Origin of the sequence: Streptomyces sp. CC224B, from assembly GCF_030010595.1 — a bacterium.
GTDB lineage: Bacteria > Actinomycetota > Actinomycetes > Streptomycetales > Streptomycetaceae > Streptomyces > Streptomyces longispororuber.
The window spans coordinates 1-55,326 of sequence record NZ_JASCXL010000029.1; the positions used below are offsets into that span (position 1 = coordinate 1).

Below are 55,326 nucleotides of genomic sequence, written 5' to 3' on the forward strand. Positions count from 1 at the left end.
CCCCCGCCGGCGCGCGGCGGCCCCCCCGCCGGGGGCCGGCCCCCGGGGCCCGCCCCCCCCCCCCCCCCCCCCCCCCCCCCCCCCCCCCCCCCCCCCCCCGGCCGGGTCACCGCGCGAACCAGGTCGCGCCCGCGAGCGGGCCCCCGACGGCGGCGGCGAGCGTCAGCAGGCGGTACGGCACCCGCTGGATCGTCAGGCGCAGGCCGCCGACGCGGAGTTCGAAGACGGGCGGGACGGTCGGGGCGGGCGGGGCGGGCGGTGTGGTCCTGGTGTCCATGGGTTCTCCTCGAGATCGGGTTGCGGGCGCGGGCACGACGAAGCCCCGCCTGTGGGAGGCGGGGCTTCTGGGTTGAGGGTCTGTCAGTTAGCGTGCCTATCAAGTGCTTTGGGGCGTACCCGGGTCCTCGCGTGGCGGGGGACGCGCGGCGGGTGCCGTGTGCTGGTCCATGGTTCCTCCTCGGGGTGACCGGCCTGCGCGTGCCCTCCGCCACGGTTCTGGCAGGGGCACCAGGCTCGCGCTCGCGCGACCGCGAAGCGGCTCGGCCTGGTGCCCCTGCCAGGTTCGTGGCGCGATGGGCGCGCGGGCCGGTCACTCCCGGGGAGGAACCGTGGAACCCGTCAGGTGCGCAGCGACGCCTGTTCCCGCAGGACGTCCCGCACGTCCTGGCCCAAGGCGCTGTCGCGGATCTCCCGGCGGAAGCGGTGGAGCCGTCCCTCCACCGCGCGTTCGCTGATCCGCAGGCGCTCGGCGATCGCGCGCCGCGGGTAACCGGCGGCCACCAGCACGAGGATGACCCGTACGTCGGGATCGGCCGTCCGCAGCACCCGCTCCAGGACGTCACGGGCCACGACGGCGAGGGCGGGGTCGGCCGTGCCGGTCCTGGCGGGCGCGGTCGCGGCGGCCGCGTCGGTGACTAGGCGCCGCCGGAACTCCTGCCGGTGCCCGCGGGCCTTTCGCCACGAAGAGAAGACCCTTGGGAAGTGCAGGAGCAGGGCACCGACGACGTACGTCTCCAAGGAGGCGCCCTTCCGGGCGTCCCAGGTGGCCCACGGCTGCTCGGCCTTCTCCAGGGCCTTGAGCAGCGTGTCACCGGCCAGGTCGTCACGGTCCTCCGGCGATCCGCGCAGGGCTTCCAGCTCGGCGGAGGTCGGAGCGACGAAGCGTCCCTGCGCCCGGCACCGCTCGTAGACCCGCTGCGAGCGGATCATGTTCCGCAACGCCTCGTGCCCGCGTACGTGGAGGCGGTCCCGGACCTCTTGCGGTGGTTCGTCCCGCGCGTCCCGCGACGGGGCCGCCTCACGGTGCTCGTCCGCGGGGGCCGGAGGCCGTGGCTGGGCGTTCTCCCGCACATCGCCCCCCGTTCCGGTGTCCCGTACGTAGTGCCTCGGCCCTGGTGTCCCATGGGTGTTATATGCAGCCCCGGCCCCTGACCCCACGCGAAAGGGAGCCCTTTTTCTGTGACGTCGGCCACTCCGGCCCCCGGCTACGGTCCCGGGGTCAGGGTGTCGCGCACAGCCCGCCGCGCAGGTCCGTGACGTCGACCTTCCCGGTCAGGCTGTGCAGCGCGAACTGGAGGTCCCGCAGACCGCGCAGGGAGCCGAGGTCGCGGGCCGTGTGGGCCTCCAGGGCCCGCAGGTGGGAGCGGACGGTGAACTCGGAGAGGCCGAGGGCGCGGGCGGCCGGTTCGACGTGGGCGTCGTGGGCGAGCCAGGCCGTGGCGGTGGCCAGCAGGCCCCGGTGGTCGCCGCGCGCGCCGCACAGCAGGCTCTCCGCCCAGGCCGTGGCCTCGGGCGTGGTCAGCAGGTCGTGCAGGGTGGGGGCCGGCTCGGCGTACGGCGCGGCCGACCGGCCGGGCACCTGCCGCTCGGCCGCGAGCACGTCCAGCGCGAACCCCACGGCGATCCGGTCCGTGACGGTGGAGAAGTCCATCTCAAGGAGTTCCGCCGCCCGGGCCACGCGACGACTGACGGTGTTGCGGTGGACGTGCAGCCGCCGCGCGGCCACGGAGTACGGGTAGGCCAGGGCGGTGGGCAGCGTCTCCCGCAGCAGCTCCCAGTGGTCGAGGGGCCGCAGCACGGGCTGGAGGAACGCGCGCGCCCAGCGCCGCGCGGCGGCCGCGGGAAGCACGCTGATCAGGTCCGTGCTCTGCGCGGACAGCGCCACCGCGTCCGGGCGGCGCAGCGCGAACCGCTGGGCGGTCACGGCCTCCTGCACGGCGTCGGCGAGCATCGTCATCCGGTGCGCTCCGCTGCCGCCCAGCGAGGCGTCGGACCCGAGGTCGGCGACCAGGCGCGTGAGCGCGGTGGCCACGCGGTCGTCGGCCCGGCCGGGCCGGACCGGCTCGACGACGAGGACCCGGCGGTCCTCGCGCGGGTCGGCGACGGCCAGGGCGAGGCCTGCCGTGGCGGTCTCGCAGCGGCGCAGGACGGCGTCCCGGTGCGTGGCCGGGACGTCGACGACGAAGGCGCGGACCGTCTCCGGCGAGAGCAGGCCCGGGGCCTGCGCGGCCATGACCCGGCGCGCCTTGTCGACCTCGGCGTCCAGGAGCAGCTCCACGGCGGCCCGGCGGACGGCGTACGCGGTGTGGGTGGCCGTACGGTGCTCGCGGCGCGCCTGGTCGAGGAGGCCGAGCAGGCGCGCGGCGTGGTCGAGGAGCCGGAGGTCGGCGTCGTCGAAGGACGGCGCGGGGCGGGTGACAGCGAGGACGGCGCCCTCTTGGCCAGGGGCGAAGGCCTCTTGGCCGGGGGCGGCGCCCTCTTGGCCGGAGGCGGAGGCCCGTTGGCCGGGAACGGCGCCCTCTTGGCCAGGGGCAAGGGCCTCTTGGCCGGGGACGGCGGCCCCTTGGCCGGGAGCGGCGGCCCCAGGGCCGAAGGCGGCATCCCCGGAGCCGGGTCCGGTGGCAGCGCCCTCCGGGCCGAGGGCGGCTGCCCCCGCGCCCGGCGGCGCCAGCGGCACGAGCCGCGTGCAAGGACCGGGTGTACACGGGCCGGACCCGGCGCCCCCGCGCGGCAGCGCCCGGGCCAGGGCGTCGGCCGCGGTGGCGGGCGCGGCCGCCAGGACGCGTTCCGGGTCGCTGACGAGGACCTGGGCCCGCAGGGCGCGCGCGAGGCCGTCGGCGACGCGCTGCATCGCCCCGGGGTCCGCGAGCCGGGCGGGCAACTCCTCGACCAGGGCGCTCAACCGCGCGGCCTGGCGCTCCACGACGGCGAGGCGCCGGTCCTGGAGGCCGCGGCGTACGACGGCCCACTGCCGCGGCGGCGCGGTGGTGGTGAGCAGCGGCAGCCCGACGGCCGCGGCCAGGTCGCGGGCGCCCCGCGGGAACGGCTGGTGGTCGCCGGCGGCGACGTGGGCGACGAGGCCCGCGCACTCGTCCAGGGCGAGCTGCTCCACGAGGGTCTCCAGGGCGACCTCCGCGCGCCCCCGGAGCCGGAACGGCACCTCGGTGAGCAGGACGAGGGAACCGGGGGCGAGGCGGCGCTGCGGTTCGCCCTCCAGGAGTTGGGGCAGAGTCAGGGTCGTCACCTCGACGACCCTGACCGCCACGTGCGAAGCGGAGGACACACCTCCGGCGAAGGCCAGCTCAAGTTCGGCCCTGCCGGCCAGCGCGCCCAGCGTCAGCACGTCATCTCCCCCGTTGACTCCCCCGTGCGCACGACGTGTTGCCCGCTCCGGGTTGCCCCGGCCGCTCCGGTACGGGACATACTCAACGGGTTGCGTGCGGGGATTGCAAGCGACAAGGTGTGCAGCATCCACAAGTTGCGGGGAGTGTCGGGAGGAGGCGCGCGTGGCTCGCGAACGATCCGGAAGGACCGTCGCGCACCTCGTGCTCGCCACCCGGCTCAAGGTCCTCAGGGAGGCCGCCGGACTCTCCCTCAAGCAGGCCGCGTGCGCCCTCGGCGCCCACCCGGCCACCGTCCGCCGCATCGAGCAGGCGCAGACGTCCCTGGACGCGGGCCAGGTCTCCGCGCTGCTGCGGGCGTACGGGGCGGCCGCGGCGGAGACCGAGGACTTCCTCGGCAAGCTGGCGAGCGCCAACGCGCCCGGCTGGTGGCACCCCTGGCGGTCCGTCATGGACCCCTGGGAACTGGACCTGATGAGCGTGGAGTCCGCGGCCGGCATCGTGCGCACCTGGGAGCCCGCCCTGGTCCCCGCCCTGCTGCGCACCCCGGCCTACGCCCGCGCCGTGGACGACGTCCTGCGGCCCGACCTGTCGCCCGCGGCCAGGGACCGCAGGACGGAGCTGCTCATGGAGCGCCAGGAGCGGCTGCGCACGCAGCAGACCCGCATCTGGGCGGTGATGTCGGCCGCGGCCCTGTACACCCGGGTGGGGCCGCCGGACGTCATGGCCGGTCAGGTGGAGGCGTTGCGGGCCGCTGCCGAGCGGCCCGACGTGACGCTCCAGGTGCACCCGCTGGACGGGCCCCCGCACGCCCTGACGGGCAAGCCCTCGCTGACCCTGTTCCGCGTGGAGGTGCCGGAGATCTCCGACCACGTGGTCCGGGAAGGAGGCCTGGCCGGGACCGCCGACGTCTGGGACGCGCCCGAGACGGTGACGGCCTACCGCCTGCTCCTCGACTACTCCTGCGCCACCGCCCTGCACCCCGACAAGTCGAAAGAGGTACTGGCCCTCCCATGACCGAACCCATGAAGCTCCCGCCGCGGTTCGACGAGATCGACAAGTCCGTCGCCCACAGCGCCCGCGTGTGGAACTACTGGCTGGGCGGCAAGGACTGGTACGAGGCCGACAAGACCGCCGGGGACGCCTACCGCGACAAGTACCCCTTGATCGAGCCGTTCGCCCAGGAGTCGCGGGGCTTCCTGGTCCGCACCGTGAGCTGGCTGGCCAAGGAGGCCGGGATGCGGCAGTTCCTGGACGTGGGCGCCGGGCTGCCCACCGCCAACAACACCCACGAGGTGGCCCAGCGCATCGCGCCGGAGTGCCGGGTGGTGTACGTCGACCACGACCCGCTGGTGCTGCTGCACGTGCGGGCGATGGGCAAGAGCACCCCCGAGGGCGCGATGGACTACGTGCTCGCGGACATGCGGGACACCGACGCCGTACTGGAGGGCGCGGGCCGGACGCTGGACCTGTCCCGGCCCGTGGCCCTGGTCATCAACGACGTCCTCGGCCACATCGTGGAGTGGGAGGACGCCCTGGGCCTGGTGCGCCGCCTGGTGGCGCGGCTGCCCTCGGGCAGCTATGTGTCGCTGAGCCACTCCACCGCCTCGGACGACAAGCACCGCGAGGTGCAGGAGGAGTACAACAACTCCGGCGCGATCCCCTACGTCTTCCGGGAGCCGGAGCAGACGATCGCGTTCTTCGAGGGCCTCGAGATGGTCGAGCCCGGTTATGTGTCCTGGCCCAACTGGCGGCCCGAGGCGACCACCGGCACCCTCACCGCGCGGGCGGGCTGGGGTGGCGTCGCCCGGATACCGTGACGACGCGTGCCACGGGCGGCGACCCCCACGCCACGCCGTCCGCGACCCCGCCGGCCGTCGAGTACGCCCAGGTGGTGCGGCGGCTCACGCGCGCGGCGACGCGCTCCGGCGCGAGCCTGGTCGCCGAGGCCGCCGCGCTGGTCGACGGCTGGGCGGCGCTGGTGGACCCGCTGGCGGGCGTCGTCCACAGCACCTCGCGGAGCGCCGGGGCCGCGGGGCTGCGGGCCGTGACGCAGCCGCAGCCGCACTCCCGCCTGTCCCTGCACCAGGTGTCCGGGGCCGGCGGCCCGGTCCTCGTCCTCGCCCCCGCCGCCGGGGTGTCCGCCTCCCTGGCCACGCTGACCGCGCAGACCGCCGTCAACCTGCTGCGCGTACGGGCCCGGCGGGCCGAGGAGACGCGGGGCGCCGAGCAGCGGCTGCACACGGCCGTGCTGCGGCTGCTGCTGCGCGGCCGGGCCGACGCGGCCGCCGAGGTGCTCGGGACGTCCGCCACGCACGCCACCGTGTACCGGCTCACCGGGCCCGGCGCGGGTGCCGCGCACGAGGCGCTGTGGCGGGCGACGCAGACCGAGGTGTCCGGTGCCGGGCCGCGCGTGCTGGTCTGCCTGGACGGGGCGGAGCTGGCGGTCGTCGCCTGCCACGGCGCCCCCGGCCCGCACGGCGTCCACGGCGACCAGGACCCCACGCGGCCGCTCGTCGCCCGCCTCGCCGACCGCCACCGACTCCTGTGCGGCGTGGCGGCCCCCGCACCGCTGGACATGTTCGTCACCGCGTGGGCCGAGGCGGGGGCCGCGCGCAACGGCGCCGCCGTCGGCCGCCTCGCCGCCGCGCACGGCCTGGGGGCGCACGGGCTGCTCCACGTGGTGCCCCCGGACCGCCTCGCCACGTGGTCGGCGGCCGTCCTGCAGCCGCTGGACGGCGAGCAGCGGCGGACGCTTGAGGCGTGGCTGCGGTCGGGCTCGGCGCAGGCCGCCACCGCGGCCCTCGGCGTGTCCGAGGGCACGGTCCGGGCCCGGCTGCGGGGCGTCGGCGCGCGGCTCGCGGCCGACCTCGACCACCCCACGGTGCAGGCCCAGTTGCTGCTCGCCCTGCGGGTGCCCGCCGGGCCCGCGCGGGCCACGGCGGCGGCGCCGGTGCTGCCCCACCCGCCGCTGCCCGCCGCCCTGCTCGGCCGCGAGCACGCCCGGGGATGGGCCTCCGCGCTCCTCGAACCGCTGGACAAACGGCTGCGGATAGCGCTGCGCTGCTGGCTGGCGCACCGGGGCCGGACCGCGCCCGCCGCCGCCGAACTGGTCCTGCACCGCACCACGCTCACCACCTGGCTGGGCGAGTGCGGCCGCGCCCTCGGCCTCGACCTGTCGTCGGCGACCGTGCGGGCCGAGCTGCGCCTCGCCGTGGAGACGGCCGCGGCCCCCGACGACGTACCGGCGGCACTGCCGCGCCGGGGCGGCCGCACGTACCGGGGGCCGCGGCCGTAGCCGCCCGGCGGGACCACGTGCCCGTCGGTACGTCGCCGGGGGCCGCGCGCGGCCTTCGGGCGGGTCCGCCCGGGGGCCCGCCCCGGTAACAGAATTCGCCATGCCGCTTCTCCTGGTTCACACGGGGCTGGTGGGCTGACCGCGCCCATGTCACCCACCACAGGAGGCGCGAGTGAATCTCGTGGTCAACGGCGACGCGGAGAGCGGGCCCGGCGGCAGTGCCGAGCCCGTCACCGCGGTACGCGGCTGGAAGGTCGTCCAAGGAGCCCCGGCGCTCGTCCCGTACAGCCTGGGCGGCGGCTACCCGACCGCGTCCGACCCCGGTCCCGAGCGGCGCGGGAGCCGCTTCTTCTCGGGCGGGAACAGCCCCCGCACGGCGCTGACGCAGGACATATCGCTGCCCAGGTCCGGCCCGGCCGGGCGGCGCGCCGTCGACGCGGGGCGGGTGCGCTACGCGGTGACCGCGTGGCTCGGCGGCTACGCCGGGCAGGAGGACGGCGCCCGGCTCTCCGTGGAGTTCCGGGACGCCCAGGGCACCCCGGTGGCCCTGAGCATGCTCGGCCCGGTGAGCGCCGCCGAGCGCGGCGGCCGTACGGGCCTGGTGCGGTGCGAGGCGCAGGCCCTCGTGCCGCCGGGCGCGCGGTCGGCGCGGGTCCTGCTGGTGTTCACGCGCAGCGGCGGCGGCACCTCCAACGACGGCTACGCCGACGCCGTCTCCCTCACCCTGCAGCCCGCCGGAGGCCACCGATGACCGTCAACCGCCGTGATCTGCTGAAGGCCGCCGCGGCCGCGGGCGCCCTGAACCTGGCCTGGCCGCTCGCCACCGGCCTCAGCCCCGCGCAGGCCCGGGAGGCCGCCGAGAAGCTGGGTGCCGTCTACGACCGGGCGCCGTTCACGCTCGGCGTGGCCTCGGGCGACCCGCAGCCGCACTCGGTGGTGCTGTGGACCAGGCTCGCGCCCGAGCCGCTGGCCGCCGAGCAGGACCTGCCCGAGGTGGTCGAGGTCGCGTGGGTCGTCGCCAAGGACGCCGGCCTGCGCCGCGTCGTCGCGCGGGGCACGGCTCCGGCGTCGGCCACGCTCGGGCACAGCGTGCACGTGCCGGTGGACGGGCTGGCCCCGGGCCGCACCTACTGGTACGCGTTCAAGGCGCTGGGCCGCACCAGCCGCGTGGGCCGCACGCGGACCGCGCCGCGCGGCCGGGTCGGGAAGGTGACCTTCGCCGCCGCCAACTGCCAGGCGTTCCACGACGGCTACTACGCCGCGCACCGGGGCATCGCCCGCGAGGACGTCGACTTCGTCGTGCACCTCGGCGACTACATCTACGAGCACGGGCAGGTCGGCGGCGTCCCGGAGGCGCACGTACGGGACCACGACGGCCCGGAGATCTTCACGCTCGCCGACTACCGCAAGCGGCACGCCCTCTACAAGGGCGACGCGTCGCTCCGTGCGGCGCACGCCGCGCACCCGTGGTTCCTGACCTGGGACGACCACGAGGTCGTCAACGACTACAGCGGCACCGGCGGCGGCGCGCCGTTCATGAAGCGCCGCGCCGCCGCGTACCAGGCGTGGTTCGAGCACATGCCGCACCGTGACTCCTTCGGCGGGTCGGCGCTGCCGGACCCGGAGATCCACCGCGTCCGGCGCTGGGGCGACCTGCTCGAACTCACCGTCCTCGACCTGCGTTCGCACCGCTCCGCGCAGAACCTGCCCGACGGCACGATCCTCGGCGCCGAGCAGAAGGCGTGGCTCAAGAAGACCGTCGACCGGGCCCCGGACTCCTGGCACGTCTGGGCTAACTCGATCATGCTGAGCCAGTTGCGCGGCCGGCCGGGCGGCTCGTACATGTTCACCGACCAGTGGGACGGCTTCCTCGCCGAGCGCAAGGAGGTCCTCGGGCATGTGCACGCGAGCGGCCTCGAGGACCTCGTGGTCGTCACCGGCGACTGGCACTCGGCGTTCGTCGACGACGTCCGCACCGACTTCGACGCCCCCGACTCCCCGCTGGTGGGCACGGAGTTCACGGCGCACTCGGTGACCTCGGGCGCGTACTCCCCGGAGTGGAACGCCAAGAACGGCCCCCTGATGGGCAAGGCCAACCCGCACCTGAAGTACTTCGAGGGCAACCGGTACGGCTACGACGTGTACGAGGTGACGCCGGAGCGGTTCAGCGCGCACATGCGGGTGATCGGCGACCGCCGCGACCCACGCTCCCCCGTCTCCACGCTCACCACCTTCCACGTGGACCGGGGCAGGGCCGGGTCGTACGAGGACGACGCCACGAAGGCGTCGCCCGCGCAGTACCGCAGGGACTAGCCGGGCCTTCGCGGGGGAGCCCTGGGCCGCGCCTGCCCAGGGCTCTCCCGCGGCCTCTCAGAAGGGGTAGTGGGCGTGGCCGTGTGCCTGGACGGTGATCCAGCGGGTGTCGGTGAAGGCGTCGACGCCCGCCTGGCCGCCGAACCGGCCGTAGCCGGAGTCCTTGACGCCGCCGAAGGGGGCCTGCGGCTCGTCGGCGACGGTCTGGTCGTTGACGTGGACGATGCCGGTGCGCAGACGGCGGGCCACCGCGACACCGGCGGCGACGTTCTCGGTGATCACACCGGCGGTCAGGCCGTAGGGGGTGTCGTTGGCCAGGTCGACGGCCTCGTCGACCGAGTCGACGACGTGGACCACGGTCGCCGGGCCGAAGATCTCCCCGTAGTAGATGTCCATGTCCTTGGTGACACCGGTCAGGACCACGGGGGCCAGGAGCGCCCCGGCGTCGCCCTCGACCCGGCCGGTGCCGGCCAGGAGCTGTGCTCCCTTGGCGGTGGCGTCCTGGATCAGTGCGGCGACGCGCTGGGCGGCACGGGCGCTGACGACCGGGCCGACGACGGTGGCCGGATCGGACGGATCGCCGTGGCGCAGGGACTTGATCTTCGCGGCGAGCTTGCGGGTGAACTCCTCGGCGCGGTCGCGGTGGACGATGACACGGTCGGCGGACATGCAGATCTGGCCGGAGTTCATGAAGGAGCCGAAGGCGGCGGCGTCCACCGCGTGGTCCACAGCGGCGTCGGCGAGCACCACCAGGGCGTTCTTGCCGCCGAGTTCGAGGACGGCGGGCTTGAGGTGCTCGGCCGCCAGCACACCGACGCGGCGGCCGACGGCGGTGGAGCCGGTGAAGTTGACCAGCCGGACGCGCGGGTCGGCGATCAGGGCGGCGACGACCTGGGGAGCGTCGGCGAGGTCGTTGGTGACGACGTTGAGGACGCCCGCGGGCAGCCCCGCCTCGTGCAGGATGTCGGCGAGGAAGAGGCCGCAGGCCAGCGGGGCGTCCTCGCTGGGCTTGAGCACGACGGTGTTGCCCATGGCCAGCGGCATGGCGATGGCGCGGACGCCGAGGATCAGTGGGGCGTTCCAGGGTGCGATCGCCGCGACGACGCCGACCGGCACGCGGACGAGCATCGAGTACGCGCCGGGGGTGTCGGTGGCGAGGATCTGCCCGGTGGGCTGGGTGATCGCGGCGGCGGCCTCGCGCAGGATCCCGGCGGCGAGCGCGGCGTTGAAGCCGGCCCAGGGGGCGGCGCCGCCGACCTCGCCGGCCATCAGCGCGACGGCCTCGGGCGTGCGGGCTTCGAGGAGGTCGGCGGCGCGCAGGAAGATCGCGCGCCGCCGGGTGGGGGCCAGGGCGGCCCAGGGGCCGGCGGCCGCGTCGGCGGCGTCGACCGCGCGGGTGACGTCCTCGGGGGTGCCCGCGGCGACCTGCGCGTACGGGGTGCCGGTCCAGGGGGCGATGGCGGGGGGGGTGCGGCCGGAGGAGGCGGGGATCTCCCGGCCGCCGATGATCAGTCCACGGGTGACGGAGGTCATGGGGAAGCTCCTGAAGGGTTCTGTCGGATGCCGTGACGGGTCCGCCGGACTACGGGGCGGCGGGCTCGGGGCGCCCGCTGGGCACGGCCCGCGGCCCGGTGCGAGCGCGGAAGCGCAGGGCGGCGGCGAGGCCGCGTCCGACGGCCAAGTGGACGGCCGGGTGGACGGCTTGGCGGACGGCTTGGTGGACGGCCGCGCGACGGACGGTTCCGGCGGAGCGAGGCGTGGTGCGGCTCATGAGGGGGCGTCCTCTGCGGCTCGGGGAGGGGTGGGTGAGGCCGTCCGTGCGGGAGCCCAGCACCCCATGTGTTCGCCCAGCGAAATTTCCTTCGCTATGGGATCGGGCCGAGTCTGCGGCACCGCGGTCCGGCCGTCAATGGGCGGCCGGGTATCTTCCCCGTACGCACTGATCAGGACGTGAGGGAAGGGGGCCGGCATGTCGGGAGAGGCCGTCGGCCCCCTGGAACGCGGCCTCGCCGTACTCCACACCATGGCGGCGCACCCCTCTCCGCGGATGCGGCGCAGCGATCTCACCGCCGCCACCGGCCTGCTCCGCTCCCCCGTCGACCGGATCATCGCCACCCTGCTGCGGCTCGGCCACGTCCGTGCGGACGGGCGGGACGTGTCCCTGACCCCGCGCGTGATGGAGCTCGGCAACGCGTACCTCGCCTCCTGCGGCCTCGTCGACGCCTTGGAGCCGTACGTCGAGGAGCTGGCCGACGGACTCGACGAGTCCGTGTCACTGGCCGTTCCGGACCGCGACGGCGCCCGGCTGATCACTCAGGCTGTCCGGCGCCGTGCGATGTACCTGGCCTTCCACGTCGGCGACCTGCTGCCGGCCGACCGCAGCGCCGCCGGGGTGGTCCTGGCCGGCGGGTGGGGGGAGGCGGAGTTCCGCGCCTGGCGTGCCCGGCGGCATGAGGACCCCTTGGACGCGGGCTCCCCCGCGGTCCCTCCCCGCGACGCGGCCCTCGCGGAGGACGGGCCGGAACGGCGCCTCCGCTCCCGCGCGGCCGCGGCCCGCCGTGCCGGCTGGGCCCTGGACGAGGAGTGGATCGAGCCCGGGCTGCTGGCCCTCGCCGCCCCCGTCCGGAACCCGGACGGCCGGATCCTGGCCGCGGTCAGCGTGCTCACCCACACCAGCCGGTACTCCGCCGCCGACTTCCCCGGACACGCCCTGCCCCGGCTCCAGGCAGCCGTCGCCCGGATGGAGACCGCACTCCACCAGGCGCCGCGGCCCGTCGGCCGCCCCACGCCCACCGCCCAGGACCTGAGCGAGTCCAAGGACGAACTGGGCATGGAGTTCCTGGAGTCCCTCGCGCGCGGCCTCGCCGTGCTGTCCGCCTTCCGCGGGGCCGGTGGCGGACTGACCGTCAGCGCGGCCGCCGCGGCGACCGGGTTGTCCCGGGCGACCGCACGACGCGCCCTGCTCACCCTGCGGCACCTGGGGTACGCGGACAGCCAAGGGCCGGTGTACCACCTGCTGCCCCGTGTCCTGGACCTCGGCTACGCCCGGCTGTCCTCCCTCACCCTCACCGACATCAGCCGCCCGCATCTGGCGGAACTGGCCGCGCTCCTGGACGAGTCCGCCTCGGTCGCCGTTCTCGACGGGCCCGACATCCGCTATCTGGCCCGGGCCGCGACCTCTCGCATCCTGCGCATGGACATCACCTCGGGCACCCGCCTGCCCGCCTGGCCGACCTCCATGGGACGCGTCCTGCTCGCGGCGCTGCCCCCTGCCGAGCTGGCCGCCCGCATCGCCCGGAGCGAGCGGCGGTCTCTCACTGCGCACACCCTCACCTCACCGCGTACCCTCACCGCCGCGGTCGGCGCGGCGGCCAGGGACGGCTACGCCTTGGTCGACCAGGAACTGCAGGAGGGGCTGCGTTCCCTGGCCGTACCCCTGCGCGACCGGGACGGGCGTGTGGTCGCCGCCTTGAACGTCGCTGTGCACGCCGGCCGGAGCGCACCCCAGGAGACCCTTGAGCGCGTGCTGCCTGCCCTGCGGGACACCGCTTCCCGCATCGAGGCCGAGCTGGCGACGGCCTTCGCGTACACGCCGCTCGTCACGGGGTAGGCACCGGGTCGGCGGAGGCGACGGCGTTCACGACGGCCCCGCGGACGCGGGCTCCTCCGGGGCCCGCAGCCCCTCCGCCGCGTCCGAGACGCGGCGGATCAACGCCATGAAGAGCGCCTGTTCCTCGGCGGACAGCGGCGCGAGAAAGACCTGGTTCATCCGGGCCGTGCGCACCGTGAGCCTGCGGTGTGTCCGGGCGCCCTCGTCAGTGAGCCGCAGCAGGAACCGGCGGCCGTCGCCGGGATCCCGGACCTTGTCGAGCAGGCCCCGGCGGCTGAGCCGGCTGACGACCTCGGCGATGGTCGAGCGGTCGAGCCCCACCCGCTCGCCGACCGTCCTCTGGTCGAGGCCGGGCTCGGCTGTGAGCGCGTTGAGCACGCCGAACTGCGGGGAGGTGATCTCCTCGGAGACCATCGTCGTCCACAGCAGGTGGTGCGCCTGCTGCAGACGCCGGGCGAGGTGCCCGGGGTGGGTGGTCAGGTCGACCGCGGCCATCGCGTCCCTCCTCTTCGCTTCTGTTGGTGCACTGAGGGTACCGTCCGGCCACCAAGCCGCTCCGCCCTCTCGGCAACACGGTGACCTGCTGGTTCACGCGATCTATTGACGGCCGATACCCCGGGTGCCAGCATGGCGAGGCCCGACGAGATAGTCAGTGCACTGAGCAACTGAGGGTCCAAGCCCTCGGGGCATGGAGGCTTCCGGTATGGACAAAGTGGTCGCCACCGCCGCTGAGGCGGTGGCCGATGCCCGGGACGGGGCAACGCTCGCGGTGGGCGGCTTCGGCCTGAGCGGCGTGCCCAACGTACTGATCCAGGCGCTGTACGACCTGGGGGTGAAGGATCTCGGCGTGGTGTCCAACAACTGCGGCGCGATGGACTCCGGGCTCGCGGTCCTGCTGTCCGCGGGCCGCATCGCGCGGGTGACCGGGTCCTACATCGGCGCCAACAAGGAGTTCGCCCGCCAGTACCTGGGGGGCGAACTGGAGGTGGAGATGATCCCGCAGGGCACGCTGGCCGAGAGGCTGCGGGCCGGGGGGCTCGGCATCCCGGCCTTCTACACCCCGGCGGGGGTCGGCACCCAGGTCGCCGACGGCGGGCTTCCCTGGCGGTACGACGGCCAGGGGGGCGTCGCGGTGGCGTCACCGCCCAAGGAAGTACGCACCTTCGACGGCACCGCGTACGTCCTCGAGCACGGCATCCGTACCGACTTCGCCCTGGTGCGCGCGGCCAGGGGTGACCGGCACGGGAACCTGGTCTTCAACAAGTCGAGCCGGAACTTCAACCCGCTGGCCGCGATGGCCGGGAGAGTGACGGTGGCCGAGGTGGAGGAGCTGGTGGAGCCGGGCGCGATCGACCCCGACCAGGTGCACCTGCCCGGCGTCTTCGTCCAGCGCGTGGTCGCGCTCACCCCCGAGCAGGCGGTGGCCAAGGGCATCGAGCGGCGCACGGTCTCCGCGTCGCCGGCGCGCGGGACCGTTACGAGCGGGCCCGGGACGAGCGGCACCGGGACGGGGAGCGTCTGATGGCCTGGACACGCGAGCAGATGGCGGCGCGCGCGGCGCGCGAGCTGGCGGACGGACAGTACGTGAACCTCGGCATCGGGCTGCCGACGCTGATCCCCAACCACCTTCCGGACGGCGTCGAAGTCGTGCTCCACTCGGAGAACGGCATCCTCGGCGTGGGGCCCTACCCCGGCGAGGACGAGGTCGACCCGGACCTGATCAACGCCGGCAAGGAAACGGTCACGGTGGTGCCCGGCGCCTCCTCCTTCGACTCCTCCCTCTCCTTCGGGATGATCCGCGGCGGGCACATCGACGTGGCCGTCCTCGGCGCCATGCAGGTGTCCGCGCGGGGCGACCTCGCCAACTGGGCCGTCCCCGGAAAGATGATCACCGGGATCGGCGGGGCCATGGACCTGGTGCACGGGGCCCGGACGGTCGTCGTGGTCATGAACCACACGGCCAAGGACGGCTCCGCGAAGGTCGTGGCGGAGTGCTCACTGCCCCTGACCGGCAGGGCCTGCGTCAACCGCATCGTCACCGACCTCGGCGTGCTCGACGTCACCGACGACGGCCTCGCACTGGTCGAGACCGCCCCGGGCGTGTCCACCGAGGAGATCGTGCGGAAGACGGCCGCGGACATCCGTGTCGCCCTCACCCAGGAGACAACGTCATGAGCCTGCGGGACGTCTACGTCGTCGACGCCGTCCGGACCCCGATCGGCAAGTACGGCGGCGGCCTCGCGGGCGTACGCCCCGACGACCTGGCCGCCCACACCCTCCGCGAACTCCTCGCCCGCACACCGGACCTGGACCCCTCCCGGATAGGCGACGTCTACTTCGGCAACGCCAACGGAGCGGGCGAGGAGAACCGCAACGTCGGCCGGATGGCCGGCCTGCTCGCCGGGCTGCCGACCTCCGTGCCGGGCGTCACCGTCAACCGGCTGTGCGCCTCCGGCCTCGAGGCGGTCATCCAGGCGGCGCGGGCCGTCGCGGTCGGCGACGCCTCCATAGTCCTGGCCGGCGGGGTCGAGTCGATGACCCGCGCGCCCTACGTCCTGCCCAAGAGCGACCGGCCGTTCCCCGCGGGCCACACCGAGCTGTACTCGACCACCCTGGGCTGGCGCATGGTCAACCCGCGGATGGAGCCGCAGTGGACCGTGCCGCTCGGCGAGTCGGCCGAACTGATCGCCGACAAGCACGGCATCACCCGCGAGCAGCAGGACGCCCTGGCGCTCGCGTCCCACCGCAAGGCGTCCGCCGCGTGGCACAGCGGGCTGTTCGACGCCGAGGTGGTGCCGGTGCCGGTCCCGCGGCGCAAGGGCGACCCGGTGCTCGTCGACCGCGACGAGTGCGTGCGGCAGGACGCCTCCCTGGAGGCGATGGCCGCGCTGAAGCCGTCCTTCCGTGCGGAAGGGGGCACCGTCACGCCGGGTAACGCGTCCCCGCTCAACGACGGCGCCGCGGCACTGCTCCTCGTCGACGACGAGGGCCTGCGGGCCACCGGGCGCGAACCGCTGGCCCGTGTCGCGGCCACCGGCGTGGCCGCGGTCGAGCCGCACCACTTCGGCCTCGGTCCCGTCGAAGCCGTCAACCGCGCCCTCGCCAGGGCGGGCCGGTCGTTCGGCGACCTGACGACGCTGGAGCTCAACGAGGCGTTCGCCGCCCAGGTCCTGGGCTGTGTCGCCGAGTGGCCCGCGTTCGACCCGGCGGTCCTCAACCCGTACGGCGGCGCCATCGCCCTCGGCCACCCGCTGGGGGCCTCCGGTGCCCGCCTCGCCGGCACCGTGGCCCACCAGCTCGCCCGCAGCGGCTCCGGCACCGGCGTCGCCACCCTCTGCGTCGGCGTCGGCCAAGGACTCGCCCTCGTCCTCGAACGCTGAGCACGCGCGCCGGGCCCGGGCCGTCCGCTCCCCCGCGCCCCGCCCGCGTACCGGCACCCGTACCCGCACCGGCACCGGCACCGGCACCTCATGGACTCGCGTACGCACGTACCAGGAATCCCGGGACACCTCATGACTCACACCCACACCACCCACAGCACCCACACGACGCACACGACGCACACCCAGTCGGACATCGACACCGCCATCGACGAACTCCAGACCGCCTATGACGAGGCGCTGGCGGCGGGCGCGCCCGCGCGCCACCACCCGCGGCGCGACTACGCGCCCTACCGCAGCTCGCTGCTTCGCCACCCCAAGCAGCCGCTCGTCCCCGTGACCGGCGGCGATCCCGAGACGGTCGAGCTGTCCGGTCCGGTGTTCGGCCCGACCGACGTCACGGAGACCGACAACGACCTCACCGTCCAGCACCGGGGAGAGCCGCTCGGCGAGCGCATCACCGTCTCGGGGCGGCTGCTCGACCGCGCCGGGCGGCCGGTACGCGGGCAGCTCATAGAGCTCTGGCAGGCCAACGCCTCCGGCCGCTACGCGCACCTGCGCGACCAGCACCCGGCACCGCTCGACCCCAACTTCACCGGTGTCGGACGCACGCTGACGGACGACGAGGGACGGTACACGTTCACCACGATCAAGCCGGGCGCCTACCCGTGGCGCAACCACACCAACGCGTGGCGCCCCGCCCACATCCACTTCGCCGGGCCACGTTGATCGCGCGGCCCGGCGAGAACCGCACCTACCGTTTCGACGTCCGCCTTCAGGGCGAGGGCGAGACCGTGTTCCTGGAGTTCCCGTGACCTCCCCCGACGTTCCCGGACTTCCCGTGACCTCCCCCGACGTTCCCGGACTTCCCGTGACCTCCCCCGACGTTCCCGGAGTTCCCGTGGCATCACCCGGCATCGACTACGGCCTCCTCGCCCCGGGGCGGGCGGGCTCCCCCGCCGAGTCCGCGACCGCCGACACCGCGTTCCTGCGGGCGCTGCTCGACGCCGAGGCGGCCCTGACCCGTGCCCAGGCGGCCCTCGGCCACGCCCCCGCCGAGGCCGCCCGGGCGATCACGGCCGCGGCCGGCTCGGCCCGCTTCGACGCCGGTGGCATCGCCCACCGCGCCCGAGGCGGCGGCAACCCGGTCATCCCGTTGGTGGCGGACCTGACGGCAGCGGTCCCCGACGCGTTCGGCCCCTACGTGCACCGCGGGGCGACCAGCCAGGACATCATGGACACCGCCACCATGCTGGTCGCGGCCCGCACCGCGGACCTCGTCCTGGAGGACCTGCGGCGCACCGAGCGGGCGCTGTCCGGCCTCGCCGCGGCCCACCGGGACACGGTGATGCCCGGCCGCACCCTGACCCAGCACGCGGTACCGACGACCTTCGGCCTCAAGGCGGCCGGCTGGCGCTCGCTGGTCCTCGACGCCCGGGACCGGCTGCGTACGGTACGCGCTTCCCTCCCCGTACAACTCGGTGGCGCCGCCGGCACCCTGGCGGCCTTCGGCGGTGACGGCGACGAGGGGGCCCCGGACACGGCGCGACGGCTCACCGCCGCCTACGCCCGCGAGACCCGCCTCGCCGCGCCGGACCTGCCCTGGCACACCCTCCGGACGCCCGTCGCGGACCTGGCGGGCGCCCTCGCGTTCACCGCGGGGGCCCTCGGCAAGGTGGCGGCCGACGTCCTCACCCTGTCCCGCACCGAGATCGCCGAGCTGTCGGAAGGCACCGACGGGGACTCCTCCGCCATGCCGCACAAGAGGAACCCGGTGCGCGCCACGCTCGTCGCCGCGGCCGCCCGCCGCGCCCCGGGCCTCGCCGCCACCCTGTACGCCTCGATGGCCGCGGAGGACGAACGCCCCGCCGGCGCCTGGCACGCGGAGTGGGAGCCGCTGCGCGACCTGCTGCGGCTTGTCGGCGGGGCCGCCCGCGACAGCGCCGAACTGGCCGAGGGCCTGCGGGTCCACCCGGACGCCATGCGCGAGCACCTGCGCCTGACGGCCGGGCTGATCGTCTCCGAGCGGCTGGCCGCCGTCCTCGCCCCGGCCCTGGGCCGGGCCCGGGCCAAGGCGCTCCTCACGGACCTCGCCGCACGCGCCCGGACCGAGGGCAGGGCACTCGCCGGGCTCCTCGCCGAACAGCCCGAACTCGACGGCTTGGACCTCGACTTCGACGACCTCACCGACCCGACGCGATACACCGGCTCCGCCGGAATCCTCACCGACCGCGCCCTGGAGCGACCTTGACCAGCACGCCGAGCACCACCCCGGACACCGGCCGGGACCGCGGACCGCTCCACCACCGCGCAGCAGGCCCGTCCACCGCCCCTCCCCTGCTCCTCGGCCCGTCGCTCGGCACCTCCACCGCCCTGTGGGACGCCGTCGCCCCCGAACTGTCCGTCACGCACCGGGTGGTGCGGTGGGACCTCCCCGGCCACGGCGGCTCCCCGGCCGACCTCATCGGCCCGGGCGCGACCGTCGGCGACCTCGCCGACCTGGTGCTCGCGCTCGCCGACTCGCTCGGCATCCACCGGTTCGCCTACGCCGGCGTCTCGCTCGGCGGAGCCGTCGGCCTGCACCTCGCCGTGCACCACCCGGAACGCGTGGAGAGCCTCGCCGTCGTCTGCTCGTCCGCCCATTTCGGCGGCTCCGCCAGGTGGGAGGAACGGGCCGCCCTGGTACGGCGCGAGGGCTTGGCCGCACTCGCCGACAGCGCGCCGTCCAGGTGGTTCACGCCCGGTTTCACCGCGCCCCGCCTCGTGGCCGACCACCGCGCGGCCGACCCGGCCGCCTATGCGGCGTGCTGCGACGCGCTCGCCGCGTTCGACATCCGCGACGGGCTCTCCTCGATCACCGCGCCCACCGTGCTCCTCGCGGGACGCGAGGACCCCGCGACTCCGCCCGCACACCTGCGGGAGATCGCCGACGCGGTACCCGGTGCCTCACTCACCGAGATCCCGGGCGCCTCCCACCTCGCACCGTGCGAGCGGCCCGAAGCCGTCCTCGCCGCGCTCCGCACCCACTTCTCGGGGGCTCCGAAGTCGGGGATGGCGGTGCGCCGCCAGGTACTCGGAGACGCGCACGTGGACCGGGCGCAGGAGCGGCAGAGCCAGTTCACCGCTCCGTTCCAGGACCTCATCTCCCGCTACGCCTGGGGGGAGGTCTGGACCGACGACACGCTCTCCCGCCGCGAGCGCAGCCTGATCACCATGACGGCCCTCGTGGCGCAGGGCCAGTACGAGGAACTGGCCCTGCACATCCGGGCGGCACGGCGCAACGGGCTGTCGCGCGACGAGATCGGCGCGGTACTGCTGCAGACGGCGGTCTACTGCGGTGTCCCGGCAGCCAACTCCGCGTTCGCCGTGGCCCAGCGCGTCCTGGCGGAGGACGACATCGGCCGGTGACGGCGGCCGCGCCGGGAGGTGCGGCCCCGGCCGGGCCCCGCGCCGGCCGCCCGCGTACCGCCGCGGTGGTCAGTCCTGGCGGCCGGGCGGGGCCGGGCGCAGCTCGCCCGGGGTCCGTCCGTACCGCTCGCGGAAGACGCGGGTGAAGTGCGACTGGCTGGCGAAGCCCCACACGTGGGCGATGTCGGCCACCGTCAGCCGCGCCGAGCCGGGGTCGGTGAGCTGCTCGTGGGCCCGCGTCAGGCGGCTTTCGAGGATGTGGCGGGAGGGGCTGAGCCCGGCCTGCCGGAAGACGCGGCTCAACTGCCGGGTGGAGACGCCCACCGCATCGGCGACGTCCTCCGCGCACAGCCGGGGGTCGGACAGGTGCTGGTCGATGTACTCCTTCGCGAGCAGCAGCCGGGCGCCCTGGTCGTCCCCGGGCCGCCCGTCCCCCACCCGGGACGCCGCGAGCGAGCGCACCAGGCCGAGGACGGTGCCCTCGATGCCCGCCGCGTCGCCGGGCTCCCGCTGGGCGAACCAGCCGGACAGCACGGACTCCAGGGCCCGCACCGCCGGGGCGTCGGCCGACGACCGCCGCCCGAAGACCAGCGGCGCCGGAAGCTCGGCGGACAGGCAGCGCTCGGCGAAGACCTCCCGGGGGATGTCGACCAGGAGCTGGCGCATGGTGGTGGGGAAACCGAGCAGGTAGGAGCGGCGGGTGTCGTACAGCACCAGGTCGCCCGCGCCGAGGCTGAGGCAGCCGCCGCTGTGGAAGAACACCGCCTGCCCGGAGACCAGCAGGGTCGCGAAGACGGAGTCCTTGGGCGTCTCCCGGCACAGCCGCGCGTTGCGCTCGATGACGTGCTCGTTCCCGGCGATGTCGGCCAGGCGCAGGCTGCCGAGGCTGACGTTGGTCTGGGTGGCGAGGAGTCCGTCGTCGGAGTACGGGGAGCAGGTCAGGCCGACCAGGGCCTGCCGGTTGTAGTCCTCCCAGAGGTCGACACGGTCCGCCTGGTCGACCGACCGTGTCGACACTCGGGAGAACACGGTGGCGGGGTGTCCGGTCAACTCGGCCTCCTTGCTGCCGTGCCGTGAGCCAGTGTCCTGCGCGCCGCGGGGGATGCGCCTTCGCAGCCGGCCCCGTCGGCCCGGACGCGCCGGGCGGGCCCCGCCGGAGCGGTTCCGCCGGGGCCGGTCCCGGCCGGGGGCCCGCGTGTGCTGTGCTCGCCAGCGAAGGGTACTCGGCGGCGCGGCTCCGGTCACGGCCCGGTGGCGGCCTCCTGTCCGGCGGCCCGGCCGGAGGACCGGGGCGGGCCGCCGGGCGGGTGCGGCGCGCACCCGGACCGGCCTGGGGGCGGCCCCGGCCGGGGCCGGGGCTCAGACCGCCGAGTAGCCACCGTCGACGGGGATCACCGCTCCGTTGACGTAGGCCGCCGCCGGGCCGCACAGGAACGCGATGACCGAGGCGACCTCCCGGGGCAGCCCGAGGCGGCCCATCGGGACGCGGGCGAGCACGGCACCGGCCGCCGCCGGGTCGTCGAGCACGCCGCGCGCCAGCGGGGTGACGACGAAGCCCGGCGCCACCGCGTTCACGCGAATGCCGTCGGACGCGTACTCGGCCGCCAGGGACCGGGTGAGCTGGGAGACGCCGCCCTTGCTGGCGCTGTAGGCGGGCCGGTCCCGGCTGCCGAACAGCGCGAACATGGACGACACGGTGACGATGGAGCCGCCGGAGCCGCCCCGGCGGGCCAGCAGCGGCCGGGCCGCCTCGCACGCCGTCATCGCCGCGCCCAGGTTGACCGCGAGGACGCGGTCCCAGGTCGCGGGCTCGTACTCGGCGCGGTCCGCACTCATGCCCGCGCAGACCACCAAGTGGTCCAGGGCGCCGGTCTCCGCGATGCGGCGGGCCAGTCCCTGCCGGTCGGTCACGTCCTGTTCGACGACGCGCACCCGCTCGTGCCGGGGCGGTTCGCCGCCGGGCGCGGGCGGCAGGCCCAGGGCGTACACCCGCGCGCCCAGCTCCGCGAGGAGTTCGGCGGTGGCGGCCCCGATGCCCGAGGTGCCGCCGGTGACCAGCGCGGTGCGGCCCGCGAAGGCGTCGGAGCCGGGGAACGGCGGGGCGGCGCCCGGCACGGGCCCGGGGAGGGGCGCGCTGCCGGACGGCGCGGTCCCCGGCGGTACGGGGCCGGACGGCGCGGCGGCGGTGCCCGTGGCGGGCGGTACGGGCCCGGTAGCGGGGCCGGTCGGTGCGCCGGTGGTCATCGGCTGTCTCCTTCCCGTCCTGCGTGCGCCGGGGCCGCCCGGGTGTGCTCCACCGAGGCCGGGGCCGTCCGGGTGTGCTCCGCCGATACCGGGGCCGAGGGCGACACCAGGATCTTGATCTGGTCGCCGCCGCCGTCAAGGAGCGACGAGAACCCCTCGCGCACCACGTCGACGAGGGCGATGACGGACGTCACCACGGGTCGGAGGTCCAGGCCCTCCGACCCGACGAGCCGGATCAGCTCCGGGTAGGTGTCCCGGTAGCCGACGCTGGCCACGATCGCGTGCTCGTTGTCCACCAGCGCGGAGGAGTCGAAGCTGACGCGGCGCCCAAGTCCCACGAGCACCGTCCGCCCGCCGCGGCGGGTCGCCGCCAGGCAGGTGTTCAGGGCCGCCTGGGAGCCGACCACCTCGAAGGCCACGTCGGCGCCCTCGCCGCCGCAGGCGGCACGCACCCGGAGCCCCGCGTCCCCCTCCCCGGCGTCCCGTGCGTCCACCACCTCGGTCGCGCCGAGGCGCGCCGCGAGGCCGAGCCGGGCCGGGTTGACGTCGGCGGCGACGATCCGCCGGGTGCCCCGCCGCGCGGCGAGCAGCACGGTCAGCAGCCCGACGGGGCCCAGGCCCACGACGGCCACGCTGTCGGCGTCGCCGCCGCGCCGCAGCGCGTGCAGCGCGACCGAGGCCGGTTCGAAGAGGGCCGCCTGCTCCAGTGGCACCCCGTCGGGCAGCCGGTGCGCCATGTACGAGGGCACCGTCGCGTACTCGGCAAGACCGCCGTGGCCCATGAGACCGGCGAAGCCGAAGTGGCGGCAGATGTTGTACTCGCCCGCCCGGCAGCGCGGGCAGGTGCCGCAGCGGTAGTGCGGTTCGACCGCGACGCGGTCGCCCGCCGCGAGGCCCCGCACGGCCGGGCCCACGGCGGTGACCGTGCCGCAGAACTCGTGCCCGAGGACGAGGGGGGCGCGGGCGCCCGAGGCCGGGTGGGCCCGGCTGACCGGCACCGAGTGCGGGCCGTCGGCGTACTCGTGCAGGTCGCTGCCGCAGATCCCGCAGTACGCCACCGCGAGCAGCACCTCGTCCGGGCCCGGCGGGGTCACCTCCCGCTCGGTGACGCGTACGTCGCGCGCTCCGTACCAGACCGCGGCCTTCACAGCGCGCCCTCCGAGGTGGAGACCGGCGTGGCGCCGGGTGCGGGCCCGGCGTCGGCGCCCCTGCGGCGCAGCACCGCGGGGGCGGTCTCCCGCAGCCCCAGCGCGAGCAGGACCACGGCGACGGCGCCGCCGGAGGAGATGAACATCGCCGCGTCCAGACCCCAGACGTCCGCGGCGAGACCGGCGACCAGGGGGCCGATGAACCCGCCCGCCAGCTCGCCGACGCCCATGACCAGGCCGAGGGCGACGGTCAGCGTCCGGCGCGGCACGGTCTCGGCGGGAATGGTCGCCATGATCAGTGTGAAGCAGCCCAGACCGGTGTAGGTGAGCACCACGACGGCGCCGAGCAGCACCGGGTCGTCGACGTACACCACGGCCAGCGGGCACAGCGCCGCCACGACGGTGAAGGCGATGAGCGCGCCCCGCCGGCCGATCCGGTCGGACACCGCCGGGGTGAGGAAGCCCCACAGCACCCAGGCCACGCCGAAGCAGGTCATGACGTGGCTCATCGTGCCGGATGAGAAGCCCTTCTCGTCCTCCAGGTAGGTGGGCGTGAAGGTGATGATGACCGTGAACCAGGTCAGGTAGCAGCAGGCCGCCAGGGCGCACAGCACGATGTTGCGGTGCGCGAGGACCTCCCGCAGCACCTCGCGCAGCGGGGGTGCGGCCTCCTCCCGCGCGGTGGCGTCCGATGCGTCGGGGAGTACCGGTACGGGCGGGTGCTCGCGCACCGACCGCGCGATCCAGACGGCGATCAGCAGCCCGGGGACGATGGTCACCAGGAACGCCGTCCGCCAGGTGTGGTGCTCGGCGATCCAGACCACGACCAGCGGGGCGACGATGCCGCCGAGCAGCCCCGCCGACGACCCCTGGAGCAGGCCCATGTTCAGGCCGCGCCGGCGCTCCCGCGAGGCCTCCACCATCAGCGACTGCGCCAGCGGGAGGACCGCGCCCTCCGCCAGGCCCATCAGGGCCCTGGCGATCAGCAGCCCGGCGAAGCCGGTCATCAGCCCGCCCGCCGCGGAGAAGCAGGAGAACAGCACGACGGCGGCGATCAGGACCGGGCGGCGGCCGTACCGGTCCGCCAGCCTGCCGCAGACAAGACCCGACAGTGCCCACGTGAGCGCCAGCACACCGGACAGGACGCCCAGGGCCGTGTGCGAGAGGTGGAAGTCGTCGGAGATGAACGGGGCGAGGAAGGTCAGCGCCTGGCGGTCGAAGAAGACGAAGCCGAACGCCGCGAAGAGGACGAGCAGCAGACGGTGCTCGTAGCGGCGGGCCTCGGCGTCCCCGGGTGCCGCCACCGGGTCCGGCGCCGCGGCGCCGGGCCGGGAAGGGGTTCTGGTCATGGCGACCTCGTGTCGGGTTCTCGACGCTGCCGGTCAGCGGAACAGGGAGTTGACGTAGTCGGCGCCGATGCCGACCTCGTCGTAGTGGCGGCGGCACATCTCGATGTAGTCGTGCACGTCGAAGAAGCCGGTGGGCTCGCCGTTCTCGTCCAGCCAGATGAGCGGGCCCTTGACGATGAAGAGCGCCTTCATGGGCTGCTCGCTCTCGTACGCGACCAGGGTGTGGCCCTCGCCCGGGGCCTCGTACACGAAGTCACCGGCGCTCGCCGTCCAGGGCCGCTCCAGGTAGCCCCACTTGCCGGAGATGGTGTACGCGAACACCTCGTGCGGGTGGTAGTGGCGGTTGACCAGACCCGCCTCCTTGGCCCGCAGGATGTCGGACCACGTGTTGTCCTTCACGTTGATCCACAGCGGGCGGGAGCTGACGGTGTCGGTGAAGGGCGCGTAGTAGCGGTCGTCGTCGGTGGCGGCGTCGGAGAGGTAGACCTCCGGCAGCGCGTCCGGCTTGAACGAGTTCTCGATCGGCTTGAGGTTCTTCCAGAACTCGTTCTTCGGCTGCTCGGGCATGCGACGGGCTCCCTCGGCTCGTTCATCGGGTGGTTGGCTGGAAGTCAATCCCGCGCCGCATGCCTTGTCTGTCCCGTACGGGACACCCTTCTTTGCCTGTTCCGGACGTCCACCCCGACCTCACTGCCCGAAACCGCCGCCCGCCCGCCACGGGAGCCCGTGCGCCACGGGGGAGCCCCCGGGTGGGCCGATGCCCGCGGGCGTACGGGTCCCGGCCTACGTCCGGTCGCCGCCGATGCGTGTGACCGTCCCGCCTTCCCCGTCGTACGCCTCCCAGCCCGGGTCGCCCGTCCTGGCGAACCGGAGCCAGGTCCCGCGCACGTGCTCGGACAGCGTGGCCAGCGCGGCCGCCGCGGCCGGTGCCGGGGCCGGGCCGAGGAGGCCGTGCTCGCCGTACAGTTCGGGCAGGCCGGTCCGGCCGAAGACGAAGGGCAGCTCGACGGTGTGGGCGGCGCCCAGCAGCCCGTCGACGGCGGGTGAGCGCCAGGTGAACTCGTAACGGCGGGTCCGGGAGGGGGCCTTGGCCGCGTGCGCGTCGGCCAGGGCCCTGGTGCCAGCCCCGAACAGCGCCTCGCCCAGTACGGCGGACCGCAGTTCGCCGGAGGACGCCCCGGGCCGGGCCGCGCGAGAGGCGGCGAGGAGTTCCGCGGGCCGCGGGTGTGCCCGGGCGGCGGTCGCCTCGACGTCGGCGGCGGTCGAGGCCGCGTAGGCGCCCTGGGGCACGAGGTAGAGGTTGCCTTCCTGCGCGGTGGTGCCGATGAGGAGGTCGGTGTCGACCGTGCCGGGGTGGGCGGCGAGGGCGTGCGCGGGCTGGGTGTCGAGCACCAGGCCGAGCGGGCTGAGGCCGGCGAGCGGGTCGGGGCGGGTCGCCGTGCGCAGGTCGATGCCCGTCAGCGCCGGGACGACGCCGACGAGGCGTTCGTCGGGGACGGCGGCGAAGGCCTCGGCGCGGGGTGCGACGCCGAGCGCGTCCGCCGCGGCCCGGGTGACGCGGGCGGCCTGCTCCCCGCTGAACGCCCCGAGGCCGCTGCCGCTCTGCACGATGGCGCGCCGGAAGAGGCCCCTGGCCGCGGGGTCCGCGAGGAGCGCGCCCACGAGCGTGGCCCCGGCGGACTGCCCGAAGACGGTCACCGCCCGGGGGTCCCCGCCGAAGGCGGCGATCTCGTCGCGTACCCAGCGCAGGGCGGCGAGTACGTCCAGGAGTCCGCGGTTCGCGGGTGCCCCCGGCAGGTCGAGGAACCCTGGGACACCGAGACGGTAGTCGAGGGTCACCAGCACGCATCCGTCCCGGGCGAGCGCCGAGCCGTCGTACAGCGACGCCCGCGAGGACCCGGCGACGAAGCCGCCGCCGTGGACGAAGACGAGGACCGGCAGGGGGTGTCCGGAGGGTGGTGCCTGGGTTCCGGGTGGTGCCGCCGTGGTTCCGGGAAGTGCCGCCGGAGTGCGCACGTCGACGGTGAGGTAGTCGTCGCCGCGGATCCAGCCGGGCCCGAAGTAGGGCGACATGTCGAGGGAGCCGAGGCGGCGCTCGCCCTGCGGAGCGGTCGGGCCCGGCGCGGTGGCGTCCCGTACGCCGTTCCACGCCTCGTGCGGCTCGGGTGCGGCGAACCGCGCGGCGCCGAGCGGCGGCGCGGCGTACGGGATGCCGAGGAAGGTGGCGACGCCGTCGTGGACGAACCCGCGCACCGGGCCCTTCGTGGTGCCGACCACCGGACGCGTCGAGGTCACGGGGCCACCCCCGCCTCGCCCGTGGGCAGCGCGCGGCTCAGGGGCGCCCACGTCCTGACGGCGAACGCGCTCGCCGTGCGTTCGACCTCCAGGCCGCCGTGGCCCCCGAAGTGGGCGGGGAAGACCAGGGCGCGGTGGTCGGCGGCCCACCCGAGCAGCCGCCGCCGGCTGGCGCGGGCACCGGCCGGGTCCTCGCAGAAGCAGCTGTTGCAGTCCGGCCGCACCACCTGCGCCGGTGAGTGCAGCAGGTCCCCGGCGAACACGGCCCGGTCCGTGCCCGACTCCAGTGTCACCACGGACGAGCCGGGGGTGTGTCCGGCGGCGAGGTCGAGCCGCAGGTTGCCGTCGATGCGGTGGCTGCCTTCCCACAGCAGCGTCTGCCCGGCCTCGTGGACGGGGGCGACACTGTCCTCGAAGACGTTCTGGTTCCCGCGCCCGAGGACGGAGCGGCGTTCGTTCGCCGGGTTCCAGAAGTCGAAGTCGTCGCGGGCCATCAGGTAGACGGCGCGCGGGAACGTCGGGACCCAGCTGCGCCCTTCCAGGCGGGTGTTCCAGCCCACGTGGTCCACGTGGAGGTGGGTGTTGACGACGACGTCCACGTCCTGCGGGGTGATGCCCGCGGCCGCGAGGCGGTCCAGATAGCCGGTGTTCCGGTGCCCCCAGACGGGGCTGTAGGGGCGCTCCTTGTGATCGCCCGCACCGGTGTCGATGAGGACGGTCCTGCCCTCGCTGCGCACGACCCAGGTCTGGGTGGCCGCCTTGATGACGCCCGTGGCGCCGTCCACGAAGTCGGGGCGCAGCCAGGCGGCCTCCTCCCCCTCCCAGGCGTCGGCGGGGATGCCGGGGACGAAGGCCTCGGGCCTCAGGCCGACCGGCCCGTAGAACTCGAGGATCCGGGTGACGGAGACGTCGCCGAGCTCGATGGTCTGGCTCACCGGTGCGGGGGGCGCGCCCGCCGGTGCGGGGGACACGCTCGCCGGGGTGTGGGAGTGGCCGCCCGGTGTGCGGGACGGGTGCGCCTGTGTCGGGGACGGGGCCGCCTGTGTCGGGGACGGGTCCGCCTGTGCGGGGGACGGGCTCGTTGCCGTGTACGCCGCTGAGGGCGTCGGTTGCGTGGTCACGGGCCCAGCCTGGGGCGGGCCGGGACGCGGTAGCCACACCCGCCGGTGCCTACCCCTCGCAGGGGCAGGCTCGCCACCACGCCCCGGCGCGATACTGGCCCGCATGGACGGACAGAGTCAGCTCGGTGCCTTCCTCCAGGCCCGCCGGTCACGGCTGCGCCCCGACGACATCGGGCTCAGGACCTACGGCGAGCGGCGCCGCGTACCGGGTCTGCGCCGTGAGGAGCTGGCGCTGCTCGCGGGAGTCAGCACCTCGTACTACACACGGCTCGAACAGGGGCAGTCCCACAACGCCTCCCCGGAGGTCCTGGACGCCCTCGCCCGCGCGCTCGGCCTGGACGAGGTCGAGCGCCGGCACCTGCACGACCTGGGGGCGGGCGCCGCGAAGCGGCACAAAGGGCTGCGCCGGCCGCCCCCGGAACACGTCGGCGACGCCACCCGGGACCTCCTCGACGCCCTCGCCCACGTGCCGGCCGTGGTTCTCGGCCGCCGCGCCGACGTGCTGGCCTGGAACGCCCTCGGCCACGCCCTCTTCGCCGGGCACCTGCCCGCCGACGGGCCCGACCAGGTGCCGGCACGGCCCAACATGGCGGCGCTCGTCTTCCTCGACCCCGATGTCCGCGCCCTCTACGACGACTGGGAGACCAAGGCGAGGTCGGTGGTCGCCAACCTCCGCGAGGTGGTGGGGCGCCACCCCGACGACGCCCGGCTCGCCTCGCTGATCGGCGAACTGACCATGAAGAGCACCGAGTTCGGCCGCCTGTGGGCGGACCACCGGGTGCGTCCCTGCGATACCGCCCCGTACGCCCTGCACCATCCGTTGATCGGCGCCGTCACGGTCACCCAGCAGGCGCTGCGCACCGCGGACGACCAGACCGTCGTGGTCGCCCACACCGCTCCGGGCTCCCCCTCCCGAGCGGCCCTCGCGCTCCTGGCCGACCGGGGCACACGCCCGGCGGCAGGGCAGCGCCCTGGCTGCCCTGCCGCCAGGTGACCTCGTCGGCCGACGGGGCGACGGTCACGCAGGGGCGCCGAGCGGCGGGTGTTCGAGCACGCGGGGCTTGTACTCGACGAGCTGGATGCGGCCGTCGAAGGTGCGGTGCTCGGTCATCTCGAGGGCAACGTCCGGATAGCCGTCGTAGATGCGTTCCTCGCCCGTGGCCCCGGTGATCACCGGGAACATCACGACCCGGAAGCGGTCGACGAGTCCGGCCCGCAGCAGGGACCGGCACAGGCTGAGGCTGCCGATCGTGCTGAGGAGCCCCGAGCCGCTCGACTTCATGGCGCGGACCGTCTCGACGGCGTCGTCACGTACGAGCGTGGAGTTGGCCCAGGTCAGCGGCTCCTCGAGCGAGGAGGAGAACACCACCTTGGACGCCCGCGTGAGCTCGTCGACGGACGACTGCTCCTCGGGCCTGAACTCGTCCTGGCCGTCCGGCACCTCACCCGCGGCGAAGCCCGACATCAGGCGGTAGGTGTTCGCTCCCATCAGGTAGGTGGCCCCGGGCTGATCGCCGAGCCACGCGAGGTACTCCGGACCCTCCAGGCCCCAGAACCCGGGCCACCCCTCCCCCGACGCGTGGCCGTCGAGGGAGGTGATGAAGTCGACGAGAAGCTCCGACATGGCAATGTCCTTTCTCACGAGTCTCACGAGTGTCACGAGCTTGGACCGGCCGGGAGCCACGAACTCATCGGGCGCGGGACGACGGAACGCGCGGGGTCCGGCGCCGCTCGGGTCAGGGGCGCCAGTCGAAGGGGAAGTGCTTGCTCGACCCGCCCCGGTAGGCGTGCGAGAAGTCGAAGCCCTCGGCGTGGTCGCGGTCCACGACGCCCCAGGTGGCGATCTGCCCCGGCCCCACCTCGGCGCCCGGCGCGTTGACGAGCTGGACCCGGCGTGCGGGGTCGGCGGTGGGGCCGGTGAGGGCGGTGGCGCCGACAGCGACCTTGCCGTCGACGTCGGCCCGCCAGTACGACAGGTCCTCGGCGGCGTCGAAGTGCACGGGCGCGTACTGGATGTCGCGCAGTTCGCTGATGAGCGAGCCGAACTCGCCCGGCCAGCCGCCGACGTGTCCCGCGAAGATCCGCTCCAGCGCGTCGCGCTGGGCGGCGTCGCCCTTGGCGTCGATGTAGAGCATCACCTTCATCGTGGCGTCCGGGTCCCCGACCCACATGTTGCCGGTGAACTCGCCGAGCGCGACCACGCCGAGGCCGTCCAGCCGTACGTCCCCGAAGTGCCCCTCGTGGACCTGCCAGACGAGGGTGAACAGGCAGTCCCCGTGGGTCGGGGCCTGCGCGAAGGTGCAGGGGCAGGGCAGCGCGCAACTGCACACGTCGAACCACTCGCCCCGCAGGTGCCAGTCGGGCAGCGTGCCGTCGCTTCCCGTGCTTCCCGCCCGTACGACGGCGGGGGTGACGGGAGTGGTCCGTGGGCCGGCGGTGGTGGTGCACATGGTGAGTTCCTCCTGGGTCGAGGGGCGTTCGTGGCGCCCACATCGTGAGGTGTATACCCCCCGGGGGTATGCACCGCCAACAAGAGAGGACGCTAGAGCCCGCACCCTGTAGGCGTCAAGTACCCCTAGGGGGTATGTACTTCATACATATATGCGCTCCTGCGTCACAACCACGCTCCCTGATAGCCTCTAACGAAATCTGCACGATCTAGCCGGGCAGGCGGGAAAGGCGGCACGCCATGGCGGAGAAGAGCCCGCAGGGTCCCCGCGAGCGCTACCGCGCGCAGGTGCGCGCGGAGATCAAGGAGCACGCCCGGGAGCAGATCGCCACGGCGGGGGCGTCCGCGCTGTCGCTGAACGCGATCGCCAAGCAGATGGGGATGAGCGGCCCCGCCCTCTACCGGTACTTCGCCGGCCGCGACGAGCTGATCACCGAACTCGTCCGGGACGCGTACCGGAGCCTCGCCGACGCCTTCCGCGCGGCCGCCGCCCCCGAAGGCGACGCGGCCGGGCTCGCGCACGCCCTGCGCGACTGGGCCCTGGCGGACCCCCAGCGGTACTTCCTCGTCTACGGCACGCCCGTGCCCGGCTACCGCGCGCCCGACGACGTCACCCGGATCGCCGCCGAGATCATGGCGACCCTGCTCGACGCCTTCACGCCGCCGCCCCCGGGCGGCCCCGGGGGGCCGCTCCAGGAGCACCTCGCGGGGCACCGGGACTGGGCGGGCGACCACCCCGCGCCGCCCGCGGCCCTGCGCCGCGCCCTGGCCTTCTGGACCCGGCTGCACGGCGCGCTGTCCCTGGAACTCGCGGGCCACTTCAGCGGGATGGGGTTCGACCCCGCCGTGCTCTTCGCGGCCGAGCTGGACAGCGTCCTGGAGCACTGACCGGGCCGGAGGCCAACGGCCCGGCCGGGACGACCGGGCTGGTCAGGCTAGCTGGACGACCGGGACGACCGGGCCGGAGGCGAACGGGCCCGGTGGCCCGTCCGCCTCCGGCGCCATGGACCGGTCCGCCCCCGTCGCCGCGCACCGGTCCGCCCCCGTCGGCGGGCCCGTCAGCCGAACTGGCCGGGCTGGTAGTCACCCGCGGGGGTCTGGAGCGCGACGTTGCCGCGGTTGAAGGCGTTGATGACGGTGACGACGCCCACCAGGGCGCCGAGCTGCTCCTCGTCGTAGTGCTTGGCGGCGTTCGCCCACACCGCGTCGGGGACACCGCCGGCCGCGTCGGCGATGCGGGTCGCCTCCTCCGCGAACTCCAGCGCCGCGCGCTCGGCCTCGGTGAACACCGTGGCCTCCCGCCAGGCCGCGACCAGGTTGAGCCGCTCCACGGACTCCCCGGCGTGCACGGCGTCCTTGAAGTGCATGTCGGTGCAGAAGCCGCAGCCGTTGATCTGGCTGGCGCGGAGCTTCACCAGCTCCTGCGTCGAGCGGGGCAGGGTCGACTCCTCAAGCACCTTGTTGGCGGCGACAATGTGCTTGAAGACCTTGCCGAGGACCGGGTTGGTGAAGGGGTTCAGGCGCGCTTCCATGATCTGCTCCATCGTGTCGGCCGGTGGTTCCACCCATACGACGGACCGCCGCCGCCGGATGTGACACGGCCTCCTGTGACCTGCGTCTCCCCCGTCGCCCCCCTCTCCGGCGGACGGGTCAGGAGCGTCGCGCGAGGAAGACGAACTCCCTGCCCGGCCGGTCGGGGGCGTCGCGTACGTCCTCCACGGTGTAGCCGTGAGCGGCCAGGTCGCCCTCGACCTCGTCCCGCTCGCGGAAGCGCAGCGTCGAGTCCGAGGTCAGCACCTGCCCGTCGGCGGCGAACACGTAGGTCCACCGGAACGTCACCAGCGGCAGGCTCACCTCGACCAGCTCGGCCCAGGACTCGACGGCGCCGACACCGGGGATCTCCGTGACGCCGTGGGTGCGCTCGCGGTTCCACCCCTCCCAGGCGCGCCGCGCCGGGTCCCGCGTCTCGAACACCAGGCGCCCGCCGGGGCGCAGGGCCTCGCGCACCCCCCGCAGCGTCCCGCTCCAGGCCGCCGCGCCGGTGAGGTGCTGGGCGACGTTCGCCGTCATCGTCGCGAGGTCGGCCCGCAGCGGCGGCAGGTCCGTGGCGTCGCCGTGGATCCAGCGCACCCGCTCACCGCCCGGCTTGGCCCGGGCGACGTCGAGGGACGCCCGGGCGGGATCCACGCCGACGACCTCCACCCCGCGATCCGCCAGGAGCAGGGCGAACACCCCGGTGCCGCAGCCGACGTCCAGCACCCGGCGCGCCCCGGACTCCCGCGCGCACCCGAGGTAGAGGTCGAGGTCGCTGCGGTCCGGGTCGAGCCGGTCGTAGAGCGCGGCGAGCCGCGGATGCCCGTAACTCTCGTCTGCCATGGGCTCCAACGTATCCGCGGCCCCTCACGGACCACAGGGCGCCCTCGTCAACAGCCCTGCCGGTCCGCCCCGTTCGCGCCCGGCCCCGTCAGCCCGACCTCGTACGCGAGGATGATGGCCTGGGCCCGGTCCCGCAGCGCCAGCTTGGACAGGATGGCGTTGACGTGGGACTTGACCGTGGCGCGGCCGATGCCGAGGACCTGGGCGATCTCCGGGTTGCTCAAGCCCCGGGCCAGCTCGCGCAGTACGTCCGTCTCGCGCGCGGTGAGGGCGTCGAGGCGGCCGTCGGGCCGGGGGCGCGGGGACACGGCGCCGGAGGCGAAGGCGTCGACGAGCCGGCGCGTGACGGCCGGGGCGAGCAGCGCCTCGCCGGCGGCCACGGCGCGGATGGCGTCGACGAGTTCTCCCGGTTCGCAGTCCTTCAGGAGGAAGCCGGAGGCGCCGCCGCGCAGGGCGGAGAACACGTACTCGTCGCGGCGGAAGGTGGTCAGCACCAGGACCCGCGCCGGCGGGTCCAGGGCCGTCAGCCGCCGGGTGGCCTCCAGGCCGTCCATGCCCGGCATGCGGACGTCCATCAGGACCACGTCGGGGCGGTGCGCGCGGGCCAGGGCGACGGCCTCGGCGCCGTCCGCCGCCTGCCCGACCACCACCAGGTCCGGTTCGGCGTCGACGACGGCCGCGAAGCCCGCGCGCACCACCGCCTGGTCGTCCACCACGAGCACCCGGACCGCCATCTCTCCCCCTCCCCCGCCGCCTGCGGGGCCGCCGCCCCCGTACGCCGGTGACCATTACAGCGCAGGACCGCGCCCCGCGCCCCCGGGGACCGGGACGGAGACGGAGACAGGGACGGGGACAGGGACGGGTGGCTACGGTGGTCCGATGCGCCGGTACGACCCCCGCCAGGACGGCCTCGCCCCGGAGGGCTTCGCTCGGGACGCCCTCGGCCCGAACACCCAGCCCCGGGACGCCTCCGACCCAAACGCCTGCGGTCGGAACGACCCCGACCGGGGCGACCCGGACCGGAACGAGCCAGGCCGGGACGCCCCGGGCCGGAACGACCCGGACCGGAACGCCGCAGCCGGGGACGCCCCCGGCCGGGACGACCTCTCGCCGTACTGGAACACCAACGTCGCCCGGCACCCGGACATCCTCCGGGCGGTCCCGCGGGGCTGCCGGGACGCCCTGGACGTGGGCTGCGGCGACGGGCTGCTGGCGCGGAAGCTGGCCGGGCGGGCCGAGCGCGTCACCGGCATCGACGACGCGCCGGAGATGATCGCCCGCGCCCGCGGGCTCGCCCGCGGCCGGCCGGGGCTCACCTTCGTCGAGGGCGACTTCCTCGCCGCGGAGCTGCCCGCCGAGGGCTACGACTTCGTCTGCTCCGTGTCGGCCGTCCACCACATGGACTTCGCGGCGGCCCTGACCCGCATGCGGGAACTCCTGCGCCCCGGCGGCACGTTGATGGTGGTGGGCCTCGCCCGCTCGGCGGGCCCGGCGGAGTGGGCCGTGACCGTCGCGGCCGCCCCGGCCGTGCGCCTCACGAAGCTGGTGCGCCGCGCCCGCACGCCCGACGGGATGCCGCTCGCCGCCCCGCCGCTGAGCTACGGGCAGGTGCGGGCCGCGGCGCGACGGATCCTGCCGGGGGTGCGCTATCGGCGGCACGTCCTCCGCCGGTACTCGCTGTCCTGGCGGAAACCCGGTCCGTGAGGCCGCTGCCCCGGGGGCGGGCGCCCGCCCCTCACGCCGTGGCGGCCTCCGCCTCGATGGCGTGGAAGGCGTTGCCCTCGCCGAGCGGCGTGACCGAGGTGACCGTCAGGCCCGCGCGGGCGCACACCTGCGTGAACTCGTCGCGGGTGCGCTCCCGGCCGCCCACGTTCACCAGCATGTTGAGGTCGCTCAGGTACGTGAGACCGCCGTTGGGTCCGGCGACCACGTCGGGCAGGACGGGCTCCACGATGAGGACCCGCCCGCCGGGCGGCAGGACCGCGCGGCAGTGGCCGAGCAGGGTGACCACCCGGTCGTCCGGCCAGTCGTGCACGATGCTCTTGAGCAGGTAGAGGTCGGCGCCCTCGGGAACCGACGTGAAGAAGTCCCCGGCCACCAGGGAGCACCGCTCGGCGACGCCGTGCCGCGCCAGGTTCCCGGCGGCCTGCGCCAGCCCCTCCTCGGTGTCGTACAGGATGCCGGACAGCTTCGGATGGGCGCCGAGCACCCCGGCCAGGAGGGTGCCGTCACCGCCGCCGACGTCGGCGACCGTGGTGAAGCGGCCGAAGTCGTAGGCGTCCGGCAGGTGCGCGGCGGTGACCCTGGTGCCCTGGCTCATCGCCGCGTTGAACTGCGCGGACAGCTCCGGGTCGTCCTTGAGGTGGGCGAAGAACTCCTTGCCGAACACCTTGGTGAAGGTCGTCCCGCCGGTCCGTACGCCCTCGTCCAGGTGCTCCCAGGCGCGCAGCATCGCCGGCTCGGTGAACATGCCCACCAGCGCCGCCATCGAGTCGGGGCGCCCCGTGTCGAGGAGCCGGCCGGCGGACGTCACCGCGAAGACCCCCGGAGCGCGCTCCTCCAGGACGCCGAGGCCCGCCAGGGCGCGCAGCAGCCGGTACATGGCCTGGGGCTGCGCGCCCGCGTCCGCGGCCACCTCGGCGGCCCGCCGCTCCTCGTCGCCGAGGAGTTCGACCACGCGCAGCCGCAGCGCCGCGCGCAGCGTCTGGGCCGCCATGCTCCCGAGGACGAGCTGGACCACGTGTGCGCGGTCCGCGCCGCCCGCCCCCAGGGTTGCGTCGTTCGTGTCCGCCACCGCTGCCTCCCCATCTCCGCTCCGGACGCGCGCCTTCCCCCGCGAGCCGCGCAGGTTAGGTCCCCCTAACTTGACGCCTGGAAGGGCCGTCGCGATCCGGCCAACCGGCGTGGCCGTCACGGCAGTTCGACGGCGCCGGGCGCTGCCGCGCTGACGGATGCCGCGTGTACGAGCCCTCCGCCGCGGCGTGGACCGGCCGACGCTCCGCGGCGTGCGGGACGGCCGGGGCGCCGCGCCTTCTCGGCCCGGCCGCGGCGGGGCCTGCCGCGTCAGCCCGTACGGCCAGGGGCTTCCCGGGCGTGGGGGCCGACCGACCCGGGCGCGCGGCACGCCTGGTCCCGCGCCGGGGCCGTCTCGGTCGCCCCGGCCGCCTCGTAGCAGGCTTCGATCAGAGCGCGGAGCGCGGCTCCGGGCGGGCCGTCGCGCACCGCGAGGTACGTCGGCATGGTGGGTGCCGGTCCGCTCAAGGGGCGGAACACCACGCCGGGGACAGGCAGTTGGCCGGCGTGCGGGGCGTAGAAGACCGTCCAGGACGGTCTGCCGTGGCCGATGGCGGCGAGCGTGTCCTGGTCGTTGGTGAACTCCGGCCCCGGCACGGGCGTGAAACCGGCCTCCCGGCAGGAGCGCATCACCAGGTCGTGCAGGGCGGGGTTGCGCGAGCGCGGGGCGAGCCGCAGCGGCAGGTCCGCGAGCCGGGCCAGCTCGACGGTCTCCCGGGCGGCCAGCTCGTGGCGCGCGGGGAGGGCCACCATCAGCGCGTCCTGCCACAGCGGCAGGAACTCCAGCCCCGGTTCGGGGGTCCGCTCACCCCGCAGCAGGGCCGCGTCCAGGTCACCGGCCCGCACCTGCGCCAGGCGCTGCTCGATGCCGCCGGTGACGAGCTCCACCTGCGCCGGTGCGGCGTGCCGGCCGAACGCGGTGAGTACGGCGTCCAGGCGGGCTCCCAGCCCCGCACTGGTGCCGAGGCGCACCGTGGCGGCCCGTTCGGCGCGCAGCTCGTCGACGGCCTCCCTGGCCCGGGCCTGGAGGGCGAGCATCTCCCTGGCGTACGGCAGGAGCCGGTCGCCGGCCTCGGTGAGCCGGACGACGCGGGTGGTGCGGGTGAACAACTCGGCACCCAGCTCGCGTTCTAGGCGGCGGAGCTGCTGGCTGACCGCGGACTGCGCGATGTGCAGCCGCTCGGCGGCGCGGCCGAAGTGCAGTTCCTCCGCCACGGTGAGGAAGTAGCGCAACTGACGCAGCTCCATGGCTCCCGGTCCCTCTGCCCGCCCGTCCCCTGCCCGCCGTGACCAGCATTGATCACCGTTCGCGATCAGTGTAGACGCGGGACGCCCCTTGGTCGTCGGCGGTGGTCGCGGTTGGCTGGGGACGTCGCGAACCCGTGGCCCGCAAGAGGCCGTGAGAGCCCGTGACACAGCCCGCGGAACAGCTCCCGGGACAGTCCCCGGAACAGAGGAGAACCATGCCCAGCCTGGACGTCAACGGCACCACGCTCCACTACGAGGACGAGGGGAGCGGCCCGGCGCTGCTGTTCCTGCACGGCTGGGGCACCAGCGGCCGGGTCTGGGACGCCCAGGTGCCCGACTTCGCCCGGGACCACCGGGTCGTCACCGTCGACTGGCGGGGGTGCGGACGGTCGGCCCGCCCCCGGTGGGGCAACACCACCGCCGGGGTGGTCGCCGACCTGGTGGCACTGATCGACGCGCTGCGGCTGGACCGGCCGGTGGTCGTCGGCTCGTCGATCGGCGGGACGTTCGCGACGGAACTCGGCCTGCTCCGACCGGAACTGACGGCCGGTGTCGTTCCGGTGGGAGCGCCGGGGTACTGGCCGTCGACGCGGCCTCAGGACCAGGCCGGGCTTCTGACCCGGCTGCGCCGCGACCGGGCCGGTACGGTCACCGCCTGGGTGCCGGGGTGGTACGCGCCGGGTACCGCGCCCGCGCTCATCGACCGGACCGTCCAGCAGATCCTTGGCTCCGGCGTCCACATCGACGAGCACCAGGACGCCGCCCGGAGGTACGACCCGCGTCCCGCGCTGCCCGGCCTGCGCGTGCCGATCCACTACGTCCACGGCGAGCTGGACGCCGCGATCCCCCTGGAGGTGGCCCGGACCTGCGCCGCCCTCACCCCCGGCGCCGGCCTCAGCGTGGTCGTCGGCGCCGGTCACATGCCCCACCAGGAACTTCCCGACCGCTTCAACGCCGCGCTGCGCTCCGCGCTCGCCACGGTCGCAGCCGCCGCATGACCCGCGCGGACGCGGGTGCGGGTGCGCCCCCGCCCGGCCCGGCTGGGCACGCGCGTTCGTGGAGCCGCCCCCGCGTCCGCCCCTGTGGGGCCTCAAGGCCGCACCGTCCGGTACGAGTTCAGTCGCGCGGCCCCACCGGAGGGCTCGCGATGCCCGTCTCGCGGCCGCTGAGCTCCACGTCCAGCGTCTCCTGCGCCACGCGCATGGCCTCGACGTACCGGGGCTCGGACATCCGCTCCCAGGCCTGGTCCGGCGTGACGTCCTCCTGGCGGCTCACCACCCACCAGATGTTGCCGAAGGGGTCCCGTACGCGGCCGCCGCGGTCGCCCCACGCGCTGTCGCAGACTTCGGTGACGATCCGCCCGCCGTGCGCGACGGCGGCCTCCACCGCGGCGTCCGCGTCGGGGACGTAGACCCGCAGCAGCGCGGGCATCACCGGCCAGTCGGGCCGCCGGTCGAAGGCCAGCACGACCGTGTCGCCGACGCGGATCTCGCCGTGCCCGATGCTGCCGTCCTCGACCGGCACCCGCGCCAGCTCCTCCCCGCCGAACGCGGCGGCGACGAAGTCCAGCAGCGCGCCGGTGTCGTCGGTGACCACCCACGGCGCGACGCTGGTGTATCCCTCGGGCGCGGTGTTCTTCATGGTTCCCTCGTCCCCTCGTGCCGTCCTGCCCGCCGCGGTGCGCGCCGGGCTTCGCAACACGACGACAGTAGGATCCAAGTAGGCCAGGACGTGACCTAGTTGGCCGCGCGGGGGTGCGGCACGGTGGTGCGGCGCCGCTCAACGGACGCCGTCCGGCGGGAGACGCACGGGTTCCGGCCCCCCGAGCCCCGGCGCGGGCGGGTGCGCGTCCAATGCGTCCAGCAGGTCCCGCAGCCCGGCGAGCGCCCCGCGTGCGGCGGTCGTCATCTCCGCCAGCGCCGACCCGCGGTCGGCCGTCCCGGCGAGGCCCGCCTCGGCGCTGCGCACCAGCCGTACCGTGTGGCCGACGACCGTGCCGTGCAGGGCCGTGGCGACGCGGCGCCGTTCGCCGGACACCGCGTCGCCGACGCGTACGGCGACCGCGTCGAGCACGCGCCGCTCCCAGGGGCCGTCCTCGCCGCGCCGGGCCCGCGCCAGCAGGCCGAGCCCCCAGACCGGCAGCAGCCAGGGCACCGCCGCCAGGCCCAGGGCCGCCGTCACGGCCACGGTGCCGGGGCCCGCGGCCTCGGCCGGGTCGCCCACCGCCGCGAGCCCGAGCGCCGCCCCGCCGACGACGCCCACCGCCACCGGCGCGGGCCAGGTCGCGCGGGCGGGCCCGTACGCCCCGACCGCGTGCAGAGCGATCAGTTCGCCCGGCCACGCCAGGGCCAGCACCGTCAGCCAGGTGAAGCCGAGGACGCCCGCGGCCGTGGCCGCCGTCCAGGCCAGGGACACGGCGAGCAGGACGGCGAGGGCTGTCGCGGGGGCCCGGCGGCGCAGCAGCAAGGGGGCAGCGTGCGCCGTCACAAGGCAGGCCAGGAGGGCGAGTTGCGCACCGTCGCGCGCGGCCGCGGCGAAAGGCCCCGCCACCGTCGCGAGCAGGGGCCCCGCCGCGCAGGCCGCGAACGCCGCCACGTCCACCGCCCGCGGCCACCACGCGGCCCGCCACCAGCCGCGCCCGGCGCGCCGTACGGGGGCCGGCAGGTTCGCGGCCACGGTCCAGCCCCCGCGCTCCCCCGGCCCCGCCGTCAGCCTGCCGCCCAGCGCCGCCACCCGCTCCCGCAGGTGCCCGAGGCCCCGGCCGCTCCCCCACGCCGTGGCCCCTCCGGCGGGCCGCGGGGCGGGGGCGTTGCTCACGGTGACCGTCAACTCCGCCTCGCTGCGGCGTACGTGGACCGTGACCGGCGCCCCGGGGGCGTACCGCATGGCGTTGGTCAGCGACTCCTGCACGACGCGGTACGCCGTCACGCGGACGTCGGGTGGCAGGGCGCGCGGGCGTCCGCGGAGGTCGAGGGACACGGGCGTGCCGAGGCGCTCCAGGCCCGCGCACAGGGACGGCAGGACGTCGTACAGCGCGGTGTCCCCCGCAGCTCCCTCGGTCTCCACAGCTCCCTCGGCTCTCGCAGCTCCCGCGGTCCCCTCAGCTCTTGCGGTCCCCTCAGCTCTCTCGGTCCCGCCGTCCCCGCCGCCCCGTACGCTCCCTACGTCAGCGACCGCCGCCACCATGGCGCCCAGGGTGGCCAGCACGTCACGGCCCACCGCGGCGCCCGCGGCGAGGGCCTCGTCGGCCAGTTCGGGGTGGGTGTCGAGGAGACGCCGGGCCGCGGCGCCCTGCACGGCCAGGGCGGTGAAGTGGTGCCCCGCGGTGTCGTGCAGGTCGCGGGCGAGCCGTTCGCGTTCGGCGGCCGCCGCGACCCGGCGTTCGCCCGCCACGTCGGCCAGGCGGGCCAGGGCGCGGGCGCGCCGGTCCTTCCGGTGGGCCCACAGGCGCCCGGCAAGGACGACGGCCGCGTGCAGCAGGGCGCCCGCGACGAGGTCGTCGAGCAAGGGCCCGGCCAGGTCACCGCCCGGGCCGGGCAGCGGTGTCGCCGCCGTCGCGAGGGCGGCCACGGGCAGGGCGACGCGCACCGGCCGGTGCACGGACAGGGAGTACAGCGCGACCCAGACCGCGACGGGCAGCGCGGCCGTCGGGGCGGACTGGGGCAGCAGCGCCCGTGTCGCCGCGTCGGCGCAGAGCGCGGCGCAGCACACCGGCGCCGGGGCCGTCCTGCGCCAGACCAGGGCCACCGCGGTCAGGAGCACCACGAGGCACCCGGCAGCCGACTGCACGGCGACGCCTCCGCCGCCTCCCCCCGCCCCGCCCTCGCCTCCGGCCCCGCCCGCGAAACCGTCGAGCACCCCGCCCAGGAGGACCGCCGTCACGTGCCCCGCCACCAGCAGCGCGGGGACCGCCACGTCGGCGGCGCCCGGCCCTCCACCCGTCGGTCCCCGTCCCACACGGCGACCCTACCGGCGCTCTTCTCCACCCAGGGGTGGAGAAGAGACCGGCCCGGTGGCCGGTGCCGGACCCCTGCCCGCGCAGGACGCGCCCCCGGCCCGGCCACGGTGTCCTTGACCCATGAGCATCGACCGACGCACCGCCGTCACGGGAGGCATCGCCGCCGGACTCGCCCTCGCGGCGGGGTCCACCGCGGCCGGGAACGCCGCCGCGGCCCCGCCCCCGGACCAGCACACCGGGCGGCACCAGCACGCCGCCGCCGACCCGAAGACCGCCCCGGGCCAGGGCACCCCAGGCCTCCAAGTGACGGCCGTCGCAGGCGAGTTCCCCATCCGCACCACCATCCCCGTCGCCCGCGACCGCCGCGCCTCGGGCGGCGCGTACCTGGCGCTGGCCACCGCCGAACCCCCGCCGGCCGGGGGCGGTTGGTACGCCACGTACACGGTGACGGTCCCGGCGGCCGGGCCGTACCGGCTGGAGGCGGTCACCTCCGTGCCGGTGGAGCGGCCGGGCGCCGAGGAGCCCGGCTCGTACGTCCGCCTGGCGGTCAACGGCGGCGAGCCGGTGCCGCTCGCCCACTCCCAGCCCCACTGGTACGAGTCGCCCAGGGCCTGGGGCGCGCTGTCCCGGGTCGCGCTCGGCGACGTCGAGCTGCGCCGGGGCGCCAACACGGTCACGTTCACCGTGGACGGGCCGACCGTCCTGGACACGTACACCGGATACCGGTTCCTCCTGGACGAGTTCACCCTCACCCGTGTCCCGGTGGCCCTCCGCCGGGTGCACGCCGGGGACCCGGCGGCCGGCCTCGGCCACCACCGCGACGGCGAGCACGCGCCCCTGCGCTTCGAGCTGAACGCGGCGGCCCCCGAGCCGCTGACCGTCACCTACCGTCTCCTCGACTACTCCTCCCGGCAGGTCGCCTCCGGCTCGGTACGCGTCCCGGCGGGGGCCGCCGGTGCCACCGCGCCCCTGCCCCCGCTGCCGCCGGGGGCCTACCGCGCCGTCGCGGCCCTGAGCACGTCCCCGGGGGACACCGTCACCGGGCGGTTCGCCCGGCTGCCCGCGCGCCGCGCGGTATCCGGCGCCGCGAACCGCTTCGGCGTCAACGTCGCCACGTTCGCGCTGGTCCCGCCCGCGCGGCTGCCCGCGCTCGCCTCGGCCGTCGCCGCGATGGGCGTCGGGTACGTCCGCGACGGCAGCTCCTGGCCGGCCGCGCAGCGGGCCCGGCACGCGGCCTTCGACAGCGAGGTGCACGACGCCGTCATCGACACCTTCCACGCGCACGGCCTGGCCGTCCTCGAAGTCGTCTCACCGCCGCCGGACTGGGCGTCGACCCCGACCTCCGTGCCGCTGCCCGCCGACCTGCGCGACGCCTACCGCTACGCCGCCCACCTCGCCGGACGCGGCAAACGGGCCGTGGCCGACGCGCTCCAGCTCTCCAACGAGCCCGACGTGGACGACTCCGCGAGCACCGGCGACCAGCACGCCGCGTACGTGAAGGCGGCGGCGCTCGGCGTCCGCGACCGGCCGGGCGGGCCGCCCGTGGTGCTGCCGGGCATCGCGGGCGAGGGCGTCTTCCAGGAGCTGATGCTGCGCAACGGCGTGGCGCGGTACGCCGACGTGTGGAGCTTCCACGGCTATCCGCCCCTGGACGACACCGACCCCGAGCCGCCGTCGGCGCCCGAGGACCAGCAGGAGCTGCGGGAGCGGTACGGGGCTCCGGCCCGGCGGCTGGCGATGTGGATGACGGAGTGCGGCGCCTTCCTGCCCGCGGAGCCGGGCGCGGACATGCCGTACGCCACGCAGCGCGTACAGGCCCGCTACCTGGTGCTTTCGACGGTGGAGAGCCTGGCAGCGGGCACGGACCGGCAGTTCTGGTTCTGCGGGCCGCCGTGCACGGACGAGGGCACCTCGTTCGCGCTGTTCAGCCGCGCCTTCCAGCCGCTGCCCGCGTACAGCGCGTACGCCGCGCTCACCGCGCTCCTCGGCGAGGCCGGCTACGTGCGGACGCTGGAGGAGCTGCTGCCGCGCGCGGCCGGGTTCGTCTTCGCCGACGGCACGGGACGCACGGTGACGGTGGTGTGCGCGCCGCGCACGCGGGCCGTGGACGTGCCGGTGCCGGACGCGACGACGCGCGTGTACGACATCATGGGCGCCCCGCGCGCCGCGCCGCCCCGGTCGCGGCGCGGCACCGTGCGCGTGCGGGCGTCCCGCGACCCGCTCTACCTGGTGACGGACGCGCCGCCGCCCGGCACGCCACGGCCCCCGTCCGGCCCGCTCCGGCCGCGGGCCCTCTCCCCGGCGGAGCACATCGTCCTGGCCCAGCGGTACGCGGCGGCCGACTCCGCCCCCGGCAAGGCCGACGGCGACGCTGAGCCGCCGCTCGGCTACCGCCTCGGCGCGCGCACCCGGATGGTGCTCGACGTCTACAACTTCGACCGGGTCGCGCGGACGGTCACGCTCCGGGCGCGGGCGTCCGAGGGCTGGCGGGTGACACCGCAACGGGTGGAAGGGGTGCGGGTGCCCGCGCACGGACGGGTCGCCGTCCCCTTCACCGTCACGGCGGACGAGCGGGTGCCCTCCGGCGCGGACCACCCCCTGACCTTCGAGGCCCGCCTCGGCGGAATGCCGGTGCCGCCGTCGGTGTCCCTCGTCCAACGGCGACGCTGAGGCCGGTCACGGGGCACCGGACAGGAGCCGGTCCGGTTCGGCCGGGGCCCACCGGGCCCGCCCCCCTGGGCGGGCCCTGGCGCAGGCGACCGGCCTCCGCGTCGGCGGTGCGCACGCCCTCGCCCTCACCCTCGCCCTCGAGCGCGTGCATCCGGGCCGGCTCCCGCCCAGAGCTTTCGATCACTTTCGCGCGATGACGGCGCACATCGGGCCCATACTGGTCAGCGGAAGCCCCACCGCACACGGAGCCGCTCGTGCCGCGTCCCGTCCCGGGCCCGGAGCGCGTCTGGTACGTCTCCTACGGCTCGAACATGCACCTGGGCCGCCTGATGGCGTACATCGCCGGCGGCAGGCCCCCGGGGTCGTCCCGGGACCACCCCGGCTGCCGCGACCGCCGCCCGCCGGAGGTCTCCCGGGCCGTGGAGCTGCCGGGTGTCCTGTACTTCGCCACGGAGTCGGTCCTGTGGACGGGCGGCCGGGCCTTCTACGACCCCGGCGCCGAGGGCCGGGTGTACGCGCGGGCGCACCTGGTGACTCCGGCGCAGTTCTCGGACATCGCCGCCCAGGAGATGTACCGGCTGCCCGGCGCCGACCTCGACCTGACGGCGGTCCTGCGGGACGGGCGGGCCCGCCTCGGCGCCGGGCGCTACGAGACCCTGGTGTGCGCGGGCCTGCTCGACGGCCTGCCCCTGCTCACCTTCACCGCGCCCTGGCGCCTGACCGACGTCGCCCTCAACGTCCCCGCGAGCGCCTATCTGCGGCACCTGGCCGCGGGCCTGCTGGAGGCGGCCGCCTGGGACGAGGCCGCCGTCGCCGCCTATCTCGCGGCCTGCCCGGGCGCGCTCGGGCACTGGACCGCCGGGCGGATCGCGGGGCTGCTGGGGCGCTGAGGGCGAGGGGGCCATCAAGGCCGAGGGGGCCGCCGAGGCCGAGGGCCGCGGCTCAGGCCTGGTGCTCGTGCCGGAAGAAGTCGGCGAGCGCCGAAGCCAGGGCCTCCGGCGCCTGCTCGGCGACGTGGTGGCCGGAGTCGATGCCGTGCCCGCGCACGTCGGTGGCCCACCGGCGCCAGATCGCCAGCGGGTCGCCGTAGAGGTCCTCCAGGTCGTCACGGAGCGACCAGAGGGCCAGCGCCGGGCAGGTGACGCGCCGGCCCGCGTCCCGGTCGGCCTCCTCGTGGAGCCGGTCGACCGTGAGGCCGGCGCGGTAGTCCTCCAGCATCCCCCGCACCACCTCGGGGCGGCGGGTGGCCTGCCGCCACTCCTCGTAGTTCTCGGGGCCCATGGCGTCCGGGTCGCCGCGGTACCAGCCGTCGGGGTCGGCGGTGATGACCCGCTCGGGGATGTCCGGCTGCGCGAAGAAGAACCAGTGCCACCACTGGGTGGCGAACTCGGCCGTGATCCGCGACAGGTGCTCCGTCGTCGGCAGGCAGTCCAGGAAGGCCACCCGGGAGACGGCGTCCGGGTGGTCGAGCGCCAGGCGCAGCGCCACGGCGCCCCCGCGGTCGTGCCCGGCGAGGGCGAAGCGGCGGTGTCCGAGGTGGCGCATCACCGTGACCACGTCCCCGGCGACGGCGCGCTTGGAGTAGCCCGCGTGGTCCGCCGTGAACCGCGGCCCGACGGAGCGCCCGTAGCCGCGCAGGTCCGGGCAGACCACCGTGTGGCCGGCCGCCGCGAGCCGCGGCGCGACCAGGTGCCACGTCGCCGACGTACGGGGATGGCCGTGCAGGAGCACCACCGGCGGGCCCTCCCCGCCGAAGCGGACGAAGACGGACGCCTCACCGACGTCGATCCGTGCCTCCTCGAATCCTTCGAACACCCTTGTCCTCCTCGGACCTCGGCTCGTGCGCCCCGCCGACGCGGCATCGGCTCTCCCTGTGCCCCGGATACCCGAGGCCACGCGTGGGGCGGAGGGTGCGGGTGGCGCCCTCCGCCGCTGCCGCCCGCGGGCGGCGTGGTGGCGCCGGGGCACGGGGGTCAGCCGCGCAGCGGGCCCTCGCAGTGCACGTCGGAGGTGCCGCCGCGGCTGTCGGGCCAGATGTCCACCCGGCCGAAGGAGCAGTTCATGAGGTCGCCGAAGGCGCGGGCGGTGACGGCGAGCAGCGGGCCGAGCCCGGGGACGATCTCGGCGCGCAGCGCGTCGATCTGTCCCATGCGGCCGTACTCCGAGACGGCGTCGCGCGCCACCCACGCGTTGGCCGTGCCCTTGAGGTGGGCGTGGTACGCGAACGCCTTGAAGGCGGCGCGGTAGGCAGGGGCACCGGTGACGGCGCGGTCGGCGAGGAAGTCGGCGAGGCCCTCGGGGGACAGCCGCGTCGGGTCGTCGAGCGTGCAACCGGCCGTGCGGGGGCGCTCGGTGGGCTCGGGCGTGCGCGGACCGGGGACGCGGCCGTCGGCCAGACCGTCCGGCGCGGGCGGCGTGAAATTGCACTGACAAGGGGTCAGACACGCCTCCGTCGGTCCTCACGGGGGCAGTTGGGGTGGGTGCGCGATCTCTTGGCAGCCCCGGTGCAATGTGAAATATTACTGACGTGGCCACGGTTGAGCGGACAGCGAGCGCCTCCCCGGACGTCATCGTCGTCGGAGCGGGCGTGGTCGGCGCCGCCTGCGCCTACTACGCGGCCCGCGCCGGCCTGGACGTCACCGTGGTCGACCGCGGCTCCGTCGCGGGCGGGACCACGGGCGCGGGCGAGGGCAACCTGCTGGTCTCGGACAAGGAGCCCGGCCCGGAGCTCGAACTGGCCCTGTTGTCCGCGCGGTTGTGGCGCTCGCTGGCCGAACTGCTGCCGCCCCGCGTCGAGTACGAGGCCAAGGGCGGCCTCGTCGTCGCCTCCGCGCCGGGCGCCATGGCCGCCCTGCGGGACTTCGCCCGGCGGCAGGCGCGGGCGGGCGTCACCGCGGAGGAGGTGCCGGGCGAGCGGCTCCGCGAACTGGAGCCCCACCTGGCGCCCGGCCTCGCGGGCGGCTTCCACTACCCGCGGGACGCCCAGGTGCAACCCGCCCTCGCCGCCGCCCATCTGCTGCGCGCGGGCGGCGACCGGGTCCGGCTGCGGCTCGGCGAGGAGGTCACCGGCGTCCTCACCGGCGCCGGCGGGCGGATCCGCGGCGTGCGGACCCGCGCGGGCGAGCTGCACGCGCCGTACCTCGTGAACGCCGCGGGCACCTGGGGCGGCGACCTCGCCGGCCTCGCGGGCGTGGCCCTGCCCGTGCTGCCGCGGCGCGGTTTCGTCCTGGTCACCGAGGCGCTGCCGCGCGTGGTCCGGCGCAAGGTGTACGCGGCGGACTACGTCGCCGACGTCGCCAGCGACTCGGCGGCGCTGCAGACCTCGGCCGTCGTCGAGGGCACCCCCGCCGGGCCCGTGCTCATCGGCGCCAGCCGGGAGCGGGTCGGCTTCGACCGCTCCTTGTCGGTGCCGGCGCTGCACCGCCTGGCCGCCCAGGCGGTACGGCTCTTCCCGGTCCTCGCCACCGTGCGGGCCGTGCGCGCCTACGCCGGGTTCCGGCCGTACCTGCCCGACCACCTGCCCGCGATCGGGGCCGACCCCCGCGTCCCCGGCCTGCTGCACGCCTGCGGTCACGAGGGCGCGGGCATCGGCCTCGCCCCGGCGACGGGCCTGCTGGTGGCCGCGCTGCTCACCGGTGGTGAACTCCCGTTCGACATCGTCCCGTTCCGGCCCGACCGGTTCGGCGCGCACTCCGCCTGCGGAAAGGAACCGAACCATGGCGCGTGACGGCCGTACGCCCGCCCGCCTCGTGGGCGCGGCGCCCCGGGCCGCCTTCGAGATCACCTTCGACGGGCGCCCGGTGCGGGCCCTGTCCGGCCAGTCGGTGGCGGCCGCGCTGTGGGCGGCGGGCATCCTCGCCTGGCGCACCACCCGCGTCGGCGGACGGCCGCGCGGCGCGTTCTGCGGCATCGGCCAGTGCCACGATTGCCTGGCCACCGTCAACGGCCGCCCCAACCGCCGCGCCTGCCTGGTCCCGGCCCGGCCCGGCGACGTCGTCACCACGCAGGAGGGACACGGCCGTGCCGGACTCGACGCCTGAGACGGAGGGGCCGGGACCGCGGTGTGCGGCGGACGGGACGGGACCGAGGCGTGCCACGGGCGGGCCGGGGCCGGACGCACACGGGCCTGACCTCGCGCCGGGCGCCTACGGGCCGGGCCGTACGCCGGGCTCCCGCGGCCCCGGCCCCGTACCGGACGCAGGCGTGACGCCGCACGCACCCGGGGCGGAGTCCACGCCGCACGCACCCGTGGCGGGCTTCACGCCCGACGCACCCGAGCCGAGCCCTACGCCGAACACCCACGTGAGGCCGGACGCCCACGGGCCGCACCCCACGCCCGACGCCCAGGGGACGCCGCACGCACCCGGGCCGCACCCCGCACCCGAAGCCCGCGGGCCGGGTCCCGGCCCCACCCCGCCCGCCGAGCCCTGCGACCTCGCGGTGGTCGGCGCGGGCCCGGCAGGCCTCGCGGGTGCCGTGGCCGCGTCCGGGCTCGGCCTCTCCGTGACCCTGCTGGACGGCGCGGACCGGCCGGGCGGCCAGTTCCACCGCCACCCCGATCCGGCGCTGGGCGCCGCGCGCCCCGAGGCCCTCCACCACGACTGGGACGTCTTCACGAGCCTGCGCCGCCGCCTGGCGTCCGGCACGGTGCACAGCCTGACCGGCCATCACGTGTGGACCGTCGTCCGCGACGGCGACCTCTGGGCGGTGCACGCGGTCACCGGCGCGGACGGCGACGGGGACCGCCCGGTGTGCGTGCGCGCCCGCGCGGTGCTCTTCGCGACCGGCGCCCACGAGCGCCATCTGCCCTTCCCCGGCTGGACCCTGCCGGGCGTGGTGGCCGCGGGCGGTGCCCAGGCGATGCTGAAGTCCGGGCTCGTGCTGCCCGGCCGCCGGGTCGTGGTGGCGGGCAGCGGACCGCTGCTCCTGGCGGTGGCCTCAGCCCTGGCCGCGGCGGGCGCCCGTGTCCCCGCGGTGGTGGAGGCGTCGGCCTACGGCGCGTACGCCCGGGCGCCGCGCGCCTTGCTCGCCGCCCCGCACAAGCTCGTGGAGGGCGCGGCCCACGGCGCGGCGCTGCTGCGCCACCGGGTGCCGCTGCGCACCCGCAGCGCGGTGACGCGCGCGCACGGCACCGACCGGGTGGAGGCGGTCACCGTCTCCCGGCTCGACCGGGACTGGCGGCCCGTGCCGGGCACCGGCCGCCGGGTCGCCTGCGACGCGCTCGCGGTCGGTCACGGCCTGGTGCCGCAGGTGGAGTTGGCCCTCGGGCTCGGCTGCGCGACGCGGCGGACGCCGGACGGGACGAACGCCCTCGTCCTGGACGGCCTGCAGACCACCTCGGTCCCCGGCGTGTTCGCCGCGGGTGAGACAGGCGGCGTGGGCGGTGCGCAACTTGCCTACGCGGAGGGCGAGTTGGCGGGCATCGCGGCGGCGGCCCACCTCCTCGGCCGGTCCGCGCTCCTCCGCACGGCACGCGTACGCGAGCTGCGACGGCGGCGCGACCGGCTGCGCGCCTTCGCCGACGCCATGGCCCGCGCGCACGCGCCCGGCCCCGGCTGGACCCGCTGGCTCGACGACGGCACGGACGTCTGCCGCTGCGAGGAGGTCACCGCGGGCCGCGTCCGCGAGGCCGTCGCCGACCACGGCGCCCGGGACGCGCGCACCGTCAAGCTCCTCACGCGCGCGGGCATGGGCTGGTGCCAGGGCCGCGTCTGCGGCACGGCCGTGGCCTGCCTGGCGGCAGCGGCACCGGGCCCCCGGCAGCCGCCGTCCCAGGAGCGCAGACCGCTTGCCGCGCCGGTCCCGCTGGGGGTGCTCGCGGCACTGGACACGGAGGAGCCCGGGACGCGGGACCTCGCCCCCCCCCCCGCCACCGCCGACCGCCCTGCCGACGCCACCGCCACCGCCTCCACCACCAAGACCGCCGACGACACCGCCACCGCCACCCAGCCCGCCATCGCCACCGAGCCCGACGACGGCACCGAGACCGGCGACGGCACCACGACCCCGGAGCACCCCACCACCCCCACCGTCACCACCACCAACGCCCAGGCAGGCTCCCCGCCCGACGAGAAGTAGGGCCGAGGAGCAAGGCGCCCCCGCAGCCCCCGGCCCGCGCACAGCAACATCCCGCCACCGACCCCCGTGCCGCGCCCGTCGGCACCCCCGCTGCCCCCGTCCCGACCTCCCCCCGACGTCACACCACAGAAGGGCCCCCTCATGACGCCCCTGACGACGCCCCCCTCCCCCGCCGCCTCCTGGACCCCCGACCGCCCGTGGCGCGGCATCATGGTCGCCACCGCGCTCCCGTTCCGCGACGACCTGTCCGTCGATCACGACGCGTACGCCGAGCACGTCCGCCGCCTCCTCGACCACGGCTGCGACGGCGTCGTGCCGAACGGCTCCCTCGGCGAGTACCAGACCCTCACCGCCGACGAGCGCGCCCGCGTGGTGCGGACCGCCGTCGAGGCCGCGGGCGACGGCGCCCGGGTGATGCCCGGTGTCTCCGCGTACGGCGGCGCCGAGGCCCGCCGCTGGGCCGAGCACGCGGCCGAACTGGGCTGCGGCAGCGTCCTGTCGCTGCCGCCCAACGCCTACCGGGCCGACGCGCGGGCCGTGCGCGCCCACTACGCCGAGGTGGCAGCGGCCGGGCTGCCCGTCGTGGCCTACAACAACCCACTCGACACCAGGGTCGACCTGACCCCGGACCTGCTCGCCGAACTGCACGCCGCGGGTCACGTCGTGGCGGTCAAGGAGTTCAGCGGCGACGTGCGCCGCGCGTACGAGATCGCCGAACTCGCGCCCGACCTGGACCTGTTGGCCGGTGCCGACGACGTCCTGCTGGAGCTCTCCCTCGCCGGTGCCGTCGGCTGGGTCGCCGGGTACCCCAACGCCTTCCCCGCCTCCTGCGCCGCGCTCTACCGCGCCGCCACCGCCGGGGACACGGCCGCGGCGCTGCCGCTCTACCGGTCCCTGCACCCGCTCCTGCGGTGGGACTCCAAAACCGAGTTCGTGCAGGCCATCAAGGCGTCCATGGACGTCGTCGGGTTCCGTGGCGGCCCCACCCGGCCGCCGCGCGCGCCGCTGACCGCGGACGCCGGCGCCCGGGTTCGCGCCGCCACGGAGAAGGCCGTCGCCGACGGCCACCGCTGACCCAGGGAGGCTTCCATGCGGACGCGTCGCGTCTTCCACGCCGTGGACTCGCACACCGAGGGCATGCCCACGCGCGTGATCACCGGTGGCGTCGGGGTCATCCCCGGGGCCACCATGGCCGAACGCCGGCTCCACTTCATCGACCACCTCGACCACCTGCGCACCCTGCTGATGTACGAGCCGCGCGGGCACGCCGCGATGAGCGGCGCGATCCTCCAGCCGCCCACCCGCCCCGACGCCGACCACGGCGTGCTCTTCATCGAGGTCTCCGGGCTGCTTCCGATGTGCGGGCACGGCACCATCGGCGTGGCCACCGTGCTCGTCGAGACCGGCATGGTCACCGTCACCGAACCCGTCACCACGGTCCGGCTCGACACCCCCGCGGGCCTGGTCACCGTCGACGTACGCGTCGAGGACGGGGCGGCGAGGGCGGTCACGCTCACCAACGTGCCCGCGTTCTGCGTCGGCCTCGACCGCAAGGTGGACGTACCGGGGTACGGGACGGTGACGTACGACCTCGCCTTCGGCGGCAACTTCTACGCGTTCGTCGAACTCGGCGCCCTGGACCTGCCGTTCGACCGGGCCCGCAAGGACGAGCTGCTCGCGGCGGGCCTCGCGGTCATGGCGGCGGTCAACGCGTCCGAGGAACGGCCCGTGCACCCGCTGCACCCGGAGATCAGCGGCGTGAAACACGTCTACCTCGCTGCGCCCGGCTCCGACGCGCGGCGCTCGCGGCACGCCATGGCCATCCACCCCGGCTGGTTCGACCGCTCCCCGTGCGGGACGGGAACCTCCGCGCGGATGGCCCAACTGCACGCCCGCGGCGCCCTGCCGCTGCACCAGGACTTCGTCAACGAGTCGTTCATCGGCACGGAGTTCACCGGCCGCCTCGTCGCCGAGACGGACGTCGGCGGCGTCCCCGCCGTCGTGCCGCGCGTCACCGGACGCGCCTGGATCACCGGCACGGCCCAGTACTTCCTCGACCCCGACGACCCGTTCCCCGGCGGGTTCCTGCTGTGACCCCCGCCGGCTCCGGCCGCGCTCCACCGGGGCGACGGGGACAACGCGGAGACAACAACGTGACATTGTACGCTGGTGATCCGCCCCGCCCCGGGCGCGACGTCACGGCGCGAGCGGCTGTGCGCAGTCGTGAGCGACCGTGCGCGGCGGTCACGAAGGGACACCACGACCATGGGCCACCTCAAGCAGCGCAACCTCATCACCACCCGGGAGCGCCTGCGCGACCAGGTGGCCCACGCCCTGCGGGCGGCGCTCATCTCGGGCGAACTCCGCCCGGGCGAGGTGTACTCGGCGCCGGGACTCGCGGAGGACTTCGGCATCTCCGCGACCCCCGTGCGCGAGGCGATGCTCGACCTGGCGCGCGAGGGCCTCGTCGAGCCGGTGCGCAACAAGGGGTTCCGGGTCACCGAGGTCAACGAGCGCGACCTGGACCAGTACACGGAGATCCGCACCCTCATCGAGGTCCCCATGACCGGCCGGATCACCCGTACCGCGGACCGCGCGGACCTGGAGGCGCTGCGGCCGGTCGCCGAGGAGATCGTGGCCGCGGCCCGCGACCACGACCTCATCGGCTATCTGGAGGCCGACCGCCGCTTCCACCTCTCCCTGCTGGCGCTCGGCGGCAACGACCGCCTGGTGGAGACGGTCGGCGACCTCCGCAAGCGCTCCCGCCTGTATGGACTGACCGCCCTGGACGAGAGCGACCGGCTGCTGCCGTCGGCGCGGGAGCACCTGGAGCTGCTCGACCTGATGGTGGCGGGCGACGCGCCGGGCGCGGAGGCGTGCATGGCGCGCCACCTCGGCCACGTCCGCTCCCTGTGGGCGGAGGGCGCCCCCGAGCGGCGCAGGCCCACCCGCCACGGCCTGACCGTGCGCCTGAGCCAGGGCTGAGCCAGAGCTGAGCCCGGCATCGAGCCGGACCCGAACCGGCTTGCGCCCAGGGCCGGTTCAGGTCCGTTCAGGTCCGAGGGCCCGGGCGGCTCGTCATCGCCCCGGTCCGGAGCCGAGGTGGCGGGCCTGGTCCCGGCCGACCTCCGCGGCCCGGCGGAGGTAGTCGGCGATGACCTCCAACTGCTCGTCGCCGTAGCTCTCCAGGACCGCGCCGAACGCCGTGCCCGGGGCCTCCCAGGCCCGCGCCAGGCGCTCCCCCGCGTCGGGCACCAGGGCGACCAGGGCCCGCCTGCGGTCCTCCGGGTCGCTGCGGCGCTCCACGAACCCCGCCTTCTCCAGCCGGTCGACCAGGCGGGAGGCCGAGCCGGAGGCCAGGCCGGTGAGGCGGGCGATGTCGCCGGTGGTGACCGGACCGGGCTCCAGGTCGAGCAGCGCGAGGCACTGCACGTCGGTGGGGTGCAGCCCGACCCGGTCGGCCATGGCCTGGTTGAACAGCGTGTACGCGGCATAGTGCCGCCGGCTCTCCGCGATCACACGGGCCAGCAGCTCCGGGCGGTTCGGCATCCTGCGTCTCCCCAGACAGAAATATGCGTGGCGAAGATGTTGCGCCACGATGTATCTTCGTCACGAAGCTTATTCGTCACGCGGGCATTCTATCCGGGCCCGCCCCAGAACATGCCCCTCCGGGTCACCCGGGGACACGCCTCACCGGGCGAGCCCAGGGACACGCCTCCTGGGGCCCGCCCGTGGCAGGCCGACGCCCCGCACCGCCCGCCGACCTCGCGGCGCACCCGCACCCCGCCGGACCGGCGCCCGGCTCCCCGTGCGCGCCCGCGCCCGCACCCCACCACCGGAAGGAACCCCGACCATGACCGTTCTCGTCACCGGAAGCCGCGGCGCCGTCGCCCGCCGCCTCACCGCCCTGCTGCGCGAGCGCGGGCTCGCCGTGCGCGCGGCCTCGCGGCAGCCCGAAGGCCCGGACGTCGTCCCCTGCGACCTGACGGAACCCGCCACCTTCGCGTCCGCCCTCAAGGGCGTGACCTCGGTCTTCCTGTACGCCGAGCCGTCGTGCGCCGACGCCTTCGCCGAGGAGGCCGCCGCGGCCGGCGTCGAGCACGTCGTCCTGCTGTCGTCCTCGTCGGTACTCGCCCCCGACGCCGCCGACAACCCCATGGCCAGGTCCCACCTGGACGCCGAGACCGCCCTGGAGGCCGCCCCGTTCCGTACGACCTTCCTGCGCCCCGGGGCGTTCGCCGCCAACGCGCTGGCGTGGAGCTGGAGCCTGCGGGCGGGGCGGCCGGTCAGCCTGCCCTACCCGGGATCGCACAGCGACCCGATCCACGAGGCCGACGTGGCCGGGGCCGCGCTCGCCGTGCTCACCGACCCCGCTCTCGGCGGCCGCCCGTACGTCCTGACCGGTCCGCAGTCGCTGACCTTCGCCGAGCAGATCGGCATCCTGAGCCGGGCCACGGGCCGTGACGTGCCCGTGCGGGAGGTGGGCCGCGAGGAGTGGAAGAAGGAGATGGCGGACTACATGCCGCCGGGCTTCGCCGACTGCCTGCTGGACTGGTGGCGGGCGCACGACGGTGTCCCCGTCGAACTCACGCGCTGCGTCGAGCAGTTGACCGGCCGCCCGGCCCGCTCCTTCGCCGCCTGGGCCCGCGACCACGCCGCCGACTTCGCGGGGTGAGGCCCGGCCGCGCGGCCCCGGGTCACGGGTTGCAGTTGAGTACCGTGCCCTCGTTGACGAAGCAGGTGTCGGCGCCTTCGTTGCCGTCGACGACGCCCTCGTTCAGCAGGACCTGGAGCCGGTCGTCGCCCGGGTTGCCGTGAATCCGGCCCGACGGGCCGTTGTAGGAGACGACGACGTCGTCGTTGCCGTCACCGGCCTGGACGAGGCCGGTGTTCTCCTCCTCGACGCGGATGGTGTCGTCGCCCCGGTTGCCGTTGACGACACCGGCGCGGTTGAAGGTGACCCGCACGGTGTCGCGGCCGTCGTACCCGAAGACGACGTCACCGGCGGCCAGGCTGTCGCAGCGGATGTCGTCGTCGCCGTTCGTCCCGTTGATCTCGGGCCCGGGCTGCGGCCGCCCGTTGACGACGCAGCCCGTCGCCTCGGGGGCCGCGTCGACGGGCGCGGCCCAGGCGGTGAGGCCGAGGGCCGCCACCACGGCGGCGAGCCGCGCCGCCCGGCGGGCGAGGGCGCGGACCGGACGTGCGCTTCCGTTGTCCATGCCTCAAGCGTCAGGCGCGCGGGGCGAGTTGTCAGCATCCGGGGCTGTACGTCACCCGTACGCGTGATGCCGCGCGCGGGGTACGGGCCGTGGGCCGAGCGGGTACGCCGCCCGGTCCCGCCAGCGCGCGCCGTCCCAGGTGATCAGGTGGACGGCGGGCACGGGGCAGGTCAGCGGCAGCGCGGGGGCGAGCTCGGCCTCCAGCGCGTCGTACGCGGCGTCCTGCGTCGCGGGGCCCTCGCTGTTGGCGACCGTCAGGTGCGGCGCGAGGCCGGCGCCGAAGATCCCCCGGTACGGGACCGCCTCCGGCCAGCGCCGGGTCAGGTCCTTGGTGAGCGCCACCACCGGGTCGTGCGGCCAGGGGTCGAGGTAGAGCACGCCGGGGTAGCGGCCGAACTCGGTGAAGGTCAGCTCGAACGCGGCGTGCCCGGCGAAGAGCGCGGCGAGCTCCCGCTCCACCCGGGCGTCGATGCGGCCGGCGTGCAGGAAGGGGTAGAGCACGGTCACGTGCGCCGGGAACCCGGCCCTGACCAGGGGGTCGGCCGCGGGAACCCTGATGGTGAGGGCGGTGTCCCCCACGGTGTCGGGCCACCCGCCCGCCTCCTGGTCCGGCTGGGCCGCGTCGGCGTCGGTGCTCATGACAGGCCATGATCGCACCGGCGCGGCGGCGCACGGCGGGCGGGGCGGGCGGGGCTCACCGTCCGGCGCGCGCCCGGTGGCGGCGTACCGCGTCCCGGCTGGCGCACCGG

52 protein-coding genes and 1 pseudogene (1 of these 53 only partly in view) are annotated in these 55,326 nt (G+C 75.6%); 25 read left to right on the forward strand and 28 right to left on the reverse strand.

Features of this window, described 5'->3' with window-relative positions; genetic code table 11:
• Window positions 1-106: 106 nt before the first annotated feature.
• From QK440_RS14105 to QK440_RS14115, 3 genes are all read right to left on the reverse strand, one after another.
• Window positions 107-277, reverse strand: coding sequence for a hypothetical protein (locus QK440_RS14105; RefSeq protein ID WP_282793420.1), 171 nt, complete (start codon window positions 275-277; stop codon window positions 107-109).
• Window positions 278-618: 341 nt separating this feature from the next.
• Window positions 619-1,209: a helix-turn-helix domain-containing protein gene (locus QK440_RS14110; RefSeq protein ID WP_282793421.1), complete on the reverse strand. Its 591-nt coding sequence runs from the start codon at window positions 1,207-1,209 to the stop codon at window positions 619-621.
• Between the two features lie 289 nt (window positions 1,210-1,498).
• Window positions 1,499-3,622, reverse strand: a complete 2,124-nt coding sequence (locus QK440_RS14115) for a helix-turn-helix domain-containing protein (protein ID WP_282793422.1) — start codon at window positions 3,620-3,622, stop codon at window positions 1,499-1,501.
• Between the two features lie 163 nt (window positions 3,623-3,785).
• Here QK440_RS14115 and QK440_RS14120 point away from each other — a divergent pair, with 163 nt between their 5' ends.
• From QK440_RS14120 to QK440_RS14140, 5 genes are all read left to right on the forward strand, one after another.
• Entirely contained in the window at window positions 3,786-4,637 is an 852-nt protein-coding gene (locus tag QK440_RS14120) for a helix-turn-helix transcriptional regulator (RefSeq protein WP_282793423.1), read from the forward strand.
• Complete coding sequence (locus tag QK440_RS14125; protein ID WP_282793424.1) at window positions 4,634-5,440, forward strand: SAM-dependent methyltransferase; 807 nt, start codon at window positions 4,634-4,636, stop codon at window positions 5,438-5,440. The genes QK440_RS14120 and QK440_RS14125 overlap by 4 nt, the downstream gene beginning before the upstream one ends.
• On the forward strand, window positions 5,437-6,918 hold the full coding sequence (locus tag QK440_RS14130; RefSeq protein WP_282793425.1) for a helix-turn-helix domain-containing protein: 1,482 nt from the start codon (window positions 5,437-5,439) through the stop codon (window positions 6,916-6,918). The genes QK440_RS14125 and QK440_RS14130 overlap by 4 nt, the downstream gene beginning before the upstream one ends.
• 172 nt (window positions 6,919-7,090) lie before the next feature.
• Window positions 7,091-7,669, forward strand: a complete 579-nt coding sequence (locus tag QK440_RS14135) for a phosphoesterase (RefSeq protein ID WP_282793426.1) — start codon at window positions 7,091-7,093, stop codon at window positions 7,667-7,669.
• On the forward strand, window positions 7,666-9,231 hold the full coding sequence (locus QK440_RS14140; protein WP_282793427.1) for an alkaline phosphatase D family protein: 1,566 nt from the start codon (window positions 7,666-7,668) through the stop codon (window positions 9,229-9,231). The genes QK440_RS14135 and QK440_RS14140 overlap by 4 nt, the downstream gene beginning before the upstream one ends.
• Window positions 9,232-9,288: 57 nt before the next feature.
• On the opposite strand, the gene QK440_RS14145 is transcribed toward QK440_RS14140, so the two are convergent.
• Complete coding sequence (locus tag QK440_RS14145; protein WP_282793428.1) at window positions 9,289-10,764, reverse strand: aldehyde dehydrogenase family protein; 1,476 nt, start codon at window positions 10,762-10,764, stop codon at window positions 9,289-9,291.
• A 49-nt stretch (window positions 10,765-10,813) separates the two neighbouring features.
• The gene (locus QK440_RS14150) at window positions 10,814-11,002 is read right to left on the reverse strand and encodes a hypothetical protein (protein ID WP_282793429.1); all 189 of its coding nucleotides are present in this window, start codon (window positions 11,000-11,002) and stop codon (window positions 10,814-10,816) included.
• A gap of 198 nt (window positions 11,003-11,200) precedes the next feature.
• Between QK440_RS14150 and QK440_RS14155 the strand changes: the two genes are divergently transcribed.
• The gene (locus QK440_RS14155) at window positions 11,201-12,841 is read left to right on the forward strand and encodes an IclR family transcriptional regulator C-terminal domain-containing protein (RefSeq protein ID WP_282793430.1); all 1,641 of its coding nucleotides are present in this window, start codon (window positions 11,201-11,203) and stop codon (window positions 12,839-12,841) included.
• 27 nt (window positions 12,842-12,868) lie between these two features.
• Here QK440_RS14155 and QK440_RS14160 read toward each other — a convergent pair whose 3' ends face one another.
• Window positions 12,869-13,336, reverse strand: coding sequence for a MarR family transcriptional regulator (locus QK440_RS14160; RefSeq protein ID WP_282793431.1), 468 nt, complete (start codon window positions 13,334-13,336; stop codon window positions 12,869-12,871).
• A gap of 208 nt (window positions 13,337-13,544) precedes the next feature.
• Between QK440_RS14160 and QK440_RS14165 the strand changes: the two genes are divergently transcribed.
• The 6 genes and pseudogenes from QK440_RS14165 to pcaD all read left to right on the forward strand — a co-directional run bounded on the left by QK440_RS14165 (window position 13,545) and on the right by pcaD (window position 19,629).
• Complete coding sequence (locus QK440_RS14165; protein ID WP_282793432.1) at window positions 13,545-14,363, forward strand: CoA transferase subunit A; 819 nt, start codon at window positions 13,545-13,547, stop codon at window positions 14,361-14,363.
• Window positions 14,363-15,016, forward strand: a complete 654-nt coding sequence (locus tag QK440_RS14170; protein WP_282793433.1) for a CoA transferase subunit B — start codon at window positions 14,363-14,365, stop codon at window positions 15,014-15,016. Before QK440_RS14165 ends, QK440_RS14170 begins: the two co-directional genes overlap by 1 nt.
• A gap of 2 nt (window positions 15,017-15,018) precedes the next feature.
• Window positions 15,019-16,221, forward strand: coding sequence for a thiolase family protein (locus tag QK440_RS14175; protein ID WP_282793496.1), 1,203 nt, complete (start codon window positions 15,019-15,021; stop codon window positions 16,219-16,221).
• Between the two features lie 132 nt (window positions 16,222-16,353).
• Window positions 16,354-16,938 (forward strand): annotated as a pseudogene (locus QK440_RS14180) (protocatechuate 3,4-dioxygenase subunit beta); the annotation flags it as partial.
• A 184-nt stretch (window positions 16,939-17,122) separates the two neighbouring features.
• Window positions 17,123-18,472 (forward strand): 3-carboxy-cis,cis-muconate cycloisomerase, encoded by a 1,350-nt coding sequence (pcaB, locus tag QK440_RS14185; protein ID WP_282793434.1) that lies wholly within the window; start codon window positions 17,123-17,125, stop codon window positions 18,470-18,472.
• Window positions 18,469-19,629 carry a 3-oxoadipate enol-lactonase gene (gene pcaD, locus QK440_RS14190; protein WP_282793435.1) on the forward strand — a complete coding sequence of 387 codons (1,161 nt, stop codon included), beginning with the start codon at window positions 18,469-18,471 and terminating at the stop codon, window positions 19,627-19,629. Before pcaB ends, pcaD begins: the two co-directional genes overlap by 4 nt.
• A gap of 69 nt (window positions 19,630-19,698) precedes the next feature.
• On the opposite strand, the gene QK440_RS14195 is transcribed toward pcaD, so the two are convergent.
• The 7 genes from QK440_RS14195 to QK440_RS14225 form a co-directional block, all read right to left on the reverse strand.
• Complete coding sequence (locus tag QK440_RS14195) at window positions 19,699-20,679, reverse strand: helix-turn-helix domain-containing protein (RefSeq protein WP_282793436.1); 981 nt, start codon at window positions 20,677-20,679, stop codon at window positions 19,699-19,701.
• A 309-nt stretch (window positions 20,680-20,988) separates the two neighbouring features.
• On the reverse strand, window positions 20,989-21,873 hold the full coding sequence (locus QK440_RS14200) for an SDR family NAD(P)-dependent oxidoreductase (RefSeq protein WP_282793437.1): 885 nt from the start codon (window positions 21,871-21,873) through the stop codon (window positions 20,989-20,991).
• Window positions 21,870-23,021 carry a 2,3-butanediol dehydrogenase gene (locus QK440_RS14205; protein WP_282793438.1) on the reverse strand — a complete coding sequence of 384 codons (1,152 nt, stop codon included), beginning with the start codon at window positions 23,019-23,021 and terminating at the stop codon, window positions 21,870-21,872. Before QK440_RS14205 ends, QK440_RS14200 begins: the two co-directional genes overlap by 4 nt.
• Window positions 23,018-24,370, reverse strand: a complete 1,353-nt coding sequence (locus QK440_RS14210; protein ID WP_282793439.1) for an MFS transporter — start codon at window positions 24,368-24,370, stop codon at window positions 23,018-23,020. The genes QK440_RS14205 and QK440_RS14210 overlap by 4 nt, the downstream gene beginning before the upstream one ends.
• Window positions 24,371-24,403: 33 nt before the next feature.
• Window positions 24,404-24,937, reverse strand: a complete 534-nt coding sequence (locus QK440_RS14215; protein ID WP_282793440.1) for a 2,4'-dihydroxyacetophenone dioxygenase family protein — start codon at window positions 24,935-24,937, stop codon at window positions 24,404-24,406.
• 216 nt (window positions 24,938-25,153) lie between these two features.
• The gene (locus QK440_RS14220; RefSeq protein ID WP_282793441.1) at window positions 25,154-26,665 is read right to left on the reverse strand and encodes a carboxylesterase family protein; all 1,512 of its coding nucleotides are present in this window, start codon (window positions 26,663-26,665) and stop codon (window positions 25,154-25,156) included.
• Window positions 26,662-27,636 carry an MBL fold metallo-hydrolase gene (locus tag QK440_RS14225; protein ID WP_282793442.1) on the reverse strand — a complete coding sequence of 325 codons (975 nt, stop codon included), beginning with the start codon at window positions 27,634-27,636 and terminating at the stop codon, window positions 26,662-26,664. Before QK440_RS14225 ends, QK440_RS14220 begins: the two co-directional genes overlap by 4 nt.
• 253 nt (window positions 27,637-27,889) lie before the next feature.
• Between QK440_RS14225 and QK440_RS14230 the strand changes: the two genes are divergently transcribed.
• Window positions 27,890-28,780 carry a helix-turn-helix transcriptional regulator gene (locus QK440_RS14230; protein WP_282793443.1) on the forward strand — a complete coding sequence of 297 codons (891 nt, stop codon included), beginning with the start codon at window positions 27,890-27,892 and terminating at the stop codon, window positions 28,778-28,780.
• 24 nt (window positions 28,781-28,804) lie between these two features.
• Here the strand turns inward: QK440_RS14230 and QK440_RS14235 are convergent, their stop codons facing one another.
• Together QK440_RS14235 and QK440_RS14240 are read right to left on the reverse strand one after the other, a co-directional pair.
• A complete protein-coding gene (locus QK440_RS14235; RefSeq protein WP_282793444.1) occupies window positions 28,805-29,410 on the reverse strand; it encodes a dihydrofolate reductase family protein in 606 nt (201 codons plus the stop codon).
• A 112-nt stretch (window positions 29,411-29,522) separates the two neighbouring features.
• Complete coding sequence (locus QK440_RS14240) at window positions 29,523-30,236, reverse strand: DUF1326 domain-containing protein (protein ID WP_282793445.1); 714 nt, start codon at window positions 30,234-30,236, stop codon at window positions 29,523-29,525.
• A gap of 239 nt (window positions 30,237-30,475) precedes the next feature.
• Between QK440_RS14240 and QK440_RS14245 the strand changes: the two genes are divergently transcribed.
• Window positions 30,476-31,123, forward strand: a complete 648-nt coding sequence (locus QK440_RS14245) for a TetR/AcrR family transcriptional regulator (protein ID WP_282793446.1) — start codon at window positions 30,476-30,478, stop codon at window positions 31,121-31,123.
• 170 nt (window positions 31,124-31,293) lie between these two features.
• Here QK440_RS14245 and QK440_RS14250 read toward each other — a convergent pair whose 3' ends face one another.
• The 3 genes from QK440_RS14250 to QK440_RS14260 all read right to left on the reverse strand — a co-directional run bounded on the left by QK440_RS14250 (window position 31,294) and on the right by QK440_RS14260 (window position 33,345).
• Window positions 31,294-31,767 carry a carboxymuconolactone decarboxylase family protein gene (locus QK440_RS14250; protein WP_282793447.1) on the reverse strand — a complete coding sequence of 158 codons (474 nt, stop codon included), beginning with the start codon at window positions 31,765-31,767 and terminating at the stop codon, window positions 31,294-31,296.
• A gap of 118 nt (window positions 31,768-31,885) precedes the next feature.
• On the reverse strand, window positions 31,886-32,611 hold the full coding sequence (locus QK440_RS14255) for a class I SAM-dependent methyltransferase (protein WP_282793448.1): 726 nt from the start codon (window positions 32,609-32,611) through the stop codon (window positions 31,886-31,888).
• A 47-nt stretch (window positions 32,612-32,658) separates the two neighbouring features.
• Window positions 32,659-33,345, reverse strand: a complete 687-nt coding sequence (locus QK440_RS14260) for a response regulator transcription factor (protein WP_282793449.1) — start codon at window positions 33,343-33,345, stop codon at window positions 32,659-32,661.
• A gap of 145 nt (window positions 33,346-33,490) precedes the next feature.
• On the opposite strand from QK440_RS14260, the gene QK440_RS14265 reads away from it, so the two are divergent.
• Window positions 33,491-34,315, forward strand: coding sequence for a class I SAM-dependent methyltransferase (locus tag QK440_RS14265; RefSeq protein ID WP_282793450.1), 825 nt, complete (start codon window positions 33,491-33,493; stop codon window positions 34,313-34,315).
• A 31-nt stretch (window positions 34,316-34,346) separates the two neighbouring features.
• Here QK440_RS14265 and QK440_RS14270 read toward each other — a convergent pair whose 3' ends face one another.
• Complete coding sequence (locus tag QK440_RS14270; RefSeq protein ID WP_282793451.1) at window positions 34,347-35,405, reverse strand: methyltransferase; 1,059 nt, start codon at window positions 35,403-35,405, stop codon at window positions 34,347-34,349.
• Between the two features lie 269 nt (window positions 35,406-35,674).
• Window positions 35,675-36,652 carry a LysR family transcriptional regulator gene (locus QK440_RS14275; protein ID WP_282793452.1) on the reverse strand — a complete coding sequence of 326 codons (978 nt, stop codon included), beginning with the start codon at window positions 36,650-36,652 and terminating at the stop codon, window positions 35,675-35,677.
• A 215-nt stretch (window positions 36,653-36,867) separates the two neighbouring features.
• Between QK440_RS14275 and QK440_RS14280 the strand changes: the two genes are divergently transcribed.
• Window positions 36,868-37,650: an alpha/beta hydrolase gene (locus QK440_RS14280; RefSeq protein WP_282793453.1), complete on the forward strand. Its 783-nt coding sequence runs from the start codon at window positions 36,868-36,870 to the stop codon at window positions 37,648-37,650.
• Between the two features lie 118 nt (window positions 37,651-37,768).
• Here QK440_RS14280 and QK440_RS14285 read toward each other — a convergent pair whose 3' ends face one another.
• The gene (locus tag QK440_RS14285; protein ID WP_282793454.1) at window positions 37,769-38,293 is read right to left on the reverse strand and encodes a VOC family protein; all 525 of its coding nucleotides are present in this window, start codon (window positions 38,291-38,293) and stop codon (window positions 37,769-37,771) included.
• Window positions 38,294-38,431: 138 nt separating this feature from the next.
• Window positions 38,432-40,609: a sensor histidine kinase gene (locus QK440_RS14290; protein WP_282793455.1), complete on the reverse strand. Its 2,178-nt coding sequence runs from the start codon at window positions 40,607-40,609 to the stop codon at window positions 38,432-38,434.
• Window positions 40,610-40,730: 121 nt separating this feature from the next.
• Here QK440_RS14290 and QK440_RS14295 point away from each other — a divergent pair, with 121 nt between their 5' ends.
• Window positions 40,731-43,280, forward strand: coding sequence for a hypothetical protein (locus QK440_RS14295; RefSeq protein WP_282793456.1), 2,550 nt, complete (start codon window positions 40,731-40,733; stop codon window positions 43,278-43,280).
• Window positions 43,281-43,591: 311 nt separating this feature from the next.
• Window positions 43,592-44,170, forward strand: coding sequence for a histone deacetylase (locus QK440_RS14300; RefSeq protein ID WP_282793497.1), 579 nt, complete (start codon window positions 43,592-43,594; stop codon window positions 44,168-44,170).
• A gap of 52 nt (window positions 44,171-44,222) precedes the next feature.
• On the opposite strand, the gene QK440_RS14305 is transcribed toward QK440_RS14300, so the two are convergent.
• Both QK440_RS14305 and QK440_RS14310 read right to left on the reverse strand, forming a co-directional pair.
• Window positions 44,223-45,095, reverse strand: coding sequence for an alpha/beta hydrolase (locus tag QK440_RS14305; RefSeq protein WP_282793457.1), 873 nt, complete (start codon window positions 45,093-45,095; stop codon window positions 44,223-44,225).
• A 158-nt stretch (window positions 45,096-45,253) separates the two neighbouring features.
• On the reverse strand, window positions 45,254-45,430 hold the full coding sequence (locus tag QK440_RS14310) for a hypothetical protein (protein ID WP_282793458.1): 177 nt from the start codon (window positions 45,428-45,430) through the stop codon (window positions 45,254-45,256).
• A 377-nt stretch (window positions 45,431-45,807) separates the two neighbouring features.
• On the opposite strand from QK440_RS14310, the gene QK440_RS14315 reads away from it, so the two are divergent.
• The 6 genes from QK440_RS14315 (at window position 45,808) to QK440_RS14340 (ending at window position 52,343) form a co-directional block, all read left to right on the forward strand.
• Window positions 45,808-47,007: an FAD-binding oxidoreductase gene (locus tag QK440_RS14315; RefSeq protein WP_282793459.1), complete on the forward strand. Its 1,200-nt coding sequence runs from the start codon at window positions 45,808-45,810 to the stop codon at window positions 47,005-47,007.
• Entirely contained in the window at window positions 46,997-47,320 is a 324-nt protein-coding gene (locus QK440_RS14320; RefSeq protein ID WP_282793460.1) for a (2Fe-2S)-binding protein, read from the forward strand. Before QK440_RS14315 ends, QK440_RS14320 begins: the two co-directional genes overlap by 11 nt.
• Window positions 47,321-47,720: 400 nt before the next feature.
• Window positions 47,721-49,358 carry an NAD(P)/FAD-dependent oxidoreductase gene (locus tag QK440_RS14325; RefSeq protein ID WP_282793498.1) on the forward strand — a complete coding sequence of 546 codons (1,638 nt, stop codon included), beginning with the start codon at window positions 47,721-47,723 and terminating at the stop codon, window positions 49,356-49,358.
• Between the two features lie 141 nt (window positions 49,359-49,499).
• A complete protein-coding gene (locus QK440_RS14330; RefSeq protein WP_282793461.1) occupies window positions 49,500-50,432 on the forward strand; it encodes a dihydrodipicolinate synthase family protein in 933 nt (310 codons plus the stop codon).
• 15 nt (window positions 50,433-50,447) lie between these two features.
• Window positions 50,448-51,452, forward strand: coding sequence for a proline racemase family protein (locus QK440_RS14335; protein WP_282793462.1), 1,005 nt, complete (start codon window positions 50,448-50,450; stop codon window positions 51,450-51,452).
• Between the two features lie 171 nt (window positions 51,453-51,623).
• Window positions 51,624-52,343 carry a GntR family transcriptional regulator gene (locus tag QK440_RS14340; protein ID WP_282793463.1) on the forward strand — a complete coding sequence of 240 codons (720 nt, stop codon included), beginning with the start codon at window positions 51,624-51,626 and terminating at the stop codon, window positions 52,341-52,343.
• A 93-nt stretch (window positions 52,344-52,436) separates the two neighbouring features.
• Here the strand turns inward: QK440_RS14340 and QK440_RS14345 are convergent, their stop codons facing one another.
• Window positions 52,437-52,907: a MarR family transcriptional regulator gene (locus QK440_RS14345; protein WP_282793464.1), complete on the reverse strand. Its 471-nt coding sequence runs from the start codon at window positions 52,905-52,907 to the stop codon at window positions 52,437-52,439.
• A gap of 304 nt (window positions 52,908-53,211) precedes the next feature.
• Here QK440_RS14345 and QK440_RS14350 point away from each other — a divergent pair, with 304 nt between their 5' ends.
• Window positions 53,212-54,033, forward strand: coding sequence for an NAD(P)H-binding protein (locus tag QK440_RS14350; RefSeq protein WP_282793465.1), 822 nt, complete (start codon window positions 53,212-53,214; stop codon window positions 54,031-54,033).
• A 22-nt stretch (window positions 54,034-54,055) separates the two neighbouring features.
• Here QK440_RS14350 and QK440_RS14355 read toward each other — a convergent pair whose 3' ends face one another.
• The 3 genes in view from QK440_RS14355 to QK440_RS14365 are tightly spaced (at most 55 nt apart) and all read right to left on the reverse strand, a layout consistent with a single transcriptional unit that may run on beyond the window.
• Window positions 54,056-54,577, reverse strand: coding sequence for a hypothetical protein (locus tag QK440_RS14355; RefSeq protein ID WP_282793466.1), 522 nt, complete (start codon window positions 54,575-54,577; stop codon window positions 54,056-54,058).
• A gap of 51 nt (window positions 54,578-54,628) precedes the next feature.
• A complete protein-coding gene (locus QK440_RS14360; protein WP_282793467.1) occupies window positions 54,629-55,216 on the reverse strand; it encodes a 2'-5' RNA ligase family protein in 588 nt (195 codons plus the stop codon).
• A 55-nt stretch (window positions 55,217-55,271) separates the two neighbouring features.
• Window positions 55,272-55,326: the 3' end of a CGNR zinc finger domain-containing protein gene (locus QK440_RS14365; RefSeq protein ID WP_282793468.1), read on the reverse strand. Its footprint extends 467 nt past the window's final position; the window shows 55 of its 522 coding nt (coding positions 468-522); its start codon lies beyond the right edge, outside the window; the stop codon is at window positions 55,272-55,274.

What these genes read in the sequence shown, in the direction of transcription:
- QK440_RS14335 (WP_282793462.1), top strand. Translation starts at nt 50,448, where the DNA reads ATGCGGACGCGTCGCGTCTTCCACGCCGTGGACTCGCACACCGAGGGC.
- QK440_RS14295 (WP_282793456.1), top strand. Translation starts at nt 40,731, where the DNA reads ATGAGCATCGACCGACGCACCGCCGTCACGGGAGGCATCGCCGCCGGA.
- QK440_RS14110 (WP_282793421.1), bottom strand. Translation starts at nt 1,209, where the DNA reads ATGATCCGCTCGCAGCGGGTCTACGAGCGGTGCCGGGCGCAGGGACGC.
- QK440_RS14275 (WP_282793452.1), bottom strand. Translation starts at nt 36,652, where the DNA reads ATGGAGCTGCGTCAGTTGCGCTACTTCCTCACCGTGGCGGAGGAACTG.
- QK440_RS14355 (WP_282793466.1), bottom strand. Translation starts at nt 54,577, where the DNA reads ATGGACAACGGAAGCGCACGTCCGGTCCGCGCCCTCGCCCGCCGGGCG.
- QK440_RS14155 (WP_282793430.1), top strand. Translation starts at nt 11,201, where the DNA reads ATGTCGGGAGAGGCCGTCGGCCCCCTGGAACGCGGCCTCGCCGTACTC.
- QK440_RS14310 (WP_282793458.1), bottom strand. Translation starts at nt 45,430, where the DNA reads ATGGGACAGATCGACGCGCTGCGCGCCGAGATCGTCCCCGGGCTCGGC.
- QK440_RS14330 (WP_282793461.1), top strand. Translation starts at nt 49,500, where the DNA reads ATGACGCCCCTGACGACGCCCCCCTCCCCCGCCGCCTCCTGGACCCCC.
- QK440_RS14235 (WP_282793444.1), bottom strand. Translation starts at nt 29,410, where the DNA reads ATGTCGGAGCTTCTCGTCGACTTCATCACCTCCCTCGACGGCCACGCG.
- QK440_RS14105 (WP_282793420.1), bottom strand. Translation starts at nt 277, where the DNA reads ATGGACACCAGGACCACACCGCCCGCCCCGCCCGCCCCGACCGTCCCG.
- QK440_RS14215 (WP_282793440.1), bottom strand. Translation starts at nt 24,937, where the DNA reads ATGCCCGAGCAGCCGAAGAACGAGTTCTGGAAGAACCTCAAGCCGATC.
- QK440_RS14260 (WP_282793449.1), bottom strand. Translation starts at nt 33,345, where the DNA reads ATGGCGGTCCGGGTGCTCGTGGTGGACGACCAGGCGGTGGTGCGCGCG.
- QK440_RS14280 (WP_282793453.1), top strand. Translation starts at nt 36,868, where the DNA reads ATGCCCAGCCTGGACGTCAACGGCACCACGCTCCACTACGAGGACGAG.
- QK440_RS14210 (WP_282793439.1), bottom strand. Translation starts at nt 24,370, where the DNA reads ATGACCAGAACCCCTTCCCGGCCCGGCGCCGCGGCGCCGGACCCGGTG.
- QK440_RS14360 (WP_282793467.1), bottom strand. Translation starts at nt 55,216, where the DNA reads ATGAGCACCGACGCCGACGCGGCCCAGCCGGACCAGGAGGCGGGCGGG.
- QK440_RS14230 (WP_282793443.1), top strand. Translation starts at nt 27,890, where the DNA reads ATGGACGGACAGAGTCAGCTCGGTGCCTTCCTCCAGGCCCGCCGGTCA.
- QK440_RS14285 (WP_282793454.1), bottom strand. Translation starts at nt 38,293, where the DNA reads ATGAAGAACACCGCGCCCGAGGGATACACCAGCGTCGCGCCGTGGGTG.
- QK440_RS14245 (WP_282793446.1), top strand. Translation starts at nt 30,476, where the DNA reads ATGGCGGAGAAGAGCCCGCAGGGTCCCCGCGAGCGCTACCGCGCGCAG.
- QK440_RS14345 (WP_282793464.1), bottom strand. Translation starts at nt 52,907, where the DNA reads ATGCCGAACCGCCCGGAGCTGCTGGCCCGTGTGATCGCGGAGAGCCGG.
- QK440_RS14200 (WP_282793437.1), bottom strand. Translation starts at nt 21,873, where the DNA reads ATGACCACCGGCGCACCGACCGGCCCCGCTACCGGGCCCGTACCGCCC.
- QK440_RS14250 (WP_282793447.1), bottom strand. Translation starts at nt 31,767, where the DNA reads ATGGAAGCGCGCCTGAACCCCTTCACCAACCCGGTCCTCGGCAAGGTC.
- QK440_RS14240 (WP_282793445.1), bottom strand. Translation starts at nt 30,236, where the DNA reads ATGTGCACCACCACCGCCGGCCCACGGACCACTCCCGTCACCCCCGCC.
- QK440_RS14350 (WP_282793465.1), top strand. Translation starts at nt 53,212, where the DNA reads ATGACCGTTCTCGTCACCGGAAGCCGCGGCGCCGTCGCCCGCCGCCTC.
- QK440_RS14320 (WP_282793460.1), top strand. Translation starts at nt 46,997, where the DNA reads ATGGCGCGTGACGGCCGTACGCCCGCCCGCCTCGTGGGCGCGGCGCCC.
- QK440_RS14150 (WP_282793429.1), bottom strand. Translation starts at nt 11,002, where the DNA reads ATGAGCCGCACCACGCCTCGCTCCGCCGGAACCGTCCGTCGCGCGGCC.
- QK440_RS14265 (WP_282793450.1), top strand. Translation starts at nt 33,491, where the DNA reads ATGCGCCGGTACGACCCCCGCCAGGACGGCCTCGCCCCGGAGGGCTTC.
- QK440_RS14340 (WP_282793463.1), top strand. Translation starts at nt 51,624, where the DNA reads ATGGGCCACCTCAAGCAGCGCAACCTCATCACCACCCGGGAGCGCCTG.
- QK440_RS14165 (WP_282793432.1), top strand. Translation starts at nt 13,545, where the DNA reads ATGGACAAAGTGGTCGCCACCGCCGCTGAGGCGGTGGCCGATGCCCGG.
- QK440_RS14160 (WP_282793431.1), bottom strand. Translation starts at nt 13,336, where the DNA reads ATGGCCGCGGTCGACCTGACCACCCACCCCGGGCACCTCGCCCGGCGT.
- QK440_RS14145 (WP_282793428.1), bottom strand. Translation starts at nt 10,764, where the DNA reads ATGACCTCCGTCACCCGTGGACTGATCATCGGCGGCCGGGAGATCCCC.
- QK440_RS14170 (WP_282793433.1), top strand. Translation starts at nt 14,363, where the DNA reads ATGGCCTGGACACGCGAGCAGATGGCGGCGCGCGCGGCGCGCGAGCTG.
- QK440_RS14125 (WP_282793424.1), top strand. Translation starts at nt 4,634, where the DNA reads ATGACCGAACCCATGAAGCTCCCGCCGCGGTTCGACGAGATCGACAAG.
- QK440_RS14255 (WP_282793448.1), bottom strand. Translation starts at nt 32,611, where the DNA reads ATGGCAGACGAGAGTTACGGGCATCCGCGGCTCGCCGCGCTCTACGAC.
- QK440_RS14300 (WP_282793497.1), top strand. Translation starts at nt 43,592, where the DNA reads ATGCACCTGGGCCGCCTGATGGCGTACATCGCCGGCGGCAGGCCCCCG.
- QK440_RS14140 (WP_282793427.1), top strand. Translation starts at nt 7,666, where the DNA reads ATGACCGTCAACCGCCGTGATCTGCTGAAGGCCGCCGCGGCCGCGGGC.